Origin of the sequence: Winogradskyella poriferorum, from assembly GCF_036553625.1 — a bacterium.
GTDB lineage: Bacteria > Bacteroidota > Bacteroidia > Flavobacteriales > Flavobacteriaceae > Winogradskyella > Winogradskyella poriferorum.
Map to the genome: position 1 here is coordinate 1 of NZ_JAZHOU010000004.1, position 57,671 is coordinate 57,671.

General features: G+C 34.2%; 57 protein-coding genes and 2 tRNA genes (1 of these 59 running past the window's edge). 22 read left to right on the forward strand and 37 right to left on the reverse strand.

The window, feature by feature from the left end:
- Both V1468_RS12000 and V1468_RS12005 read left to right on the forward strand, forming a co-directional pair.
- Positions 1–128, forward strand: a 128-nt coding sequence (locus V1468_RS12000; RefSeq protein ID WP_331810675.1) for a T9SS type B sorting domain-containing protein, incomplete at its 5' end; no start/stop codon positions are given.
- Positions 129–136: 8 nt separating this feature from the next.
- Positions 137–1,150 (forward strand): PorP/SprF family type IX secretion system membrane protein, encoded by a 1,014-nt coding sequence (locus V1468_RS12005; protein ID WP_331810475.1) that lies wholly within the window; start codon positions 137–139, stop codon positions 1,148–1,150.
- Between the two features lie 45 nt (positions 1,151–1,195).
- On the opposite strand, the gene V1468_RS12010 is transcribed toward V1468_RS12005, so the two are convergent.
- Positions 1,196–2,362: a vWA domain-containing protein gene (locus V1468_RS12010; protein WP_331810476.1), complete on the reverse strand. Its 1,167-nt coding sequence runs from the start codon at positions 2,360–2,362 to the stop codon at positions 1,196–1,198.
- 5 nt (positions 2,363–2,367) lie between these two features.
- A complete protein-coding gene (locus tag V1468_RS12015) occupies positions 2,368–3,399 on the reverse strand; it encodes an SIMPL domain-containing protein (protein ID WP_331810477.1) in 1,032 nt (343 codons plus the stop codon).
- 213 nt (positions 3,400–3,612) lie between these two features.
- On the opposite strand from V1468_RS12015, the gene V1468_RS12020 reads away from it, so the two are divergent.
- From V1468_RS12020 to V1468_RS12030, 3 genes are all read left to right on the forward strand, one after another.
- Complete coding sequence (locus tag V1468_RS12020; protein ID WP_331810478.1) at positions 3,613–5,784, forward strand: histidine kinase; 2,172 nt, start codon at positions 3,613–3,615, stop codon at positions 5,782–5,784.
- Positions 5,785–5,946: 162 nt separating this feature from the next.
- The gene (locus tag V1468_RS12025; RefSeq protein ID WP_331810479.1) at positions 5,947–6,681 is read left to right on the forward strand and encodes a LytR/AlgR family response regulator transcription factor; all 735 of its coding nucleotides are present in this window, start codon (positions 5,947–5,949) and stop codon (positions 6,679–6,681) included.
- Positions 6,681–7,337: a class I SAM-dependent methyltransferase gene (locus V1468_RS12030; RefSeq protein WP_331810480.1), complete on the forward strand. Its 657-nt coding sequence runs from the start codon at positions 6,681–6,683 to the stop codon at positions 7,335–7,337. Before V1468_RS12025 ends, V1468_RS12030 begins: the two co-directional genes overlap by 1 nt.
- Positions 7,338–7,381: 44 nt before the next feature.
- On the opposite strand, the gene folK is transcribed toward V1468_RS12030, so the two are convergent.
- Positions 7,382–8,509 carry a 2-amino-4-hydroxy-6-hydroxymethyldihydropteridine diphosphokinase gene (folK, locus tag V1468_RS12035; protein ID WP_331810481.1) on the reverse strand — a complete coding sequence of 376 codons (1,128 nt, stop codon included), beginning with the start codon at positions 8,507–8,509 and terminating at the stop codon, positions 7,382–7,384.
- A 71-nt stretch (positions 8,510–8,580) separates the two neighbouring features.
- On the opposite strand from folK, the gene V1468_RS12040 reads away from it, so the two are divergent.
- The 4 genes from V1468_RS12040 (at position 8,581) to rpsU (ending at position 13,374) form a co-directional block, all read left to right on the forward strand.
- Entirely contained in the window at positions 8,581–9,285 is a 705-nt protein-coding gene (locus V1468_RS12040) for a queuosine precursor transporter (RefSeq protein WP_331810482.1), read from the forward strand.
- A gap of 96 nt (positions 9,286–9,381) precedes the next feature.
- Complete coding sequence (locus V1468_RS12045; protein WP_331810483.1) at positions 9,382–12,042, forward strand: AsmA-like C-terminal region-containing protein; 2,661 nt, start codon at positions 9,382–9,384, stop codon at positions 12,040–12,042.
- A 114-nt stretch (positions 12,043–12,156) separates the two neighbouring features.
- On the forward strand, positions 12,157–13,020 hold the full coding sequence (locus tag V1468_RS12050; protein ID WP_278006274.1) for a sigma-70 family RNA polymerase sigma factor: 864 nt from the start codon (positions 12,157–12,159) through the stop codon (positions 13,018–13,020).
- A gap of 159 nt (positions 13,021–13,179) precedes the next feature.
- Positions 13,180–13,374, forward strand: a complete 195-nt coding sequence (rpsU, locus tag V1468_RS12055) for a 30S ribosomal protein S21 (protein WP_076619898.1) — start codon at positions 13,180–13,182, stop codon at positions 13,372–13,374.
- Between the two features lie 60 nt (positions 13,375–13,434).
- On the opposite strand, the gene V1468_RS12060 is transcribed toward rpsU, so the two are convergent.
- The 3 genes from V1468_RS12060 to V1468_RS12070 form a co-directional block, all read right to left on the reverse strand.
- A complete protein-coding gene (locus V1468_RS12060; RefSeq protein ID WP_331810484.1) occupies positions 13,435–13,632 on the reverse strand; it encodes a hypothetical protein in 198 nt (65 codons plus the stop codon).
- A 73-nt stretch (positions 13,633–13,705) separates the two neighbouring features.
- A complete protein-coding gene (locus tag V1468_RS12065; protein ID WP_331810485.1) occupies positions 13,706–13,957 on the reverse strand; it encodes a hypothetical protein in 252 nt (83 codons plus the stop codon).
- A 71-nt stretch (positions 13,958–14,028) separates the two neighbouring features.
- Complete coding sequence (locus tag V1468_RS12070) at positions 14,029–14,823, reverse strand: DUF2797 domain-containing protein (RefSeq protein WP_331810486.1); 795 nt, start codon at positions 14,821–14,823, stop codon at positions 14,029–14,031.
- 113 nt (positions 14,824–14,936) lie between these two features.
- Between V1468_RS12070 and V1468_RS12075 the strand changes: the two genes are divergently transcribed.
- The gene (locus tag V1468_RS12075; RefSeq protein ID WP_331810676.1) at positions 14,937–16,457 is read left to right on the forward strand and encodes a GH3 auxin-responsive promoter family protein; all 1,521 of its coding nucleotides are present in this window, start codon (positions 14,937–14,939) and stop codon (positions 16,455–16,457) included.
- 263 nt (positions 16,458–16,720) lie between these two features.
- Here V1468_RS12075 and clpX read toward each other — a convergent pair whose 3' ends face one another.
- The 6 genes from clpX to V1468_RS12105 form a co-directional block, all read right to left on the reverse strand.
- Positions 16,721–17,950, reverse strand: a complete 1,230-nt coding sequence (clpX, locus tag V1468_RS12080) for an ATP-dependent Clp protease ATP-binding subunit ClpX (RefSeq protein WP_331810487.1) — start codon at positions 17,948–17,950, stop codon at positions 16,721–16,723.
- Positions 17,951–17,994: 44 nt separating this feature from the next.
- Entirely contained in the window at positions 17,995–18,669 is a 675-nt protein-coding gene (clpP, locus tag V1468_RS12085) for an ATP-dependent Clp endopeptidase proteolytic subunit ClpP (protein WP_331810488.1), read from the reverse strand.
- A gap of 87 nt (positions 18,670–18,756) precedes the next feature.
- Entirely contained in the window at positions 18,757–20,079 is a 1,323-nt protein-coding gene (tig, locus tag V1468_RS12090; RefSeq protein ID WP_331810489.1) for a trigger factor, read from the reverse strand.
- Between the two features lie 76 nt (positions 20,080–20,155).
- Positions 20,156–20,506 (reverse strand): phage holin family protein, encoded by a 351-nt coding sequence (locus V1468_RS12095; RefSeq protein WP_278006268.1) that lies wholly within the window; start codon positions 20,504–20,506, stop codon positions 20,156–20,158.
- 23 nt (positions 20,507–20,529) lie between these two features.
- A complete protein-coding gene (locus V1468_RS12100) occupies positions 20,530–21,294 on the reverse strand; it encodes an alpha/beta fold hydrolase (RefSeq protein WP_331810490.1) in 765 nt (254 codons plus the stop codon).
- The gene (locus V1468_RS12105; RefSeq protein ID WP_331810491.1) at positions 21,291–22,004 is read right to left on the reverse strand and encodes a pyridoxine 5'-phosphate synthase; all 714 of its coding nucleotides are present in this window, start codon (positions 22,002–22,004) and stop codon (positions 21,291–21,293) included. The genes V1468_RS12100 and V1468_RS12105 overlap by 4 nt, the downstream gene beginning before the upstream one ends.
- A gap of 91 nt (positions 22,005–22,095) precedes the next feature.
- Between V1468_RS12105 and V1468_RS12110 the strand changes: the two genes are divergently transcribed.
- The 8 genes from V1468_RS12110 (at position 22,096) to murI (ending at position 30,346) form a co-directional block, all read left to right on the forward strand.
- Positions 22,096–22,752 carry a CBS domain-containing protein gene (locus V1468_RS12110; RefSeq protein ID WP_331810492.1) on the forward strand — a complete coding sequence of 219 codons (657 nt, stop codon included), beginning with the start codon at positions 22,096–22,098 and terminating at the stop codon, positions 22,750–22,752.
- A gap of 2 nt (positions 22,753–22,754) precedes the next feature.
- Entirely contained in the window at positions 22,755–23,633 is an 879-nt protein-coding gene (locus V1468_RS12115; RefSeq protein WP_331810677.1) for an NAD kinase, read from the forward strand.
- 111 nt (positions 23,634–23,744) lie between these two features.
- Complete coding sequence (gene porG, locus V1468_RS12120; protein ID WP_331810493.1) at positions 23,745–24,434, forward strand: type IX secretion system protein PorG; 690 nt, start codon at positions 23,745–23,747, stop codon at positions 24,432–24,434.
- A 1-nt stretch (position 24,435) separates the two neighbouring features.
- Entirely contained in the window at positions 24,436–25,179 is a 744-nt protein-coding gene (locus tag V1468_RS12125) for an isoprenyl transferase (protein ID WP_331810678.1), read from the forward strand.
- On the forward strand, positions 25,148–27,727 hold the full coding sequence (gene bamA, locus V1468_RS12130; RefSeq protein WP_331810494.1) for an outer membrane protein assembly factor BamA: 2,580 nt from the start codon (positions 25,148–25,150) through the stop codon (positions 27,725–27,727). Before V1468_RS12125 ends, bamA begins: the two co-directional genes overlap by 32 nt.
- A 152-nt stretch (positions 27,728–27,879) precedes the next feature.
- Complete coding sequence (locus V1468_RS12135; RefSeq protein ID WP_331810495.1) at positions 27,880–28,968, forward strand: OmpH family outer membrane protein; 1,089 nt, start codon at positions 27,880–27,882, stop codon at positions 28,966–28,968.
- A 31-nt stretch (positions 28,969–28,999) separates the two neighbouring features.
- Positions 29,000–29,500, forward strand: a complete 501-nt coding sequence (locus V1468_RS12140) for an OmpH family outer membrane protein (RefSeq protein WP_331810496.1) — start codon at positions 29,000–29,002, stop codon at positions 29,498–29,500.
- A gap of 66 nt (positions 29,501–29,566) precedes the next feature.
- Positions 29,567–30,346: a glutamate racemase gene (gene murI, locus V1468_RS12145; RefSeq protein WP_331810497.1), complete on the forward strand. Its 780-nt coding sequence runs from the start codon at positions 29,567–29,569 to the stop codon at positions 30,344–30,346.
- A gap of 3 nt (positions 30,347–30,349) precedes the next feature.
- On the opposite strand, the gene V1468_RS12150 is transcribed toward murI, so the two are convergent.
- Complete coding sequence (locus V1468_RS12150; RefSeq protein ID WP_331810498.1) at positions 30,350–30,865, reverse strand: gamma carbonic anhydrase family protein; 516 nt, start codon at positions 30,863–30,865, stop codon at positions 30,350–30,352.
- A gap of 304 nt (positions 30,866–31,169) precedes the next feature.
- Positions 31,170–31,706: an RNA methyltransferase gene (locus tag V1468_RS12155; protein WP_331810499.1), complete on the reverse strand. Its 537-nt coding sequence runs from the start codon at positions 31,704–31,706 to the stop codon at positions 31,170–31,172.
- A 110-nt stretch (positions 31,707–31,816) separates the two neighbouring features.
- Between V1468_RS12155 and mutS the strand changes: the two genes are divergently transcribed.
- The 3 genes from mutS to V1468_RS12170 all read left to right on the forward strand — a co-directional run bounded on the left by mutS (position 31,817) and on the right by V1468_RS12170 (position 34,749).
- Positions 31,817–34,453, forward strand: a complete 2,637-nt coding sequence (gene mutS / locus V1468_RS12160) for a DNA mismatch repair protein MutS (protein WP_331810500.1) — start codon at positions 31,817–31,819, stop codon at positions 34,451–34,453.
- Between the two features lie 95 nt (positions 34,454–34,548).
- A tRNA-Gly gene (locus tag V1468_RS12165) sits at positions 34,549–34,620 on the forward strand.
- Between the two features lie 44 nt (positions 34,621–34,664).
- Positions 34,665–34,749: transfer RNA gene (locus V1468_RS12170), tRNA-Leu, on the forward strand.
- Here V1468_RS12170 and V1468_RS12175 read toward each other — a convergent pair.
- The gene (locus V1468_RS12175) at positions 34,715–36,256 is read right to left on the reverse strand and encodes a recombinase family protein (RefSeq protein ID WP_331810501.1); all 1,542 of its coding nucleotides are present in this window, start codon (positions 36,254–36,256) and stop codon (positions 34,715–34,717) included. The two genes, V1468_RS12170 and V1468_RS12175, sit on opposite strands and share 35 nt — an antisense overlap.
- 231 nt (positions 36,257–36,487) lie before the next feature.
- Positions 36,488–37,423, reverse strand: coding sequence for a hypothetical protein (locus V1468_RS12180; protein WP_331810502.1), 936 nt, complete (start codon positions 37,421–37,423; stop codon positions 36,488–36,490).
- Positions 37,424–37,644: 221 nt separating this feature from the next.
- Here V1468_RS12180 and V1468_RS12185 point away from each other — a divergent pair, with 221 nt between their 5' ends.
- Positions 37,645–38,145, forward strand: coding sequence for a hypothetical protein (locus tag V1468_RS12185; RefSeq protein ID WP_331810503.1), 501 nt, complete (start codon positions 37,645–37,647; stop codon positions 38,143–38,145).
- Between the two features lie 248 nt (positions 38,146–38,393).
- On the opposite strand, the gene V1468_RS16430 is transcribed toward V1468_RS12185, so the two are convergent.
- From V1468_RS16430 to V1468_RS12285, 21 genes are all read right to left on the reverse strand, one after another.
- Positions 38,394–39,086, reverse strand: a complete 693-nt coding sequence (locus V1468_RS16430) for a phospholipase D-like domain-containing protein (protein ID WP_408647371.1) — start codon at positions 39,084–39,086, stop codon at positions 38,394–38,396.
- The gene (locus tag V1468_RS12190; RefSeq protein WP_331810504.1) at positions 38,968–39,465 is read right to left on the reverse strand and encodes a phospholipase D-like domain-containing protein; all 498 of its coding nucleotides are present in this window, start codon (positions 39,463–39,465) and stop codon (positions 38,968–38,970) included. The genes V1468_RS16430 and V1468_RS12190 overlap by 119 nt, the downstream gene beginning before the upstream one ends.
- A gap of 83 nt (positions 39,466–39,548) precedes the next feature.
- Positions 39,549–40,430 (reverse strand): sodium:proton antiporter NhaD, encoded by an 882-nt coding sequence (nhaD, locus tag V1468_RS12195; RefSeq protein ID WP_331810505.1) that lies wholly within the window; start codon positions 40,428–40,430, stop codon positions 39,549–39,551.
- A complete protein-coding gene (locus V1468_RS12200; protein ID WP_331810506.1) occupies positions 40,342–40,854 on the reverse strand; it encodes an SLC13 family permease in 513 nt (170 codons plus the stop codon). Before V1468_RS12200 ends, nhaD begins: the two co-directional genes overlap by 89 nt.
- A 223-nt stretch (positions 40,855–41,077) precedes the next feature.
- On the reverse strand, positions 41,078–41,413 hold the full coding sequence (locus tag V1468_RS12205) for an HD domain-containing protein (protein WP_331810507.1): 336 nt from the start codon (positions 41,411–41,413) through the stop codon (positions 41,078–41,080).
- 336 nt (positions 41,414–41,749) lie between these two features.
- Positions 41,750–42,964, reverse strand: coding sequence for an MFS transporter (locus tag V1468_RS12210; protein ID WP_331810508.1), 1,215 nt, complete (start codon positions 42,962–42,964; stop codon positions 41,750–41,752).
- Entirely contained in the window at positions 42,964–45,066 is a 2,103-nt protein-coding gene (locus V1468_RS12215) for a copper-translocating P-type ATPase (protein WP_331810509.1), read from the reverse strand. Before V1468_RS12215 ends, V1468_RS12210 begins: the two co-directional genes overlap by 1 nt.
- Before the next feature lie 18 nt (positions 45,067–45,084).
- Entirely contained in the window at positions 45,085–45,378 is a 294-nt protein-coding gene (locus V1468_RS12220; RefSeq protein WP_331810510.1) for a phosphoribosylpyrophosphate synthetase, read from the reverse strand.
- Positions 45,379–45,384: 6 nt separating this feature from the next.
- Positions 45,385–45,834: a hypothetical protein gene (locus V1468_RS12225; RefSeq protein ID WP_331810511.1), complete on the reverse strand. Its 450-nt coding sequence runs from the start codon at positions 45,832–45,834 to the stop codon at positions 45,385–45,387.
- A gap of 187 nt (positions 45,835–46,021) precedes the next feature.
- Positions 46,022–46,915, reverse strand: coding sequence for a ribose-phosphate pyrophosphokinase (locus tag V1468_RS12230; protein WP_331810512.1), 894 nt, complete (start codon positions 46,913–46,915; stop codon positions 46,022–46,024).
- Between the two features lie 8 nt (positions 46,916–46,923).
- Positions 46,924–48,426, reverse strand: coding sequence for a thymidine phosphorylase family protein (locus V1468_RS12235; RefSeq protein WP_331810513.1), 1,503 nt, complete (start codon positions 48,424–48,426; stop codon positions 46,924–46,926).
- A 3-nt stretch (positions 48,427–48,429) separates the two neighbouring features.
- Positions 48,430–49,806: an MBL fold metallo-hydrolase gene (locus V1468_RS12240; protein ID WP_331810514.1), complete on the reverse strand. Its 1,377-nt coding sequence runs from the start codon at positions 49,804–49,806 to the stop codon at positions 48,430–48,432.
- 15 nt (positions 49,807–49,821) lie between these two features.
- Positions 49,822–50,076, reverse strand: a complete 255-nt coding sequence (locus V1468_RS12245) for a hypothetical protein (RefSeq protein ID WP_331810515.1) — start codon at positions 50,074–50,076, stop codon at positions 49,822–49,824.
- Between the two features lie 12 nt (positions 50,077–50,088).
- Positions 50,089–50,931, reverse strand: a complete 843-nt coding sequence (locus V1468_RS12250) for an ATP cone domain-containing protein (RefSeq protein WP_331810516.1) — start codon at positions 50,929–50,931, stop codon at positions 50,089–50,091.
- Positions 50,928–51,758, reverse strand: coding sequence for a universal stress protein (locus tag V1468_RS12255; RefSeq protein ID WP_331810517.1), 831 nt, complete (start codon positions 51,756–51,758; stop codon positions 50,928–50,930). The genes V1468_RS12250 and V1468_RS12255 overlap by 4 nt, the downstream gene beginning before the upstream one ends.
- Before the next feature lie 24 nt (positions 51,759–51,782).
- On the reverse strand, positions 51,783–52,778 hold the full coding sequence (locus tag V1468_RS12260; protein WP_331810518.1) for a 2-hydroxyacid dehydrogenase: 996 nt from the start codon (positions 52,776–52,778) through the stop codon (positions 51,783–51,785).
- Positions 52,779–52,785: 7 nt separating this feature from the next.
- Positions 52,786–54,054, reverse strand: coding sequence for an MgtC/SapB family protein (locus V1468_RS12265; RefSeq protein WP_331810519.1), 1,269 nt, complete (start codon positions 54,052–54,054; stop codon positions 52,786–52,788).
- Positions 54,055–54,060: 6 nt separating this feature from the next.
- Positions 54,061–55,035, reverse strand: coding sequence for a 6-phosphofructokinase (locus tag V1468_RS12270; RefSeq protein ID WP_331810520.1), 975 nt, complete (start codon positions 55,033–55,035; stop codon positions 54,061–54,063).
- Complete coding sequence (locus V1468_RS12275) at positions 55,025–55,942, reverse strand: alpha/beta fold hydrolase (protein WP_331810521.1); 918 nt, start codon at positions 55,940–55,942, stop codon at positions 55,025–55,027. Before V1468_RS12275 ends, V1468_RS12270 begins: the two co-directional genes overlap by 11 nt.
- Before the next feature lie 22 nt (positions 55,943–55,964).
- Entirely contained in the window at positions 55,965–57,026 is a 1,062-nt protein-coding gene (locus tag V1468_RS12280) for a class I fructose-bisphosphate aldolase (protein WP_331810522.1), read from the reverse strand.
- Positions 57,027–57,038: 12 nt separating this feature from the next.
- Positions 57,039–57,671 carry the 3' portion of a type II glyceraldehyde-3-phosphate dehydrogenase gene (locus V1468_RS12285; protein WP_331810523.1) on the reverse strand. 381 nt of this gene lie beyond the right edge of the window, so the window shows 633 of its 1,014 coding nt (coding positions 382–1,014); its start codon lies off the right edge, out of view; it ends in the stop codon at positions 57,039–57,041.

The window sequence follows — 57,671 nt, forward strand, 5'->3', positions numbered from 1 at the left end:
AGGGATGGGACGGAACGTTCAACGGTAACAATATGCCATCGAGCGACTACTGGTTTACAGTAGAATACGAAGAACCCCTTACCAACCAAATTAAAGAGTTCAAAGCCCATTTTACCTTGAAACGATAAAAGAAATTATGAAATTAAAAAAGTTTTGTTTAGTAGCATTTACAGTTTTAGCGGCAAATTTTAGTGTTGCTCAAGAAGGTGTTCCGATTTATTCAGATTATTTAACAGATAATTATTATCTAATACATCCTTCAATGGCTGGTGTTGCAAATTGTGCTAAAGTTAGATTAACTGCCAGGCAGCAATGGTTTGGAGTAGATGACGCTCCTAGTTTACAAACATTGAGTATTAATGGTAGAGTTGGGGATACACCTGTAGGAATTGGTGGGATTGTATTCAATGATTCTAATGGTTATCATTCTACGTTAGGCGGATATGCTAGTTTTGCTTATCATTTAATGTTTTCTAGAAATGAGATAGATCTTAATATGTTATCATTTGGTATAAATGCAGGCTTTTTACAGTATAAAGTAGATGCTAGTACATGGTTAGGGCCTGGTGACCAATTTGATCCATTAGCAACAAGCTCTACAGCTACAAATTTTAATATTGATGCTGGTTTTTCTTACCATTTCTTGGATTTTTATGCGCATTTTACAGCAAAGAATATATTAGAAAATGATGGTATTAACTGGAATCGCAATGGCGATCAATGGGAATTTAGAAACTTAAGAACATACTTGTTTTCTACTGGTTATACATTTAGTAAGTATGGAAGTGACTGGAGCTATGAGCCTTCTATAATGTACATGTACAGAGATGCTACAGAAGAATCTTCAATAGACATTAACGCTAAAGTTTACCGAGAAATGGATTTTGGTAAAGTTTGGGGTGGATTATCTTACAGACGTAGCTTAGATGGAGCTGAGTTTGTAGATGGCTCAGGAGTAAGTAGCCAAAAACTACAATATTTCACACCTTTTGTTGGTGTAGATTATAACAATTTTGTGTTTGCTTATACATATTCATACCAAGCAAATACAGTAAACTTTAATACAGGTGGTTTTCATCAAATAACTTTAGGTTACAACTTTAATTGTAAGCGAGAGAAGTTTGAGTGTAATTGTCCTGCAATTAACTAAAACAAAAAAGGCTCGATTTTTTAATCGAGCCTTTTTTGTTATATGCTATTCCCAAATATAGTTTTTCTTTTTTGCTTGGGTTTTTATGGCATTTACCATTGCATTTTCTAATCCATTATTTTTGTCGTCAGAGTTTTTAGCTATATATGTTTTACGCTTTATATTGAGTTCGGCAATTTCTTTTTGAAGCTTTTCGCGTTCAACTCTTTTCTTTTCAACATAAGATTTTATTTCATCTTTAGATTTTCCTTTTAAGTCTTCAGGTAATTGTTTTTCATCTAAATCTTCATAAGAAAAATCAGCTTCTTTTTCTGCATCAACTAAATCCCAAGAACTATTCATATAGAGTCTAGAACTTTTACTCACAGTTCTACTTACGGCATTAGCTTTGTTGTAACTCATAGCATTAAGATCTTGTTCTGTCTGCATTTCCATTTTTTGTCTTCCTAAGTACCCGTAAGCAACATACGTTTTGTTTAGTTTCTCATTGAGTTCTAAAATCTTATCGTCATAAGGAGATGCTATGTGAACAGTGGCTTTGTTTTGATTAATAGCCATATAATCTCCATGAGTAAGATCTGCTCCATCCTTCCAAAAACCTGAAATCCCTTGGTTATAGTCACCACAAAAAATAGTATTTACCGTAACGTTTTTTTGATGTGCGAGTTTAGAAGCTTCCTTGTAACTAACTGTACCTTGTGTATAAGGCTCATTTCCTGCGATAAAAATTAATTTTAAGTCATCTTGCTTGTCTCCCCAATTAAGTTGATCTAAAGCTGTTTTTACAACTTTACCACAGTATTCATTGCCTCCTTTTGTTGTTAAAGAGAAAAGCGATTTTGATATTTCGTCTAAATCATCACTAAAAGCAAGTACTTGTCTTAAATACCCTTCATCTGCATTAAGATTATCATTGCCATATTCATAAAGCGCAATTTTAAGATTAGGGTTTTGCTCCTCACATTTGGCATAAGAGAGTTCATTTACAATTTCCCATAATTGTGCTTTAGCTTGGTCAATTAAACCATCCATACTATTACTGGTGTCTAGTAATAATGCGACTTTAATTTCTGGTTTGTCAGTTTTTAAATTCGTTTCAATCACTGTTTGATTGATAGCGAGGTCTTGCTGATTTTGTTTTGTGTTTGCATTGCACGCTGTAAGGGATAGTATTCCCATTATTACAGCGAATGGTTTTGTTATTGCTTTCATGTTTATTAATTTTTTGTGTTTAATTCTTTTACATCTATAGTACCATTAGGCGAAATCACATAGTATTTATGATCAATTTCGGTTTTTGTAACAGTTTGTGGTTTTTGCTCTTTAGGCTTTGGTGTGTATAATAGTTTTATGTTCATTCCTATTTGAACAACAGGTTCTAATATTGATGGATTTATCACAATGTCATACTGCTCATAAGTCAGTGGTTGGTAATAATAAGACGTTTGTTTTTTGGCACTGCTAACACCTTTGTTGGTTTTTAAAGCTTCAAAAGAAACACTATTATAGGCTTGGTAACTTTGGTAGAAGTCTTTTGGAAAATAACAGTATTTATCATCTGCAATTTTGACGTCATAGCTAGCCATGTCAAAACCTAGTGTTGTATAGTATGCTTTTTTATCTGCAATGAGTTTCAATAATTGATCTTGAAGATTTTTATAAACTTCCTGAATGTTTTCAATAAAATAATCAACCTTAACTAAGTTATAAACTTCACTTTTGGCACAAGCTTCTAGGATGCCTTCAAATTGACTGGTTTTAGTAAATTGAATATGAATGTTCTGTTGCAATTCAAAACCTTTTGGTACTTCAGTGTATGTTTTACTGAATAGCTTTTTTGTAACTTCTACCTCGTACACAGGTACGAAGGAAATAACATCAATAGCAAAGTCTTTTTCGGTAATTCCGAGGGCGTTTAGTCTGGTTTTAATATTGTCTATTCGTCCTTTCATAAGCGCATTAGTAGATTCTGCAGTTTCACCAATTTGAGACAAATTGAAAATAGCTGTGTACGTTGAAGCGCTCACATTTTGTAATGCTTTTACATCTATGGTAAGCACATCACTCGGATGGAGCGTTTTGTTCATCTGATGTTGAACTGTTGGGTTGTAAATGTTGGCATTTCCTGAAGTTAAAATGTTCTGTCTAGAAATGTCTTGTGTAATTTGGTTGTAATTGCCTTTGTGCTGTGCAGTTATAGTATTAGCACATAAAAAAAGAAGCAAAAATGCCAGATTGATTTTTTTCATTTTGAATTTATATTATTGATTAATGAACAGTAAAACTCTGCTGAAAAAAGAGAAATAAAAATCCAGAATGAGTGAAGAAGGCTGGTTAATGAGTGAAGTAAAATCTTAAATGAGTTAACTCTAATATTTTTCTACTTAAAAGACTATAAAATTGAAGTGCCCATTTTTCGATACCAAATAAAGTATGTAAGTTAGTCCTGTTAATACCTTATTTTGATAAAAATTAAACACACATACAGCCTTATATTTTTCTTCCTATTTACACTTTTAAGTTTTGGGCAAAGCAATAACACCAAAACTAAAAAGGAAGAAGCCTTTTTTACAGTACGAGGTTCGGTTTATCTAAAAGACACGCGAGAGCCAATAGACAATGTAAGCATACAAGTAAATGATGGTAGATATACACGTACAGACGTTTTTGGAAAGTTTGTTGTAAAGGCAAGAGTAGGAGATGAACTTACCATAATGCACAACGATTTTGAAACCGTGCGTTACACTGTTTTAAGTGATGAGCGAATTACCATATTGGTAGAAGAACAAAGTAAAGGACGTTATAGAAGTGTTGGGTCAGATGATGTTATAAGGCAATTTAACCAAATGATAGATTCGGCTGACGCGTACTTAAAAAAAGATGCTGCAAAGAGTATAAAATTTGTTGGAGATGCGCTTAATTACGATGTGTCGTCTAGGCAAAGCGCAGAAGCACACGAGCTTTTGGGAGATGTTTATGTTTACTGGAAGCAGTATGACCTTGCTATATCTGCCTACAAAGTTAGTCTTCAGAATTTTGAAATGGCCTCGTCTAAACTGAAATTGGCAGATGCTTATACCAAGAATGAAGAGTATCAAAAAAGTGTAGATACATATAAAAGCCTCAATGAAAAGGATCTGTCTAATTACGAAAAAACGGTGTTGTACGAAGGTCTGGGTGATGCTTACTTAAAATTAAAAAACACGCAACAAGCTATAAGTTCTTATGAAAAGGGATTAGAGATTGCCAAGAAACATTTAATAGCACCAAAGGTTACCGATTTAAACTCTAAAATTGCCGAAGCCTATAATCTAAAAGGTGAAGTGGCAAAGGCAAAAGGCTACTACAATAATTCACTAAAATTAGCGCAACAAGAGAACAAGAAACGCGCTGTAGAAGAGCAGGTAAAAGTTGCAGAATTCAATAGTTTAAATCGTGATTATGACAGTGAAATTCAAATAAGAAAAGATGTGATTGAAACATTAGAAGACATAGAAAAAGACTCTGTGTTGCCTAATGAGAGTCCATTAACTATTCAGAAGCAGAATTATAAATTAGGGAATGCATACTTGCTAAATAATGATTTAGATAGTGCTATTTCTTATTTTGAAAAAAGTATTGAAGAGGCTGATAAAAAAGGGGATTTAGAAGTTAAAAAAGATGCAACAAGACGTGCATCTGAAGTGTATTATAGTCTGGGTGAGGATGAAAAAGGAAGAGAAGCTATAGATGAATTTAAAAGTGTGGTTGATGAGTTGTATGCAAAAAAAATACAAGAACTGTCTCAAGTTGCGCGCTTTAGCAGAAATCTAGCAGAGCAGCAAAACAGAATTACAACTTTAGAAAGCGACAGAGCACTATCTAAAAGCAAGTACGAGCTTACACAAGAGCGTAACAAACGTCAGCAGTTAATCATTTATTCCTTGCTAGGCGGATTGGTGTTGTTTCTAATCACAGGATTTTTAATGTACAAATACATAAAGCAACAACGATTAGCTAATAATCTTTTGGCATTAAAATCTTTGAGAAGCCAGATGAATCCACACTTTATTTTTAACGCCTTAAACTCGGTAAATAGTTTTATTGCAACTAACGATGAGCGTACAGCAAACAAATATTTATCTGATTTTTCACAGTTAATGCGTGCTGTTTTAGAGAATAGTGAAGAAGATTTTATTCCATTAAAAAAGGAAATTGAATTGCTTCAATTGTACACCAAACTCGAACATTTTAGATTTCAAGATAAGTTTGAGTATTCTATAGATGTAGACGAGAGTATAAATGTTGATGAATTTCAAATTCCACCAATGTTACTGCAGCCTTATATCGAAAATGCAGTATGGCATGGTCTGCGTTACAAAAAAGAAAAAGGACATTTAAATATTGCCATAAAACCAAAATCAAAAGACGAAATTACCATTACCATTTCAGACGACGGAATTGGTAGAGCACGCTCTAAACAAATGAAGACCGAGAATCAGAAAAAGCAGAATTCTAAAGGGATGAACAACATCAAGAAGCGTGTGGCAATTTTAAACGAAATGTACAAAGACAAGGTTGATGTAACGATTGAAGATTTTCAACAATCTGAAGATGCAGGCACCAAAGTTGTGGTGACTTTAAAGAAGGATTAATAAAGTTTGAAGCTAGACGTAAGAAGTTAGAAGTAACTTCGTGCTTCTTTCTTCTTACTTCCAACTCAGAAAAACATGAAACATCCATGATTAATCTTCAATCAATAAGTGAAATGATAATAGGATGTTCCATCTGACCATTAAAAAAATAAATATTAACAGATGAAACTAAACGCAATACTAGTAGAAGATGAAGAAACAAGCAGAGCTATTCTTCGAAATTACCTTTCCAAATACTGCCCAAATATTTCAATTGTAGGTGAAGCTTCTAATGTTGAAGAAGCATTGGTACTGATTAGAAATAACGATTTGGATGTGGTTTTTCTGGATGTAGAAATGCCTTATGGTAATGCGTTTGATTTGTTAGATAAAGTTGGTCATGTAGATTTTGAAACCATTTTTGTTACAGCTTATAATCATTATGCTATTGAAGCCTTAAATGCACATGCATCGTACTACTTAATGAAGCCAATTTCTATAGACGAACTTATTAAAGCGGTTGATTATGTCACTGAAATAAAATCGAAAGAAGAAGCGCTACAAGACCAAGTCTTGGTACCAAAAACCAATGCTGTAAATGGAAAAATAACTTTGCCACAACAGGATGGTTTTGAAGTTATAGAAACAGCAGATATTATGTATTGCAAAGCTGATGATAACTATACCGAAATCTATTTAAACAACAACAAGAAAAAGCTGGTAAGTAAGACTTTAAAATACATTGAAGAAAGTCTGAAAGATGGCAATTTCGCCAGAGTGCATAAGAGTTATTTGGTTAATGTAAATGAGGTGGTGAAGTATGTAAAAGGAAAAGGAGGTAGCGTCATTTTAAGTAACGGAAAAGAAGTTATGGTATCTGCATCTAAAAAGGCTGAATTGTTGGCTTATTTTAAATAATGACCTCTAAAAAACATAAAATACCATGGCCAACCAAAGCGGTTATGGAGCAAATCTACGAGAAGCATTTTTGGGGTGGAAACGATTCAGATTTCTACTCAGGTAAAGGCTCTCACGATCCAAAAATTATTCAGCCCTACATTGATACTGTAATCCGTTTTTTAAAATCACATAACGGTCAACTAACGGTTTGCGATTTAGGTTGTGGAGATTTTAATGTTGGCAGAGCCTTCGTTCCGTTTACAAAAACATATGTTGCCATAGATATCGTAGAAGGTTTAATTGAAAGAAACCAGCGATTATTTAAAGCAAATCATTTAACCTTTAAATGTCTGGATATAGCTAAAGATGATTTGCCAAAAGCAGACTGTGTAATCATTAGGCAAGTATTTCAGCATTTGTCTAATCTAGAGATTCAACAAATTTTAGACAAGCTAAGTGCTTATAAATATCTCATACTAACAGAGCATATTCCTGTTGGTGAATTTACACCGAATATTGATATTATCGCTAATAGCCAAAACCGACTAAGACATAACAGTGGAGTAGATGTGTTGGCCGAGCCTTTTAATTTTAAGGTTAAAAGATGCGATGTTTTGAGTGAGGTTATTTTAGATAATGAAAGTCGAATAACCACAACTTTATTTATCTTATAAATTATATAGGCTAAATCTTGAAACGAGTTTGGGAAGACAGAATATTAAGCACTAATTTCTCTTAATAGCCACATGTAGTCTTCTCTGTTTTTTACAAAATCCTTATCAGAAATATCAATAATTTTTACGTTCAACTCGGTTTGGTTTCTTAAAAAGTTGAGATAGCCAGAATTTATTTTTTCAAGATAATCGTCTTGTATTTCCTTTTCGTATTTACGACCACGCTTTTTTATGTTGGCTTGTAAACGTTCTGTATTTTGGTATAGATAAATGTATAAATCTGGTCTTGCAATATCTTTATAGACTTGGTAAAACAATTTTCTGTACAATCTAAATTCATCATCAGCTAAGGTGACTTTAGAAAATATTAGTGATTTATGAACGTCGTAATCGCTTACCATAAAATCTTTAAAGAGATCTAGCTGCGATAAATCGTCACTAATTTGCTGGTAGCGATCTGCCAAAAAAGACATTTCTAGCGTGAAAGCATAGCGCTCAGGTTCTTTGTAAAACTTTGGTAAAAACGGATTATCAGCAAAACGCTCTAAAATCAATTTAGCATTAAAATCTTGCGCTATTTTATGGGATAAGCTGGTTTTACCTGCACCAATATTACCTTCAATAGCTATAAAATTATAGTTGACAAAATCAAAACGCTTCATTGGGTTTTTAAGCCAGATTTTTATAGGTTCAATTTCAGACTCATCTTTACAATCATCTAGCAATTCATAAACTGTTTTCTGAAAAACAGGATGCCTTACGTCTTTGGCAATATTAGATAATGGTACTAAAACAAACTTACGCAGGTGTATGGCAGGATGTGGTATTAAAAGTGACTTCTCATTGATGACTTCACCTTCGTAAAACAAGATATCTAAATCAATCTCACGAGACTCATAAGTGTCAGACTTTTTGGTGGTTCTGCCTAAATCAGCTTCAATTTGCTTAAGAACTCTTAGTAGTTTTTTAGGTTTTAATTCGGTTTCAATCTTAATGCAAGCATTGTAAAAATCATCACCTTCAAAACCCAAAGCAGGTGTTTCGTAGACTTTAGAAATTTTACGGATTGTACCAACCCTTTCAAAAATAGCATCAATGGCCAGTTGTAAGTGTTCTAACTTGTTACCTTTGTTACTTCCTAATGCTATGTAAACGGATTTGCCTGCTGTCATGGAATTAGCAAAATAACTAAAACAAAAATTAATAGCTTATCTTTACTACAACAATTTATTAACCATTTTAAATGTCATTAAAAGACAAACTTTTAGCCCAACGCATCTATCTTTTACTTGGAAGTCTTTTTATAACCTCTTTGGTGGTTTCAAACCTTATTTTTCAGAAGTTTTTTTATTGGTATCCTGTAGATGTTGAAGTTTTTGGTAGCAAATTATTCGAAATTTCGGTTGGTATTTTGCCATATCCAATTACATTTTTAATTACCGATTTAATCAGTGAGATTTACGGTAAAAAACGTGCTAATGATGTTGTCGTTGCAGGTATTTTTGCATCCTTATTTTCGGTTGGTATTATTTTGGTGGCAGATAGTGTGCCTGCATTAGATAATTCGCCATTAAATAACGAGACTTTTAAGCTTGTTTTTAGTAAGACCATAATAGCTGTTGGTTCTAGTATGTTTGCCTATTTATTTGCTCAGTTTATAGATATTCGGATTTACCACTTCTGGAAAAATCTCACAAAGGGAAAGCATTTGTGGTTGCGTAATAATTGCTCTACATGGATTTCTCAGTTTGTAGATACCTTGTCTATTATAAGCTTACTGTGCTATTTTGAAGTTTTACCATGGTCTAGCTTTAAAGGGTTATTAATTAGCGGATTTTTATTTAAAGTCTTAGTGGCATTTTTAGATACACCATTTTTGTATTTGGGTGTTTACCTTTTTAGAAAACGATTTAAACTCAAGGTTAATGAAGAAATTGATCTCACCTAACTGTTATTAAATCATTAAAGTCTTCCTAAAGTTTCTTAAAAGCACAACTTTTCTTACCAACTTTGCGTATAATAAGTAAAGCTATACACTACAACCATGAAGAAATTTTTAAAGATTGTCGGAATCATTTTACTCATATTTATTGCCATTCTTATTGCAGTACCATTTGTTTTAGAGTCTAAAATAGATGCTATTGTTCAAAATTATGCCGACGAAAATTTAGATGCAGATCTAAGTTTTGATGATGTTAGTTTAAGTCTAATTTCTAGTTTTCCTCATGCAGAAGTTAGTGTAGAAAATCTTAAAATTATTAATAGAGCACCTTTTAAGGATGAAACGTTGGCAACAGCAAAAGCCTTGTCTTTTGAAATGCCACTTGGTGAATTATTTAAAGGCTCTGACGAACCCTTGGTGGTTAACGAAATTATAGCAGATGAGCTGTTGTTAACACTAAAAACCAATAAAAACGGAACCACAAATTACGATATCGTAAAGCAAGATGAAGAGGCTTCAACAGCATCTGATTCTGAAGAACAATCTTCTGGTTTTAGTTTCGATATTCAAAACTATGAACTAAATAATAGTGCTTTTACTTATATAGACGAAGAATCTAATACCAGCTTATATGCTACAGAAGTTAACCATAACGGTAAGGGTATTTTTTCTGGAGAAACCTCAGAATTAGACACCAAAACCGAAGCTAAGATTAGCATGTCTGTAGACAGTACGCAATATTTAAGTAATAACAGTGTAAAATTAGATGCTTTAATCGGAATGGATTTGGAGCAAAATAAATACACCTTTAAAGAAAATAAAGGATTCATTAATGCCTTGCCATTAGAGTTTGAAGGATTTGTGCAAATGGTTGAAGAAGGGCAACAAATTGATATTACGTTTAAGAATCCAGAATCATCATTTAAAGACTTTTTAGCAGTAATACCAGAAGCTTATGCTAAGAATATTGAAAATGTAAATACCACAGGAAACTTTACAGTTAATGGTGTTATAAAAGGGTTGGTGTCTGAAGAAACTATACCAACATTAGACATTAATATGAAGTCTGATAACGCATCATTTAAATATCCAGATTTACCAAAAAGCGTTAGGAATATTATGATTGATGCATCGGTAAAGAACACAACAGGAAATGCTGATGACACCTATGTAGATTTAGATCAGTTAGATTTTAAGATAGATGAAGATGTGTTTAAATCTGAAGCTCACATAAAAAACCTTACAGGTAATATGTTGGTGAGTGCTAACTTAGATGGAGTTTTAAATTTGGCTAATATAACCAAAGCATATCCTGTAGAATTAGAAAATCAGTTAAGCGGAATACTAAAAGGAAAACTCAATACATCTTTTGATATGGATGCTATTGAAACCAACGCATATCAGAGAATAAAGAATAATGGTAGCGTGTCTGTTACAGGTTTTGTGTTTTCTTCAGAGGATATTGTAAATCCTATTCAAATAAATAAGGCTGACCTTTCTTTTAAACCTGGTACAGTAAGTCTTAATAGTTTTGATGCACAGACAGGTAAAAGTGATTTTTCAGCAACAGGTACTATTAATAACCTTCTTGGATTTTTATTGAGTGACAAGAAGCTTCAAGGAAGGTTTAATGTAAATTCTAATACGTTTGCAATCTCAGACTTTATGGTAGAAGATGAGTCTGCATCAGAAACATCAAACAAAACAACTTCAGATTCAGAATCGCTTAAAATTCCAGACTTTTTGGATTGTACCATAACAGCAAATGCTAAAACTGTCATTTACGATAACCTGAATTTAAAGAATGTAAAAGGGCAGTTATCCATTAAAGACCAAAATGCCAATTTAAGTAATATGACTACAGATTTATTTAATGGTCAGTTAGGTATTTCTGGTAATGTAAATACAAAAGAAGCTAAGCCAAAATTTGATATGAAATTGGCAATGCAGCAATTTGATATTTCACAATCTTTTAAAGATTTAGAGATGCTTCAGGTCTTGGCACCAATAGCAAAAGTGGTGCAAGGGAAATTAAATTCTACAATTGATGTAAGTGGTCTTTTAGATGAAAACTTCTCACCAGACTTAACTACTATTTCTGGTAATGCCTTAGCAGAAATATTAACGTCTAATGTAGATGTTAGTAAAAGTCCTTTATTGTCTGGTTTAGATAGTAAGTTAGATTTTATAGACTTTAATCAGCTTCAAAAAGATATTAAAACCAAATTGAGTTTTGAAAACGGTCAGGTTAGCGTAAAACCATTCACGTTAAAATATAAAGATATACCAATTGAAGTTTCGGGTTCGCATAGTTTTTCTAATGCAATGAGCTATAGTGCTGTATTGCAAGTACCAGCTAAATATTTGGGTAGTGATGTTAACCGATTAATAGGGCAAATTAATGATGCAGAGGTTAATAAGGTGTCTATTCCTATAACAGCAAATATTGGTGGTACATTTTCTAGTCCGTCTATTTCAACAGACTTAACAAGTGGTGTGTCTAGTTTAACGAAGCAGTTAGTAGAAATTCAAAAACAGAAACTAGTCGGTAAGGGTAAAGATAAAATCAACGATCTTTTGGGTAATGTTTTAGGTGGAAATAATAGTACAAAAACCGATTCAACCACAGTGAAAACAGATAGTACTAAGAAAGATTCTAAAGATGCTATAAAAGAAGGTGTAGGTAATGTTTTGGGTGGAATTCTAAACGGGAAGAAGAAAAAAAACGACACAAAAGCACAGGATTCTGTTAAAAATGACTGATTTTTGGTGAAAAATTACCGTTTTTTGACTCGTTTCTGTTAATTATTCCTCAAAATGCTTGTTTATCTAGATTATTTGGTTATACTGTAGGTTCACAAAATTTTAGAAAACTACATGAGGCAACTTAAGATTACCAAGCAGGTAACTAACAGAGAAGACAAATCCCTAGACAAGTATTTACAAGACATAAGTAAAATTCCTTTAATTACAGCAGATGAAGAGGTAGAGTTGGCGCAGCGTATAAAAAAAGGAGATCAGGAAGCCTTAGATAAGTTAACTACGGCTAATCTAAGATTTGTGGTTTCGGTAGCAAAACAATATCAAAATCAAGGATTAAAACTTCCAGATTTAATAAATGAAGGTAATGCAGGTTTGGTGAAAGCTGCAAAACGTTTTGATGAAACCAGAGGTTTTAAATTTATTTCTTATGCAGTTTGGTGGATAAGACAAGCTATTCTTCAGGCTTTAGCAGAACAATCTCGTATTGTCCGTTTACCACTAAACAAAATCGGTACAATTAATAAAATTAACAAAACCTATTCTCATTTAGAGCAGGTTCATCAACGACCTCCAAATGCTGAAGAAATAGCCAGAGAGCTAGATATTAGTACCAGAGAGGTAAAACAATCTATGAAAAACTCTGGTCGTCATCTATCTATGGATGCGCCACTTAAGGATGGTGAAACCTTTAGTCTATATGATGTGGTAAGTGAGAGCGAATCTCCAAGACCAGATAAAGATTTAATGCAAGCATCTTTAAATACCGAAATAGAGCGTGCGTTAGATACACTTACTCAAAAAGAAAGTGATGTTATTCGTCTTAATTTTGGTATTGGTAATCAGCCACCGATGACTTTGGAGGAAATAGGAAGTATTTACGACCTTACCAGAGAGCGTGTAAGACAAATTAGAGAAAAGGGTATTAGAAGATTAAGACACGCAAGTAAGAGTAAAATCTTAAAGACTTATTTAGGGTAAGAACAAGTTTTTTAAGACTTAAAGTAGTCTTTTAAGACTTTTTAAAACACACTAAAATAAAAATCTCAATTATTGAGAAAAATAATTTTTTATTTTCAAATAGTTAGCCTATATTTGCCGACCATTTGCAAGATATAGATAATAAAAAACTAGCGATAGATGATTAAAATCGAAATTAAAGAAGGAGAGAATATAGAAAGAGCTCTTAAGCGTTATAAGCGTAAGCACAGAAATGTACAGATTATGCAAAACTTAAGAGAGTCTCGTTATTTCACTAAGCCATCTGTTAAGAGAAGAAGAGAGATTCAAAAAGCAGAATATATTCAGAGTTTAAGAGACGCAGAAAACATCTAGGTCTCTAGCTTTTTATTTTACAATATTAAAAAGAGCAACAATTTGTTGCTCTTTTTGTGTTTATTTGTTTTGCTTAGGTTTTATTACAGATTTGATAGCAAGTATTAAGTAAATACTTAAAGCTAATAATACAAAAAAGGCTTTCAATCTGTCGTAAGTAGTCATGTGTTTATAATAAAAGTTAGGGTCAATAACATTTGATACTATTACAATCATCAAAAACACTGCTAATAGAATATACGGTAGTTTTATTTTCATAGCTTTAATATCGAATTAGTCCTAAACTAAGTACTTCTATTTTTTGTGTTAAGCTACATATTTAGTCAATAGATTATCTAAAATTTTCATTTTCAGCTCTAACCTCTATAGGTTCAATTGGGTGGTCTTCATAAAAATGCTCAAAAGTTTTGTCTGTAGAGTAATTGTCTGTCAATACTTTGTATACCATAAGAACAACTAAGATTTGACCAATAACTGTAAGATAAAACACCCAATTAAACGGAAAGTTCATCGAACACATTATAGTGATAGTTATTAATAGTAGTGTAGTAATTGCAATGTAAAGGAATGGTGACTTTTTCATCTTCTTTTTATTGAAATTTAATAATAAGAATTCGAAAAAAATAATTTTTAACGCAATCCTAACAATCTGTATTATAGAATGTTTAGGTCTACAACAAGTCCTTCGTTAGCTCTAATATTAAATACAGTTTCATCTTCAAAAATGAGATATTGGCCTTTAATACCAACTAATTTTCCGGAATACGTAACCTGTTTTTTTATATTTAAGCTTTTAGGTTTTTCAGGATAGTGTTCTACTGGGAAATTAAGATGTGTCTCAGCGTTATTCTCTATAAAGTACTCTTTAACGTCATCAGGAATGTAAGTTTTTAATCGTTGTCGCCATTCTGTTAAATCCTCATCTACATTATCATTTCTTAGCATTTTTCGCCAATTAGTTTTGTCTGCTACATGGTCTTTTAAAGCGACCTCAGTAATACCAGCCAAATAACGATTTGGTACTTCAACAATTTCAATAGCTTCATGTGCACCTTGATCTATCCAACGTGTTGGGACTTGACTTTTTCTGGTAACACCAACCTTAACATTGCTAGAGTTAGCAAGGTATACGATATGTGGCTGTAGTTGTACCTTTTTTTCGTATTCTAAGTCTCTATCTTCCTTGCCTAAATGAGCGGTGCTTAGTTCTGGTCGCATTATCCAATCACCAGCAATAGGTTTATCAAAAAAACAACTCTTACAAAATCCCTGTCTGTAAATAGGTTTGTCTAGTCCACAACTTAAGCATTGATGTCCAACATGTTTAATTTCAAGAGTTTTGTTAATGAGTTGATTCATGTGAATAAAATCATTTTCAAACACCAAATAATATTGAATTGGTTCTAAAAATTCAGTCTGCATTTTAGTGAGGACACCTGTATAAATCATAAAAGAAATTTATTATTTTTAGCCATTAAGCCTTTTTGAGAATATTCTTCAAAAAGCTTTAAATTTATTTAAATGAAAAAAAATCTCGCTTGGCGAGTAAAGATAACCAATCCATGCCAATTCCTATTGTAAATTCTATTGCTTCGTGGTTTTTAAAAAAACGATTTCATCAAATAGATCTGTTTTTAAAGTATCCAAACGAAGTGCAAAACGAATTACTTTTTAGTCTTTTAAAGTTTGCCAAGGATACGGAGATAGGTAAGCAATATGATTTCTCTTCAATAAAAACTTACAAAGAGTTTAATGAGCGTTTACCTATAGTTAGTTACGAAGATGTGCAACCTTTAATAGAGCGCTCTAGACAAGGCGAGCAAAATATCTTTTGGCCCAGACCAATAAAATGGTTTGCAAAATCTAGTGGAACAACCAATTCTAAGAGTAAATTTATTCCGGTAAGTTCAGAGTCGCTAGAAGACTGCCATTATGCCGCAAGTAAAGATTTACTGTGTATGTATCTTAATAATAATGAAAATGCACTACTCTTTACTGGTAAAAGTCTTCGCTTAGGTGGAAGCAAGGAGCTTTATAAAGAAAACGGAACTGTTTTTGGAGATCTCAGTGCTATTTTGATTGATAATATGCCGTTTTGGGCTGAGTTTAGTAGTACACCAAGTAGTAAAGTGTCCTTAATGAGCGAATGGGAATCTAAGATGCAAGCTATTGTTGAGGAAACCATACAAGAAAACGTGACGAGTTTAGCAGGTGTGCCATCGTGGATGTTAGTTTTACTTAATAACGTACTAGAAAAAACAGGAAAAGATAATCTTTTTGATATTTGGCCAAACCTCGAAGTGTACTTTCATGGTGGAGTAAGCTTCAATCCATACATAGAACAGTATAGAGCAATTTTACCAAAAAAGGATTTTAAATATTACGAAATTTACAATGCTTCTGAAGGGTTCTTTGCCATACAAGATCAGAATTACTCTGGAGATCTATTACTGATGCTAGACTACGGAATATTTTATGAGTTTATACCTATGGATACCTATGGTACAAAAGATCAAAAAGTAATTCCGTTGAGTGACGTAGAATTAGGAAAAAACTATGCAGTTATTATTACCACAAATGCAGGTCTTTGGCGCTATAAAATTGGTGACACTATTAGGTTTGTTAGCTTAAAACCGCACAGAATCAAAGTATCTGGTAGAACGAAGCATCATATCAACGCTTTTGGCGAAGAACTTATAATTGAAAATGCAGAAGACGCTCTTAAAAAAGTTTGTAAAAGAACCGCTGCTGAGATTGTAGATTATACAGCAGCTCCAATTTTCATGAATGGTAAAGAAAAAGGTGCGCATGAGTGGATCATTGAATTTAAAACACCTCCCGAAAACATGTCCTATTTTGAGGAGTTGTTTGATAATGCTCTCAAGGCTCTAAACTCCGATTATGAAGCCAAGCGCTATAATAATATGACTTTAAACAAGCCAACAATTCATTGTGCCAGAACCAACTTGTTCTACGATTGGCTAAAGGTAAACGATAAGCTCGGAGGTCAGCACAAAGTACCTCGTTTATCAAATTCTAGAGATTATATTGAAGAGTTATTGCAATTAAATAGACAGGTTTGATTATAGGGTTGTCGTTCATCGTGAAATTTTTCATGTAGATTACATACAACGAGTTTTAAAATGACTTTAACCAAAATCTAGACAAAAAGATTTTCACTTTGAAGGATGATACTATATTAGCTGTAAATAAATGTGCTATTAATTATTAATTAATTACCCTCTATTTATATAACATATTGTCAGCAATATTTATTAATCGATCCTAACAATAAAAAAACCACAATTTTAAAATTGTGGTTTCTTTTATTATAAGCCTTTATATTTTAGGACACAGCCTTAAGCTTCTTTAAAGTAGATTTATTTAAGCGGTCTTCAGCGTAACTTTTAGTTACATTTAGTTTTGTTTCACCAGAGCCTGGTAAATCAAACATAGCCTCTGTTAGTATTTCTTCGCATAGCGAACGTAAACCACGTGCACCAAGTTTGTATTCTATAGCTTTTTCTACGATATAGTCTAATGCTCCGTCTGTAATAGAAAATTCAACCTCATCCATAGCAAACAACTTTTTGTATTGTTTAATGATGGCATTTTTAGGTTCTGTTAATATAGCTCTTAATGTGTTGGCATCTAACGGATCCATGTGTGTCAATACAGGTAAACGACCAATAATTTCAGGTATTAATCCAAAGTCTTTTAGGTCTTTTGGAATAATATATTGAAGGATGTTATCGTCATCTACATTATCATCTTTTATGGAGCTATAACCAATGGCTTGCATGTTAAGACGCTTAGTAATTACGCGCTCAATACCATCAAAAGCACCGCCTGCAATAAATAAAATATGCTCTGTGTTAACTTCAATAAACTTTTGGTCTGGATGTTTACGACCACCTTTTGGTGGAACATTAACAACTGTGCCTTCTAATAATTTTAGAAGTGCTTGTTGTACGCCTTCACCAGATACATCTCTAGTTATTGATGGGTTATCGCTTTTACGAGCAATCTTATCAATTTCATCTATAAAAACGATACCACGTTGTGCTTTCTCTAAATTGTAGTCTGCAGCTTGTAGTAAACGTGTTAATATACTTTCTACATCTTCACCAACATAACCTGCTTCCGTTAAAACGGTTGCGTCTACAATAGCTAAAGGAACATTAAGCATGCGTGCAACGGTTTTGGCCATCAAAGTCTTACCAGTACCAGTTTGACCAACCATAATAATGTTGCTCTTTTGTATTTCGATATCGTCGTCAGATGGTGGTTGTAATAAACGCTTGTAGTGGTTGTAAACCGCTACAGACATAACACGCTTAGTAAATTCTTGTCCAATAATATATTCGTCTAAGAATGCTTTGATTTCTTTAGGCTTTCTTAGCATTAATTCAGAGCTAAGTTCTGAGTTACCAGATTGCTTAGACTCTTCTATAACAATACCATGTGCTTGTTCTATACAACGGTCACAAATATGTGCATCTAATCCTGCAATTAATAAATTGGTTTCTGGCTTTTTCCTACCACAAAATGAACATTCTAATTCTTCTTTTGCCATAATTTAAATTCTAATTTAGGAATAATTGGTCCTAAATAATTTGTTTACTTGCGTTCTAAAACTTCATCAATCATTCCGTACTCTAAAGCTTCACTAGATTTCATCCAGTAATCTCTATCAGAGTCTTTTTCCACTTGTTCGTAAGATTTACCTGAGTGACTAGATATAATATTATAAAGTTCTTCTTTTACTTTTATTGTTTCGCGTACAGCTATTTCCATATCAGATACTTGTCCTTGTGTACCACTCATTGGTTGGTGTATCATAACACGAGAGTGTTTTAAGGCAGAGCGTTTTCCTTTTTCTCCGGCACATAATAATACTGCTGCCATTGATGCTGCAATACCAGTACATATTGTTGCTACATCTGGTTTTACAAATTGCATAGTGTCGTAAATGCCTAAACCAGCATATACAGATCCGCCTGGAGAGTTAATGTATATTTGAATATCTTTTGAAGCATCTGTACTTTGTAAAAATAATAACTGTGCCTGAATAATGTTAGCTACCTGATCGTTAACTCCTGTACCTAAAAATATAATACGATCCATCATTAAACGAGAGAAAACGTCCATGGCAATGGCATTTAGTTGACGCTCTTCGATAATGTTTGGGGTTAAATTAGTTGGGTACATACTAGAAATTATCTTTTCGTAGTAGTTACTATTAATACCTTGGTCTTTTATCGCGAACTTTTCAAATTCTTTTCCGTAATTCATTATAGTTTCAATTTATTTTTTGTTTAAAAAAAAAGCGTAAAACTTTTATAGTTCTACGCCTTAAAGATACTAATTTATTCAATAACCTTAGCTGTAGAATTCTTTAACAAAATCATCGTAAGTGATTTCTTTTGTTTTGATATTTGCTTCAGTCTTATATAGGTTTAATAGTTTTTGACTCATCAATTGCTCAGACAAACGTTTTACCTCATCTTGGTTAGACATTATACGAGCTGCGATATCTTCTAATTCTTTTTCTGAAGGATTTAATTGACCAAATTGTGCCATCTGACCTTTAATCATTTCCATGGCATAAGCTTTCAATTCTTCAAATTGAACTTGTAAGTTATGATCTGCAATTAATTTACCTTCAATAAGTTGGTAGCGCATGCTTTTTTCAGACTTCTCATACTCTTCTTTAGCCTGCTCTTCTGTCATTGGTTCTTCACCTGCAGTTTGCATCCATTTTTGAAGGAACTCTACAGGAAGATCAAACTTGGTACTTTCTAATAAGTATTCAGTGACATCGTTTAATAATTTCTGATCACCTTGTTGTGCAAATTGCTTTTCAGAATCTTCCTTAATCTTGTCTTTTAACTCAGTTACAGAAGTTACTGCTTTAGGGCCAAAAAGTTTATCGAATAATTCTTGATCTAAATCTGCAAGTTCTCTCTCGTTAATTTCAGAAACTTCGAAGTTTACTTTAATGTCTAGTCCGTGAGCATCATCGTGAGATACTTTTAAGAACGTCATTAAGTCGTGGTCATCGTTAAAAAGACCTTTGGTTTTTAATTCAATAACATCACCAACTTTAGCTCCGATAAATTTCTTAGGGTTTGTTTTTCCTTTTAATTTATCTAAAGTAATAGTTGCAACATTCTCAATACCTTCTTCTTCGTTAGTGAATTTTCCAGTAATTTCAGAATCTTTAGTTACTTCGTTTTGAGATACTAGTTTACCATATTGCTTTTGGATGTGCTCAACTTGGTTGTCAATCATCTTGTCGTCTGCAACAATGTTGTAGTGTGTTATTGCTTTCTTACCTTTTAACTTTACGTCAAATTCTGGAGCTAAACCTAATTCAAACTCAAAAGAAAAAGCATCAGCATCCCAATCTAAATCGTCTTGTGGTTTTGGTAATGGGTTACCCAGAACGTCTAACTTTTCTTCAACTAAGTACTTACCGATAGCATCTTGAAGTAATTTGTTTACTTCATCAACTAATACAGCTTTACCGTATTGTTTTTTAACCAAACTCATAGGAACATGGCCTTTTCTAAATCCAGGAATGTTAGCAGACTTACGGTAATCTGTTAAGATTTTTTCAACTTTATCGCTATAATCTTCTTTTGCGATATCTACTTTTACAACTGCATTTAATGCGTCGATGTTTTCTCTTGTAATATTCATTATGCTTAGTAACTAAAATTGGGCTGCAAAAATACAACATTTTTCACAACCCTACAATAGTTTAAACAATTGGTTTTTAGTCGTTTTTTGGCTCTTTAAAAATGGTGTGTAAGATAGATTGCAGAATGGATAATAGAATACTGAAAATTAAGGCAGTCCAAAATCCATTAACACCAAATCCATCAATTAATTTGTCTGCTAAAAGAATAATCAGAGCATTAATAACTAAAAGGAATAATCCTAAGGTTAAAATGGTAACAGGCAATGTAAAAATTATTAAAATTGGCTTTACAAAGAGGTTGAGAATAGCCAAAACCAAGGCTACAATAATGGCACCTACGTAGCCATTTACTTCAACACCTCCTAAAAGATGAGCTATGATGAAAACGGCTAGAGCATTGATTAAAAGTCTTATTAAAAGATTCATGTCATTAAGTTTTTTTAGTTTACTTAAGATAAGAAATTAATTACAGCCTCATAAAAGTCTTCTGGATTTTCTGCATGCAACCAATGACCTGCATTTTTAATTGTAACAATTTCTGAATTTGGAAAATGACGATGAATGATGGCTTCGTCTTGTTCTCCGATATATTCAGATTTATCTCCTCGCAGAAATAATGTATCTTTATCAAAAGTGGCATGTATAGGTAATGCTTCTCCCACTTCTGAAACGTTGTCTTTTAAAACTGGTAAATTAATTCTTAAGCCTAATTGTCCTTTTTCTACCCAGTGTAAGTTTTTGAGTAAAAACAATCTGGTGCCTGTATCTCTTACATAATTGCTTAATGCTTTGTCTGCAGCGCCGCGACTCTTTATTTCTGAAAAGTCTAAGCTACTTAGTCCTTCTAAAATAGCATCGTGATGTATAGGGTAATAGCGTGGAGAAATATCTGCAACTATCAGTTTACTTACGAGCTCAGGAAATAAGGCAGCAAAAAGCATGGCTGTTTTTCCTCCCATAGAGTGGCCAAGTAAAACAATATCATTGAGGCTATGCTGTTTGCAATATGCTTTTAAATCTTCAGCCATTAACTCATAGTCAAAGTCTTCTGAATGAAAACTACGACCATGATTACGTTGGTCTACCAAGTGTACTTGGTAGTTAGCTTCTGAAAACTGTTTGGCTAGAGTTTTCCAGTTATCTCCCATGCCTAAAAAACCATGAAGAATTACAAACGGTTTTCCTTGGCCTATAATGTTAGAGTGTAAAATCATTTTAGTTTGTCTAAATACATTTTTATTACATTTTTAGCGCCTAAGTACAAACTTTCAGATATAAGTGCATGACCAATAGAAACTTCTAAAAGGCCAGTGATATTTTCTTTAAAATATTTGATGTTATCAAGTGAAAGGTCATGACCAGCATTAATACCAAGTCCTAATGTATTGGCTAAGCCAGCACATTCCATGTAAGGTTTTATGCCATCTTTGTTACCTAAACTAAACTGATGAGCATAAGCTTCGGTGTAGAGTTCAATTCTGTCTGTTCCTGTTACTTTCGCACCTTCAATTTGGTGTAAGTCTGGGTCTACAAAAATTGAAGTTCTTATGTCATTATTTTTAAACTCTTTAATAACATCTATTAAAAAATCTTTGTGTTTTACGGTGTCCCAGCCTGCATTAGATGTTATAGCGTCTTCAGCATCTGGTACCAAAGTTACTTGTGTTGGTTTTACTTCTAAAACCATGTCGATAAACTTAGGTATTGGGTTACCTTCAATATTGAATTCTGTGGTGACTTCAGATTTTAAATCGTAGACATCTTGATAACGAATATGTCTTTCGTCTGGTCTTGGGTGAATTGTTATACCTTCAGCACCAAATCGTTGAACATCTTTAGCAAATTGTACTACGCTTGGTACATCTCCACCACGACTATTTCTTAGTGTCGCAATCTTGTTAATGTTAACACTTAATTTTGTCATTTTTTTAAGTTTTAAACAACAAAAATACAGAACTCATCTTGGGTTTTTGTAGTTATTTTTGATTAATTTGCAAGATATTGAAACACTAAATATGCAGTTACAAGATTTTGTTATAAACGACATAAAGCCATTGAATATCACAGATAAAATAGGTGATTTACAAATGCTGTTTAATCAGCTCACGTATTCTCATGTGCCAATTCATAATCAAGGTGTGTATATGGGTTGTATTTCAGAAACTGATGTGCATTGTTTCGATAGCGCTATAGCAATAAGTGACTGTAATCATACTATTGAAGGATTCTTTGTGAGATCTACAACTAACTGGCTCGATGTACTTGAGGCATTCGCTCAGAACGATTCTAATATCATGCCTGTTTTAGATGAAAAGAACACCTATTTAGGATACTATGAGTTGAATGATATTATTCATTTGTTTAACGAAACACCTTTTTTCGCAGAGCCTGGAGGTATTTTAATCGTAGAAAAAGGAATCCATGATTATTCGTTTAGTGAAATTAGTCAGATTGTAGAGTCTAATGATGCAAAACTACTTGGTGCATTTATATCTAAAATGGGGTCAGACCTTGTTCAGATTACATTAAAAATTGGTAATTCCAGTCTTAACGAAATTATACAAACTTTTAGGCGCTACAGTTATAATATTGTTTCAGGTCATGAAGAAGATTCTTATATAGAAAGCTTAAAAGAGCGTTCAGAGTATCTAGACAAATACCTAAATATGTAATGATGAAAATTGCAATTTACGGTCAGAATTACGCAAAAGATTCTACTCAGAATGCACTAGAGATTTTAGTAGATGAGCTCTCAAAATATAATGTTGAGGTTTTAATTGAATCAGATTTTTTGAGTCAACAGAACGAAGTAGTTCTTAATAATAGCGCATTAAAAACATTTACAGAGCTCAATAAAACATTCGATTTGCTTATTAGTATTGGTGGCGACGGTACTATATTAAGAGCAATAACCTATGTGAAAGACCTTGGTATCCCTATAGTCGGTATTAATACTGGTCGATTAGGTTTTTTAGCAACTATACAAACAGAAGAGATTGACTCCGCACTATCTGAGATTTTTAATGGAGATTATAAAATTTCAGAGCGTACTTTGTTGAGTGTTACTACAGAACCCGAAAGCCAAGTTGTAGGGCATACTAACTTTGCACTTAATGAGATAGCTCTTAGCAGAAAGAATACTACCTCTATGATTACTGTAGAAACACATCTTGATGATGAATATTTAACCTCTTATTGGGCTGATGGTCTTATATTATCTACACCAACAGGTTCTACAGGATATTCTTTAAGTTGTGGAGGTCCAGTCATAACACCAGAAGCTAATAATTTTGCGCTAACACCTATAGCTCCACATAATTTAAGTGCAAGACCTTTAATTATACCAGACAAAACAAAAGTTACTTTTAAGGTTGACGGGAGGGAGGATCAGTTTTTAATGTCTTTAGATTCTAGAATTGTTACTTTGCCTAATACAACTACGGTAACAGTAAAAAAGGCTGGTTTTGCAATTAAGATGGTTGAGCGTTTAGAAGAAACATTCTTAGATACTTTAAGAAAAAAGCTTCTTTGGGGCGAGGATAGACGTAATTAAGTCCTGTTTTTTACAATAAAAGCTTGTAAATACTGTTTATCTCTAAGACAATTTGTATCAAATTGTAATAGGCTAATCATAATTATTATATTTGCAAACTTTGAAAAATTTATGAGGTATTTATTCCTAATTTTCATATGTGTATTTTTTATGCAAAACACTAAAGCTCAAATTTATGAGGTTGGTGTGTTTGCAGGTGGGAGTAATTTTATTGGAGATGTTGGTGCTACCAATTATATATCACCAAATCAGCTTGCTATTGGTGGTATTTTTAAATGGAATAGAAGTCCGAGGCATTCTTATAGATTATCTGTTATTTTTTCAGATTTAGAAGGTATTGATGGAAAATCAGATGATCCAAGAAGAATACAAAGAGGTTATAAGTTTAATACAAGTATTTTAGAAATATCTGCCGGAATGGAATTTACGTTTTGGGATTTTGATTTACATACAAGTGGAGTAAAAGGAACACCATATTTATATACAGGGATTTCTGTGGCTAATCACGATAATTATTATTTTACTCAAAACGGTCAGTATACTTCAGAAGATACAAGTAGTTGGGCGTATGGTATACCAATGGTTTTAGGGTATAAAACCAATATAAGCAATCATTTGGTGTTAGCAGGAGAAATAGGTGCTAGATATACATTTTCTGATGAGCTAGATGGGAGTGTGCCAGATAATGAGTTTAGAGAACAGCTAAGTTTTGGAAACACAAATAGTAATGATTGGTATGTGTTTTCAGGAATTACCTTAACTTACACCTTTGGTAGAAGACCTTGTTATTGTAATTTTTAAGATGAGTCTAAAAGAAAAAGTAAATAAAGAAAAACTTCCCAACCATGTTGCAATAATTATGGACGGTAATGGTCGTTGGGCAAAGCAACAGGGCTTAATGCGCGTTATTGGACATGAAAACGGTACTAAAGCTGTTAGGCAAACCGTTGAGGCAAGTGCAGAATTAGGTATTAAGAATTTAACACTTTATGCTTTTTCTACAGAAAACTGGAACAGACCAAAACTAGAAGTGCAAACGCTTATGAAACTTTTGGTAAAATCATTAAAAAAGGAGATAAAAACCTTACAAGACAATAATATTAAGCTATCTGCAATTGGTTGTCTTCACGATTTACCAAAAAAAGCACATAAAGAGTTGTTGGATGTTATAGAAAAGACAAAAAATAATACGAATATGACATTAACTTTAGCCTTGAGCTATGGTTCTCGTGAAGAAATTGTTAATGTTATTAAAGAATTATCAGTTAAAGTTAAAAATAATATAATTTCTTCTGAAAGTATTGATGAATCAATTATAAATAAGCATCTTTACACGCAAAATTTACCAGATGTAGACTTGTTAATTCGTACTAGCGGTGAGCAACGAATTAGTAATTTTTTACTTTGGCAAATTGCCTATGCTGAATTATATTTTACGGATATTTTATGGCCAGATTTTGACAAAGAACATTTGTACAAAGCACTCATAAATTATCAAAATAGAGAACGAAGATTTGGAAAAACAAGCGAACAACTTACCTCATAAGAAATTATCAAAGTCCCTTGCTAAATTAATTGGTGTTGTATTAATTTTTACAATACCTTTTTTGGGTAATGCACAAGCTCAAGATGGTGCTAAGTATTTAATTAAAGAAATTACCGTTACAGGAAATACTAATTTTAGTCCACAAACTATTATTGCTTATTCAAAGCTAAGAAAGGACGAAGAAATTCAGGTAGGCGGAGAAAAAATTGCTAACGCAGTTAAGACCTTATGGAAGTCTAACCTATTTAGTAGTATAGATATTTTTATTACTGATATAGATGGTAGTACCGCCAATTTAGAAATCCATCTTATGGATTTGCCCGAGCTTAAAGATTTAACGATTGAGGGTGTAAAGAAAGGTAAGAAGGATGAAATTATAACCGAAAATAAGCTTCAATCTGGTGTAAAGGTTACAGAAAACCTTATTGCAACCACAAGAAATTACCTTACTAACAAATACAAAAAGAAAGGATTTTTAAACGCTAAAGTTAACATTCAAACCACAGAAGTTATAGACTCTGTTGAAAAGGAACGTGTTAACATGAAAATTAAGATAGACAAAGGTCAGAAAGTAAAGATAAAAGAAATCAACTTTATTGGTAACGAAAAACTTGCAGATAAAAAGCTTCGTAAAGCAATGAAAAATACTAAGAAAAAGAGTCTTAGTCCATTGCGAATATTTAAGCGTTCAAAATATATAGAAGAAGACTTTAGAGAAGATTTAGTAAGCATTGTTGATCGTTACAAAGAAAAAGGATATAGAGATGCCAGAATTGTTTCAGATTCTATAATTTATAACAATAACAAAACTATAAGTTTAAACATAGAAGTAGAAGAAGGCGAAAAATATACTTTTGGAAAAATAGATTTTGTTGGTAATACAGTATATGATGACAGACAATTGGCAGCATTGTTAGGCATTAAAGAGGGTGACACATATAATGGTGTAGAGTTGAGAGAGCGTATAGATGATCCTAATGATCCAGATGCAATAAGTTTAGTAAATGCTTATCAAAATAGTGGTTACATGTTCTCTACGATTAACCCAGTTGAGGTAAGTGCAGAGGGTAATGTCATCGATATGGAGATTCGTATTTCTGAAGGTAAGCCAGCTTATTTCAATAATGTTACAGTTAAAGGAAATGATGTAACCAACGACCATGTAATATACAGAGAGATAAGAACACGTCCAGGTGAGTTGTATAGTAAATCTCAAATCATAAGAACCCTAAGAGAGCTAGGGCAATTAGGATTCTTTGATGCGCAACAGTTGGTTCCTAATATTAAAAACCCTAATCCTGTAGATGGTACTTTAGATATTGAATATGAAGTTGCCGAGCAAGGCTCTAGTCAAATACAACTACAAGGTGGTTATGGTGGCGGAGGTTTTATAGGTACACTTGGGTTATCATTCAATAACTTTGCTATCAAAGATATATTTAAAAAGGAAGCATACAAACCAGTACCAAGAGGAGATGGACAGAGTTTGGCTCTAAGATTGCAAGCTAGTCAGTTTTTTCAAACATATAGTTTCTCGTTTAGTGAGCCTTGGTTAGGTGGTAAGAAGCCATTCCAGCTATCAAGTTCTTTATCTTATTCTAGACAATTTTTGTATAACTCTACAACACGTAGAGCAGATAAGAGTAGAAGATTTAATATTCTTGGTCTTACTTTAGGTATTTCAACCAGGCTTTCAGAACCAGATGACTACTTTTTATTATCACAGGCAATAAGCTACCAAAAGTATGACTTAAATAACTATAACACAGGACTATTTACTTTCGGTGATGGTACATCAAATAACTTGTCTTATACTATTGGTTTAAGTAGAAATAATTTATACACAGATCCAATTTTCCCAACAGGAGGATCTAGTTTTACGGCTTCTGCTAAGTTTTCTTTCCCATATTCTTTAGTAAATGGAGTGGATTATAAGGCGCTTAAAGATGAGAGAGATGCTTTAGATCCATCAGATGAAGATGACTATGCACGTATAGGTGAAATTGACCAAGAGCGTTTTAAGTGGTTAGAGTTCTATAAAATAAAGTTTAGAGCTGATTGGTATACAGCCTTAACAAAAAAGTTGGTTCTTAGACCTAGTGTAGAATTTGGTTTCTTAGGTGCGTATAATAACGATAGAGGAGTTATTCCTTTTGAGCGTTTCTTTGTTGGAGGAGATGGTTTAGGAAATTTTGCATTAGACGGAAGAGAGATTATTCAGTTACGTGGTTATCCTAATCAATCCCTATCTACAACAGATGGTGGTTCTATCTACAACAAATTCTCTTTAGAACTTCGTCATGCTATAACACTTGGTGCTCAGGCTAAGATATACGCGTTAGGGTTCTTAGAAGGCGGTCAGTCTATCAACAGTTTTAGAGATTTCAATCCTTTCAATGTTAGAAGATCTGCAGGTTTCGGTCTAAGAATCTTTATGCCAGCCTTCGGTTTATTAGGTATAGATTTTGGTCATGCATTCGACGATTTACCAGATGGAACATCACCAAGAAAATGGGAAACACACTTCATTATTGGGCAACAATTTTAATTTTGGCACGATATTTTCTAGTTGCTAATTAAGTATTTCATTATGGTGTTAAAATTTTTAAGGATATATTTCGTTAAATTTGAAGATTAGTAACACTAAAATTGACGAAAAGATTGGAAAACAATTCAAGATGTCTCAAAACAAAAACAATCATGATGAAATTTAAAGTTCTTTTTTTACTGACAGTTATAGGTCTTATGAGCTTTAATGCTAATGCCCAAAGAGGTGTTAGAATAGGTTATATAGATACCGAGTATATTTTGCAAAATGTACCTGAGTATCAGGAAGCTTCTACACAGCTAGACAAAAAAGTGCTACAGTGGAAAACTGAGATAGAAAAAAAGCTTAGTGTAATCGACCAAAAGAAGAAAGAGCTTGAAAATGAGAGTGTATTGCTTACAAAGGAATTATATGAAGAGCGTATGGAAGATATTTCTTTTGAAGAGGCAGAAATATTAGACTATCAACAAAAGCGTTTTGGTCCTAATGGAGATTTAATGATTCAAAAACGTCAGTTAATAGAGCCTATACAAGATCAAATATTCGCAGCTGTACAGCAAATAGCGGAAACTAAAAAGTTTGATTTTGTTTTTGATAAATCAGCAGATGTAGTAATGCTTTATTCTGCTGAGCGCTATGATATTAGTGAGCAAGTTTTAAGAACAATTACACGGACTTCAAAACGTAATCAAGCAAAGAGTAAAAAGGAGCGTCAAGAGTTAGAAGATGAAGATGTTGTACCTGTAGTAAATGAAGAAAAGGATGAAAGACAGAAAGCTTTAGAAGAACGTAAAGCAGCAAGAGAAGCAGAATTAGCTGCAAAACGTGCTGAGCGCGAAAAGGCTTTGGAGGCGAGGAGAGCAAGACAAGACTCTATTAGAGAAGCAAAGAAGCGTGAAGCAGACGCTCGTAGGCAAAGTATATTAGATGCTAGAAATAAAACTGAGGACGAAGCTAAAAAAACAGTAAAAGATAGTACAACTCAAGGAAAAAAAGTGGTTAAGACTTCTGATAGTAAAAAAGCAGAGTCTACCGTTAAAAAAGATTCGGTGAGTTCTAAGAAGCAGCCAACTGCTGCCGAAATTAAGGCAAACGATAGAGAAAGAAGAAGAAAAGCGTTAGAAGAACGAAAGAAGAAAATTTTAGAACAAAGAAAAAAAGCGCGTGAAGAGCGTGAAGAACAACTTAGAAAAAGAGATTCTATAGCGAAAGCTAAGAAAGAAGAAGGAGAAGATAACTAATAATTATAACACACAAATACAATTTAGAAAAATGAAACATTTTAAATCATTATTATTTGCAGCAGCACTATTTATTGGTGCAACTACTTATATGTCGGCACAAAGTAAAATTGCACATATAGATACTCAAAAGCTGATTGAAGCTATGCCAGACTATATTAAAGCTAAAGCAGAAATCGATAAGCTTAAAGCAACTTATCAAGCTGAGCTACAAGACCAAATGAAAGAGCTTAATAATAAAATTAAGCAATATGAGGCAGAAGCTGCATCACAGACAGATGAAGAAAACTTAAGACGTAAGCAAGAGGTTGCTACTTTTGATCAATCAATAGCGGTGTATCAACAAAATCAGATACAAGATATCCAAAAGAAAAATGAAGCTTTTATGAAGCCAATAATTGAGGATGCTAAAAAGGCAATTCAAGAAGTGGCTAAAGCTCAAGGATATGAGTATGTTCTAGATTCTGCAGTATTACTAGTTTCAGATGGTAAAGACCTTATGGCAGATGTAAAAGCTCACTTAAAAATATAAGTAAGTTTTAAATAAAATCTATTTGAAAGTCGCTTTTTAATAAAGCGACTTTTTATTTTTGTACGTATGAGTAATTATCCAATTGGTATTTTTGATTCTGGTGTTGGTGGCACTTCCATTTTTAAAGAAATACATGCCTTGCTCCCAAATGAGAATATAATCTACTTAGCAGATAGCAGAAATGCGCCATACGGTAATAGGACTAAGGAAGAGATAAAGAACCTTTCCATAAAGAACACAGAATATTTGCTAAGCAAAGGTTGCAAAATTATTGTGGTTGCATGTAATACAGCGACAACAAATGCAATCACCTATTTAAGGGAATCGTATGAGGTGCCTTTTATTGGGATAGAACCAGCAATTAAACCAGCAGCTTTAAATACAAAGACTAAAGCGGTTGGGATTTTAGCCACTAAAGGAACGCTTAGTAGTCAGCTTTTTCACAAAACCTCAGATTTGTATGCTAATGGTATAAAAGTGATAGAGCAAATAGGGGAAGGTATAGTGCCTTTAATAGAATCAGGTAAGTTGAATTCAGATGAAATGAAAGATTTGCTACAGCTCTATTTAGAGCCTATGCTTAAGGCTAATATAGACTACCTGGTTTTAGGTTGTACGCATTATCCTTACTTAATACCAATGTTAGAAACGATGCTTCCTGAGGGCGTAAAAATCATAGATTCAGGATTGGCAGTCGCCAAGCAGACAAAAGCCGTTTTGCAATCTCAAGATTTATTGAATTTAGATGAAGCAACACCTTCGGTAAAACTACATTCTAACAGTAACGTTGAGGTATTAAATACATTAGTAGGTGGTAATTTTGAAACCACGTTTTTAGATTTTTAAGACTTATTCTTTAAACCAGCCAGAATATTTCACGTAGTTATTTGCAATACGGTCAATTTCTCCAGAGATTAATTCCTCGCTAATATCCTTTACTTTTTTAGCTGGTACACCAGCGTATATACTGCCAGATTCTACAATTGTGTTTTTGGTTACTACAGCACCAGCAGCAATAATGCTATTGCTTTCAATAACGCAGTCATCCATTACAATGCTGCCCATGCCAATTAGGACATTATCGTGTATTGTGCATCCATGAACAATAGCGTTATGACCAATAGAAACGTTGTTACCAATAGTAGTTGGCGATTTTTGATACGTTGCATGGATTACAGCACCATCTTGTATATTTACCTTATTTCCCATCTTTATATAATGCACATCACCTCTAACAACAGCATTAAACCAAATACTACATTGGCTTCCCATAGTAACTTCGCCTACAATAGTGGCATTGTCGGCAACAAAACAATCTTCAGAGATTTGAGGGTGTATATTTCTAATGGGTTTAATAATAGGCATGATTATATGTTTTTTAATTTGATTTTATTCGTTACGTTTATTTGTTATCGTAACTTTTTTGTAAGTTTTAGCACAAGTAGAATATAGTACCGCTTTATATGATTCTTTATAATATAATTTATTTTATTCAAAAAGGTACACCTTTTAGTGGACCAGTAAATGCGCCAAGACCTAATAACAACATTTCGTCAGGAGCAACACCGCAACAAGCATTTGTTATTTTTATTATAATATTGTTGGTCTTTCTTATAATCTTTCAAACTAAGAAAGATAAAAAATAATAAAAGCCTTCCTTTGGGAAGGTTTATATGAGCTTCTTCAATTTGCTAAAAACATCCCATATTACCACGCCAGTACTTACTGAAATATTTAAAGAGTGTTTGGTTCCAAATTGTGGTATTTCTATAACTTCATCACTAGCAGTTACAACATCTTGTGCCACACCTTTAACTTCATTGCCAAATACAAAGGCATATTTAGTATTAGGTTGAGGTTGAAATGTATCTAACATCGTTGCATGTTCAGCCTGTTCAATAGCACAAATTTTTACACCTTCGTTTTTTAAATCGGTAACAACATCTATTGTGTTTTCGGCATATTCCCAATCAACAGTTTCGGTGCTTCCTAGAGCTGTTTTGCGAATATCGTTATGAGGAGGTTGAGCTGTAATGCCACAGAGGTAAATTTTTTCAATTAAAAAAGCATCACTCGTTCTAAAAACAGATCCGATATTATTCAGACTACGAATATTATCCAAAATGATAATTATAGGAGACTTTTTAGCTTCTTTAAATTCAGAAACATCGAGACGGTCTAATTCACTATTTTTTAATTTACGCATGTTGAAATGTTATGTGTTTTGTAAATAACTTATGCTCAAAAGGCTTTATATAATAAGGCTATTTGGCTACATTAGCAATGTTACAATTACAAGTCCTGATGACAATCGGGATGAAGCAAAAATACACATTTCTCTTGGCTAAAAAGGCAAAAAAAGAAACACCATTAATGAAGCAGTACAATGCTATAAAAGCAAAGTATCCTGATGCATTATTGCTGTTTAGAGTTGGGGATTTTTATGAAACCTTTGGTAGTGATGCTGTAAAAGCATCCAAAATACTAGACATTATCTTAACCAAGCGTGGTGCTGGTAGCGATAGCGAAACTGAATTGGCAGGTTTTCCACATCATTCATTAAACACCTATTTACCAAAGTTGGTAAAAGCAGGTGAACGTGTGGCAATTTGCGATCAGCTTGAAGATCCTAAACAAACCAAAAAAATTGTTAAGCGAGGAGTTACAGAATTGGTAACGCCTGGTGTCGCATTAAATGATGATATTTTACATTCCAAGTCTAACAATTTTCTGTGTGCTGTTCATTTTGATAAAACCTACATCGGAATTTCGTTTTTAGACATCTCAACAGGTGAGTTTTTAACCTCTCAAGGAGATGCAGAATATATAGATAAGTTACTTCAGAATTTTAATCCTAGTGAAGTGCTTATTTCAAAAAAGTGCAGAAAGACCTTCAGTGAAACGTTTGGAAATGATTTTCATACTTTTTATCTCGAAGACTGGGTGTTTCAGGCAGATTACGCCAACGAAACACTAACCAAGCATTTTAATACTAAAAGCTTAAAAGGGTTTGGTGTAGAAGATTTGTATGAAGGTATTATTGCTTCAGGTGTTGTGTTGCACTATTTAAGTGAAACAAGGCATAACAAGTTAGAGCATATTGCAACAATTTCTAGAATTGCTACAGATGATTACGTTTGGATGGATAAATTCACCATTAGAAATTTAGAATTATACCATTCTACCAATGCCAATGCGGTAACTTTAATTAACGTTATTGACAAAACAATTTCGGCAATGGGAGGTCGTACCTTAAAGCGTTGGTTAGCCTTGCCTCTAAAACATGCTGAAAAAATAAAACAACGACATGAAGTTGTTAAGTATTTATTGGAGCATGATGTTGCGCTTCAAAAAATGCAAGGACAAATAAAGCATATTGGAGATATAGAACGTCTTATTTCTAAAATTGCAACCACTAAGGTAAGTCCACGCGAAGTGATTCAGCTTAAAAACTCTTTAGAAGCAATTGTTCCTATAAAATCTATTGCAGAAAGTTGTGATAATGAAGCCTTAAAAATTATTGGAAGTAGTCTTCATAATTGCGATTTGCTTCGCGAAAAAATAAAGCAAACGCTAAACGAAGAGGCTCCGGTTAATGTCTTAAAAGGGAATACTATTGCTGAAGGATTTTCTGAAGAACTCGATGAGCTTAGAGGATTGTCAAAGTCAGGTAAGGATTACCTAGATAAAATGCTAGAGCGTGAATGTGAGCGTACAGGTATTCCGTCATTAAAGATAGCATCAAATAACGTTTTTGGTTATTACATTGAAGTTAGAAATACTCACAAAGATAAAGTGCCACAAGAATGGGTGCGTAAGCAAACATTGGTAAGCGCGGAGCGTTATATTACCGAAGAGTTAAAAGAATACGAAGCAAAAATACTAGGTGCCGAAGAACGCATTTTAGCCATAGAGCAGCAGTTGTTTGTTGAGTTGGTAAGCTGGATGCATCAATTTATCATTCAGGTGCAGCAAAATGCTCAATTAGTTGGTCAGTTAGATTGCCTTTGTGGTTTTGCAAGCTTGGCAAAGAGTAATAACTATTCATATCCTCAAATTGATGATAGTTTTGAACTAGATATAAAAGAAGGACGTCATCCTGTTATAGAAAAACAATTACCATTAGGTGAAGCTTATATTGCGAATGATGTCTATCTCGATAGAGAATCGCAGCAGATTATAATGATTACTGGACCAAACATGTCTGGTAAATCGGCAATCTTACGACAAACAGCATTAATTGTATTACTAGCCCAAATAGGAAGTTTTGTACCAGCAGAACAGGCCAGAATTGGACTTGTCGATAAGATTTTTACACGAGTAGGAGCTAGCGATAATATCTCTATGGGCGAATCTACGTTTATGGTAGAAATGAATGAAACTGCTTCTATTCTGAATAATATATCAGACCGCAGTTTAGTCTTGTTAGATGAAATAGGACGAGGTACAAGTACCTATGATGGTATTTCTATAGCTTGGGCCATAAGTGAATATTTGCACGAGCATCCTGCAAAACCAAAAACACTTTTTGCAACGCACTATCACGAGCTTAATGAAATGACAGAAACCTTTAATAGGATTAAAAACTTTAATGTAGCTGTTAAAGAATTAAAAGATAATGTGCTTTTTGTTAGAAAGCTTGTTGAAGGAGGAAGCGAGCACAGTTTTGGTATTCATGTTGCGAAAATGGCTGGTATGCCACAACAAGTGATAAGGCGAGCAAATAAAATTTTAACTAAACTTGAAAAATCACATTCAAGTGAAGAGCTGACTGATAAGGTAAAATCTTTAAAAGATGATATGCAGTTAAGCTTCTTTAATTTGGATGATCCTCTTTTAGAGGATATTAAAGATGAAATTCTACATACAGATATTGATACTTTAACGCCAGTTGAAGCGTTAATGAAACTCAATGAAATAAAGCGAATGTTGGTGAATAAAAAACAAGCTTAAAATAAATTGTATTTATTTTTAAAAAAGGCTTTGCATTTATAAGATTTATTTTAAATTTGCATCCGCTTTTACAGCGAAATAGTTCTTTAAAAACTGCGAAAGTAGCTCAGGGGTAGAGCATCACCTTGCCAAGGTGAGGGTCGCGGGTTCAAATCCCGTCTTTCGCTCTACAATAATATATACCAATAAAGTTACAGTCTGTAACTTGGATGCTGAAGTGGTGGAATTGGTAGACACGTTGGACTTAAAATCCAATGGCCATTATGGCCGTGCGGGTTCAAGTCCCGCCTTCAGTACTAATTGGGACAAATCAATTTTTTTCGATTTGTCCCATTTTTTATTTCCTTTAAAATCCTTGTTAATACTAGAAATTTTTAAAAGTAGTGGATTGATGTCAGCGGTTCGAACACTTTGATTTTCAAATTGGAAGTTTTTAGGGAAAATCGAACCGATTAATCTTCTCTTAAGATCTATATCGCTGTTATTGAATTGTTTATCAAAAGATTCAAGTTTCTTTAGACCATTTTTATAGATTGAAAGTATATCCTTTTGATTTTTCCAGTTTTGCTCAACGGCATTCAATTCAGACAATCTATTTTGATAACGCACTTTTGTACTTTTGTACTCTTCTCTATCAAAATCTCCATCTAAATAAAGATCTTGAAGTCTTTCTAACTTATGCTTTATGGAACTTACTTCTTCATAATGTTTAGGACTCAATCTACTTGATTTAGTGAGACTTTTAAAACGGTTTTCAATAATCTTTTGCAATAACTCACTGGAGTTAGGATTTAGAGAAATCCCACCTAAGAAATCATTGAACCAAGATTCTACTTCTTCAACTTTGTAGCGAGTACTACAAGGCTTTTCACAGTGATAATATGCGTAATACCGACTTCTTCCCTTTGAAGAACTTGCTTTAAGAGGTTTTAGGCAATTAGGACAAAGCACAAAACCTTTAAAGGGATATTTTTTATTGATTTTTTTGTGTCTAACTTGATATTGTCTTTTGCCACCATCAATATGAACTTGAACCTTTTCAAAAAGATCTTTTGTGATAAGTGGCTCGTGGATTCCCTTTATTACCCGCTCAAGCTCATCATTGAAAGCACTTAATATTATGTCTCCATGATAGATGGGGTTTCTGATTATTCTAGCAAATGCAGATTTACTTGTTTTGAAACCCTTACCTTTCAGTTTAATCAATACTGTTTTTTGGGAATATAAACCTAGGCTAAGTAACTTGAACCCTTCTTTTATATACTTAGCATCTTTATTTGGAATTAAAATAGGTTTGTTTTGTTTGTCCCTTCCCATATCGTACCCTTTAGGAGGAGAAACTACATACCTTCCTTCCTTGAAAGCACGCCTAATTCCAGCTTTAACATTCAATGAGCGTCTTTGGTTTTCAACCTCAGGCATGGAAAGGTAAACTGCTAACATCAATCCCTGTTCAGGAATAGATAGGTCTAGAGGTTGTTCGATGGCGTTAACAAGAACTCCTAGTTCCGTGAACTCATTAATCTTGTTATAGGATTCAGAAGTATTACGAGAGAAACGATCCCATTTTGTAAAAAGAACTTGGTCTACTGATTTGTAGTTTTTTTTGATGTAAGACATCATTTTCTTGAACTCAGGACGATTGAAAGTCTTTGCTGAATGGTCTTCCTTGAATATAGAAATAACATTAAAATTGTTATTAGAACAATAGCTGAGTAATTTCTCTTCTTGGTCTCGTAGTGAAAATCCCTTGTCAGCCTGCTCATCTGTGGAGACTCTTACATAGAGAAAAACATTTTTCATAGTATTAAACTTTTTGGTTGCATATGATATCAGCGAAACATTCTAATATCAAAATTATCTCAGTTACTTCGCTATTATCAAAGGCGTTGTTATTATCTTTATTTAATATTTGTTTGGCAACATTGTGAAAACTGGTTTTCTGGTCCATCTCTGTTTGGATTGAAACCAGGCTTTGTTTTCAGGAACTGATTATGTTCTACGATGTGTATCATTTTTGGAAATATTTAAGTATCACTCTTTTTTAATAAGTGTTATTTTGTAATTATCATTGGAGCGTATATCAATTAAAAGCTTTGAGCCTTTCATGATCTTATTTGTTAAAATATATTTAGCTAATTGCTCTCGGCTCTTATGCTGTTCAGTTATAACTAAAGGTTTAATATCTCTTTTCTCAAAAGCTATCTCAACAATTTTAGGTCTTTTAAAAACAACAATATCCCTTATTTGCCTTTCGACATTGAAAAGGTATTTGAGGTCCTTTATTTTTCGGTTATCAAATTCATGTAACAATATCTTTGAAAGAATGGGCACTAATGGAATACTAAGCATAGGTTTTTGTAGATAAATACTCTTTAAATCTAAAATTAAGTCCAAATTGCCATCATGAAACATATAATCGTTTGTTTCAGGTACGAAAAGAAAGTTATGTGGTATTCCGTTTCTATAGAAAGCTGATTTAACAGCATCGGTAAAAGGATTAATAATGGTCCTGAAATAATGCTCCATAAGCAATTCATTACGCAAGTGAGATTTAAGCTTATCAATTTCTTGTTTTGGTAAATTATGGGGGTTATTCTTTATATTATATTCAAAGACTCTATCAGCATACTTTTGCTCTCTAGGTTCTTGCCACACCTTATAGGCTAGCTTCTCTAGATTTTCAATTGAGACTTTAAAACCAATCAATTCACTCACTATCGATACCCAAACTGCTTGAGCGAGGTTAAGTCGTATCCATTTTGCTTTTTTATTTTTTTTATTATCATTATCCGAAATAACATCAACTAGCTTATTTATATCAGGTGATTGTTCTACAGGAACAAATGGGACAATTCGTTCTCTAATCCAATGATTTATATTTTTTGAACTTATGTCTAATTGGTTAGGGCCAAGTTCTCTAGACTCAAAGATGGCATTTCCAATTTCCTCAATTGTTTTTGTTGTCATTGTAAAAATAATTACTCAAATATAGTAAAAAGTAAAAAAAGAATTATATTTGGATATAAAATATTTCAAAATGAAATGGAATATGTTTAAAAAATTGAAAAACAGAATATTAAAATTAAAAAAAGTTAAGTATACCAATACAATACCATTGATATACTAATAGTTTACTACTGGTAAATCATAGGTATACCAACTAAAACACATAAACAAATTACACTATTATGGACACAACAAGAAACGTAACAATAAGCTTCAAGACTACTGCTGAGGAGAAAACAGCTCTACAACAGATAGCTAACGATAAGAACATTTCAAGATCAGAGCTTATAGCTAGTATCGTAAATGGATTTAAAAATCAGTATGATTACATTGGAAAAACATCTCCAAAGGAGAAAGAGCTAAATGAAAAATTAAATAACCTTTTAAAAGAAAACAGAAAACTGATTTTGTCTTTAGAAAATGCCGAGCATAGAATAGAGATAGAACAAAAAGCGAATCAAAAGTATGTCAAAGAACAACTTGAAATGAACAAGACCATTTTCGACATGAAGGGACAACTAAAAACAGCTAAAAAGGACATCGCTAGTTTAAACGAACAGTTAATATCGATTGAAGCGCCTAATAGAGATGATACAAGCCCCGAACTTTTATGGGGCTCTCTGGGCTCATTATTGATATCTGGCCTTGCATTGTTTTTCGCACCAAGGTTATTCAATCACTAACTTAATAAAGCATTTGGAAAAAGGCTGAGTAAGTGCGCAATCCTTAACCCAATTAAAATTTGTAGGTTATTACATATCAACCAATATCTCGTTGGATTAACTGACCACGGTAATCAATTCTGAAAGATATATACGCAATATTAAATAGTTAAAAAACCTATCACAATACGCCAAGTCTATGTATTTAAGTAATTATCACTTTTATCTTGACTATAGGAAGTCTCCAAACTAAAAGTCAGAGTCTAAACTTATTTTGCAAATCTGATATGAGGCAAAAAGGTTAGGAACAATATAGCTGCTCTTACCATTCGGTAGGCCATATAATTGACAAATCTTGAAATAAAACTGGTATTTTTATAGATAGTATCAATCGTAACCTCATTGCATTGATTGATAATATTTTGAAAATCAGAACGTAATAATTCGGAAAAGTAAGGTGAATGTATTTCAACATTCATTTCGATACTTCCATAGCAGCTAAGGTCATTGAGGTTAAATGAACCTATTGTGGACCATTTGTTATCCACCACAGCCGCTTTGCCGTGCACGACAGAATTATTCCATTCATATATTAGCACATTTTGTTTTAAAAATAATGAATATAAATAAGAGGTTGCATTACGTATTAAAGGCACATCACTAATCCCTGCTAATATTAGCGTTACTTTTACTTTCCTTTTACAAGCACCTATTATAGCATTGTTTAGTCTTCTTCCTGGTAAAAAATAAGAACTGACAATGACTATTTCATTCTTGGCTTGGTTGATGGAATTTGTGTAAGAGTCGCATACTTCAGTTTTGTTTTTAAGCCAATCGTTTTGTCTAATACCAACAAGTGTTTTTCCTGCAGAATGTAATACAGGTTTTATTTTTTTTTGAGCTTCTGTCTTTAAAAAAATAATCGCGACACAGTTTTTGCAAATCTTGGGCAGCTGGGCAATCTAATTTTATAGCATAATCTAGCCAAGGCTCATCACTTTCTTTACCGCGATATTTATTTGCAATATTTATTCCTCCTATGATTGCAAATTTAGCATCAGCTACAATTACTTTGTGATGCATCCTTCTTCCTAAATAAAAGTTGTTGACAGAAAATAACGGCGAAAAAAATCGAAAAAATATTCCACTCTGCTGCAAATCTTTTATGAAATTATCAGAAAGAGATGAGCTGCCATAAGCATCTAATAGGATATAAACCTTCACATTTCGATGTGCTGCTTCTTTTAAACAATTTGCTATATCATTTCCTGTTTCATCATTTTCAAAAATGTAGGTTTGTAAATGAATCTCTTCTTGTGCATTTTCAATGATTTCTTTCATCTTAACGAAATATTCATCACCGGAATGTATCAATTTTATATGTTCATCGTCCTTAAAAAGCATATTTAAAAATTGAATAAATTTTAGTTCAGAATAATATAGGTAAGGACTCCAGCTAAATATCCAGCTAAAGCCAACAGGGATATTTTTCGCAAATACCAAATAAAGTTGATTTTTAATGTACCCATAATGGCAACTCCAGCAGCTGACCCAATTATTAAAATACTTCCGCCTGTTCCTGCGCAATACGCCAATAATTCCCAAAATGTGTGGTCAACAGGATAGGTCTCTACGGAATACATTCCCATAGCTCCAGCAACTAAAGGGACATTGTCAACTATGGCAGATAAAACTCCAATGATTGTATTAATGACATAAATATTATGAAATTTATTATCCAAAAAGAGAGCCATATCGCTTAAATGGCCACCTGTTTGAAGACTGGCAACAGCTAATAGAATACCAAGAAAAAATAAAATACTTGGGGTGTCAATCTTTTGTAACACTCCAACAATGGACAATGAGTTTTTATGGGCAATTTCTTTTTTTCGATGTATTATCTCAGTAACTACCCACATGACTCCTAGTCCAAATAGTATTCCCATAAACGGAGGAAGATGAGTAACGGTCTTGAAGATTGGAACAAATAATAGCGCTCCGAGACCTAAGAAAAACACTAACCTCTTCTCAAAGGTATTCACATTTGGTTTTTCTTTTTTTTCTAGGTGTATGTTTGGTTTTTTTATATTTCCCTTTAACTTAAAACTTATAATACCTAGTGGTACCAGAAGGCAAACCAAACTAGGTAAAATAAGCTTTACAACGATATTTCCGGCTGTGACTTGCCCGCCTATCCATAACATAATTGTAGTTACATCACCTATTGGAGACCACGCTCCACCTGCATTGGCTGCAATAATCAACATACCGGCAAACAGCCATAAATCTTTTTTGTCTGCAATCATTTTCTTTAATAGAGCAGACATCACGATAGCGGTTGTTAGGGTTATCCAAGGCTGCTGATAAAAAGAAAGTAACAATACTTAAAATCCATATAAGCTTAACTCTCTTAGTAGTTGAAATCTTTTCCGTAATTATGGTAAATCCCTCATGAGCATCAATAATCTCAACAATGGTCATAGCTCCCATGAGAAAAAACAGGATTTCAGATATATCACCAATATGATGACGAATGCTTTCTGGAATAAATTGAATCACGGATTCTTCTGAAAAACCGATACTGCCATTTTCTAAAGCAAAAACCAACAACACCCAACAAATAGTCCCTGTTAATAGTGCGACAACAGCCTTATCAACTTTAATAGAGTGTTCAAAGGCGATGAAAAAATATCCAATGAGGAAGGCAATTAGAATAGTGGTATATAGCATAATATTATTTGTATTACTTGTTTTATTAATTCACGCCTAGTGACATTATTTTAATAAAAGCTCAAAATCTCTTTGACCTTTTTTAAGTTTACCTCTTTTTGAGGTTTTAGTACGTTTCGGCCATATGAAGAATGGAAAGAATGATTCTTTAAAAATTCTAAATTCAGTTGATGCCATTCCAAATCACTACTTGAAATATCACAATAAACTTCCCATTCCCGTCTCAATAGCAATTTTTTGTAGAAGAATTCAGGAGTGGCGATATGATATAAATCCGCATCGCACATAATTTTTCCAATTTGTTTTGAGGATTTTGAGGCATTTTAGTAGCCTCTATACAACCTAAAACATCTTGCAAAATTTGTTTATCAACATCTTGGGTAGTGAGATACTCCCATGCCAATTCCTTACTAACATCTTCGTGACCTTTGTAGGTTTTGGAAAACCCTGTATCGTGAAACCAAGCTGCAATTTCCAATATTAATTGCTCCCGATTGGTAAGCTTGAGTTGTGTACTTATGTGTCTAACATTAGCAACAACTTCGTGGGTATGTATCAAATTATGAAAGGGGTACTTAATACAGGGCTCACTCTTTAAAAGAGAATTGCAATATTTTTGTGTATTCAATATCATAGAGGTTAATGTTTTTGTTTTCATTTATTAGTTGCAATTAATAAGTTTGTGATTCTCTAAATGTATTTTACATGTGTGATTTCTTCAAATATCTTCTATAAATGGAAATTCCTTTTTCAGCATTATTGAAATCATTAAGATTGGATTCCTAAACTATTTTTGTTTCTTTATAGTTATCCAGTATTATATGAATTAAATTATACATAAGATTATTGGGGTTTTAGATTTGGGTTAATCATCAAAAGGTAACATCTATGTGTTTTATGGTGGATTTTTAAGTAAAAACAGAGAGCTAATAGCAACTAAAACAATAACTCCAGCAATTGTAAATGGATAGTAAAAATCTCCTGCAATTAACCAAGTCCCTAAAACAGGACCTAAAATTTGACCAATACTATTTGTTGAGCTTTGTATAGATATATTTCTACCTGTATTCTCTTTTGATGTTAAGGAAACTGCTGATAATAAGTTAGGGGTTACCATTGCACCTCCAGCTGCAAAAAGAATAATTAAGCCATAGACAAAGCATTCATTTTTAAAAAAAGGAAAGGCGATTAAAGATATTCCAGCTATTAACAACCCTAAAGCAATTTGTTTTTTCGTAGATAAGAGCTTCTCTCCATAACTTGCAAAAACAGGCTGCAAAACAGCCATTACAGAGCCACATAGCATAAAACCAATTCCAACTTGGTTGCTGTTAAACCCCAATTCATCTTTACCGTATATTGAAAATACCGTTTCAAATAAAGTCACAACAAATTGTAGTATAAATGACAACGATAGTAACACGATAAAATATTTACTAAACGTAAATCGCAAACTCATTTTTTTTGAAGTTTGTTTTTGAAAGTGAACAGTATTTTTTAACCATTTCGTTACTATAAATAAGACAATCAATCCTAATATAGCAGCAAACAAGAATGGTACTGAAAATCGGTCTAAATGTAGCAGGCCTATAGAATATTTAATATGAATGTTAGTTTGAGATAGAAATCCACCAACGACAGGGCCAAAAATAACCCCAGAACTGATGGCGACGCCAGACCAGGCCATTATTTTAGTTCTACGTTTCTCGGAAGTGATGTCGCTTAAATAAGCATTACTAACTGGAATAACTGATGATGTAAAAATGCCACCAAAGATTCGAGCGATATATAGCATTGTCAAAGATGTAGCAAGTCCTGTTAACAACTGCATTATCACAAACCCGATGAGACCGACAATGATAATGGGCTTGCGACCGTATTTGTCTGATAGCTTTCCCCAAACCACCACGAACAGTAATTGGAAAAGCGGATAAATACTCGTAAGTAATCCAATATGAAAGTTGATTAAGTCTCTGTCAAGATTATCTTTAAGTGCTAATCTTTCTGTATAGTAGGGAAGAGTTGGTAATAAAATACCGTAGCCCAACATTACTACAAATAAACTCAATAGGATTAAATATATCCTATTGAGTTTTTCTTTCCTATCCATTATTTGCTACCTATTTTTCGCTTTAACAATTGTGCATTAATAGCCACAATAATGGTACTCAAACTCATAAATACAGCTCCAACAGCAGGCCCTAAAACAAACCCTGAAGAATACAGTACTCCAGCAGCTAACGGAATAGCCACTACATTATAGCCTGTCGCCCAAACAAGATTCTGAATCATTTTATTATAGGTTGCTTTTCCAAAAAGAATGAGGTTTGCAATATCTTTAGGATTACTGTTTACCAGAATAATATCGGCTGTTTCAGCTGCTACATCTGTGCCCGAGCCAACTGCAATACCAACATTGGCTTTGGCAAGAGCAGGGGCATCGTTGACACCATCTCCTGTCATGGCTACAAATTCATCTTTTGCTTGAAGCTCTTCAACAATTTCCACTTTTTGATGTGGTAATACTTCAGCGTAATAGCCGTCTAAACCAAGTTTTTCGCTCACAGCTTTGGCTGTTTTTTCATTATCGCCCGTTGCCATATAAACTTTAATATCATTCTTTTTGAAGACTTTTATAGCTTCGGCAGATTCTGGTCTAATTTCGTCTGCCAGTGCTATATATCCAGCCAGTTTTCCATCAATCAAAATAAAAACAACTGTTTCGGCTGCATCACTATAGGCATCTTTAGGGATTTCTATTTTTTCATCTCTTAAATACCCTGGGCTTACTACCTTAATGTCTTTGCCTTCAACATTGGCTTCTACACCTTTACCTGTAATGGCTTTGAAATTTTCTGGGTTGGGAATGATGATATTATTTTCTTTAACTTTTTTTATTATTCCGACAGCGATAGGATGTTCAGAGCTTTGTTCTAAGGCACTTGATAATCTTAGTAGTTCATTTTTACTATACGATTTGTTTACCGACTCGATTCTGGTAACACCAAAATCTCCTTTGGTCAATGTTCCGGTTTTATCGAATAATAAAGCTGATATCTTTCTAGATTCTTCAAAAGCTGTTCTGTTTCTAATTAATAATCCATTTTGTGCGGATACTGCAGTCGATATCGCTACTACTAACGGAATGGCAAGACCCAAAGCATGCGGACAAGCAATAACCATAACAGTTACCATTCTTTCCAATGCGTATACAAACGGAAATCCTAGAATCAACCAAACGGCCAACGTACCAAAACCAATGGCCAAAGCAATGTAGGTCAACCATTTTGCAGCCCTATCCGATAGGTTTTGCATTTTAGATTTGGTTTTTTGCGCTTCTTCGACCATTGTGATGACCTTGTTGAGATAGCTGTCTTTTCCTGTGTGCTCAACCTTAACTTTTAAAGTGCTATTACCATTTACAGAACCACCAATAACTTTATCATTTTCATCTTTTTTTACAGGTTTGGATTCACCAGTTAGCATGGATTCATTTAAATAACTAGAACCATCTACTATAATCCCATCAGCAGGGACTTTTTCTCCAGGTTTTACTAAAATCACATCATCTTTCAAAAGGTTTTCGAGTGAAATATCTTCAATGGTATCTCCATTTACTCTATGTGCTTCTGCTGGCATCATACTTACTAAAAGTTGCAATGCCTTTGATGCACCTAAAACGCTTTTCATTTCTATCCAGTGCCCAACAAGCATAATGGCAATTAAAGTAGCCAGTTCCCAAAAGAAGTCTACTCCTTTTAAACCAAAGACAGTAGCTGAACTATAAAAGTAAGCGACACTTATTGCCATTGAAATAAGGGTCATCATTCCTGGTGAACCTTTCTTTACTTCTGAAACGAAACCTTTAAGAAAAGGCCAGCCACCATAGAAATAGACCACGGTTGAAAGCGCAAAAAGTATATAAGGATTACCGGGAAGCAGAAATTCATAACCAACAAATTCTTGAATCATTGGTGATAGAAATAATATAGGAATCGTTAGGACTAATGTTACCCAAAAACGTTTTCTAAAGTCGGCTATCATCATTTTATGATGGTCGTGACCCATTTGGCCGTGTGCCGGGTTGTGGCCAGCGTGACCACCACTTCCATGGTTCATTTTTGAGTGGTCTTCTTTTTTGTGTTTCATCTTTGAGTGGTCCATTTTTGAATGGTCCATTTCTTCGTGATTGTGATGTTGATGGTTTTCCATTATCATATTGTTTAAGTGTTATCGTAATTTTTTTCTCATTTTTTCAGAAATATTTTCAGCATATACGCCATAGGCATCTACTAAAAGACCTCTTATCCCATCTTTTGCCGAAATTGCATATAAAACGCTATTATCATCCGTACTGCTCATGCCTTCAAAGCGATAGGTCTTATCCACTTTAAAGTCTTCGGGATGTATCTCAATTTTTAATGAAGCACATTCCAAGCATTCCGGTTTCAAGTTGAAATCATAGGTATAACCATTTGCTTGCAAGTCGTTTATGGCTTCAGAAAGGGTATCGTAATTTTTCATTTTTTCTTATTTGTAATTCATTATAAAATAGCTACCATCCGCTTCTGTAAATTTTTGAAAGGTCAACAAACCATTATCGCTTAACTTTTCTACTACATCATAATCAAGTTGCTTAATACGAATACCCAATGCATAGGCCTTAATGTTGATTTTTGATTTAATCTTGTTTTGACCACCCTCCAATTTTCTGTCGTAAATCTTTATGATGGTTTTTGAACCGAAGAAATTCAGCAAGCCCGAATCAAAACTCATTTTTAGTTCAATATCCTCAAGGTTATCCAAATCGTATATTTCTTTAAAATTTATAGAGTTGGTATTGATTTCGGTTTCCTTTGAGTTTGGTTTAGCAAAGGGAAATGCCATTACCATAATACTGGCTTCATCTGGTTTGCAACGATACGTTGTTGTGTACTTTTCTTCTGATTTCTCTTTATCATTAAACAGTTCAGTTATCACCTCAATCTGATAATACCTATCTTCTTTTATTATTTTTCCTGCTTTAAACGTTTGTTAAGCAGCATACCATCTTTATCAAAATTTTCCCTTACTATAGTTCTGCCTGAAATCTGCCCAATGAGCATTTCAGTCTGTCCATTCATTGTTATTATGGATAGAATAAAAAACAGTATGAAGCTTTGTTTTTTCATATATGTTGCATCAATTTCTTTACTTCTTTTGCCAGTATATCACTTAAATCTATAGCATTTGAAGGATGTGGAATGGTATTGCAAGTCACTATTTTTTCTATACCTGAATCCAATAAATCCTGATAAGCATTTCCTGAAAAAACTGCGTGGATACCAACACAAATAGGTGGTTTCATTCCTGCTTTTTTTAGATGACCGACAGTTTCAATCATGGTGCGTGCTGTAGAAATAATATCATCAACCAAAATAGGTGTGGCATCTTTGTATTTGTCCACGTCAGGAACAGAAACTTCAACATTACGGTCACCGTGACGTACTTTTTGCAACACAGTAAATGGTGCTCCTGCGTTTTTTGCAACCTGTGAAACCCATTGCTCACTTTCTGAATCGGGACCAATCAATACCGGGTTTTTGATATTTTTCTTTATCCATTCTGAAATTGCATCTGCTGCGTGAATTACCTTGTTGGGAATATGATATACTTCTCCCAAAGAGCTTATTCTATGCAAATGAGGGTCTACGGTGGTAATGCTATCGGCAAATCCTGAAATCAACTTCCCAAAGAAACCAGAAGTTACACCTTCACCTTCATTAAAGATTTTGTCTTGCCGCATATAAGCAAGATACGGTGCTACCAAACAAGTACACATCGCACCAAGCGATTTTGCAGTATGGCTTAAAAAATAGAGTGGCAATAGTTTTTCGTCTGGTTCGTGCAACGTGCAGACGAGTACGACACATTTGTCCTTAACGTCAGACAGAATACGTGTGTATGATTCTCCATCAGGAAATTTTCGCAAGGTAGCTTTGCCTACTTCAGCATCCATTTTTGTTGCTAAAAGTTCTACCAGTTCCTCATTTCCCGGAAGACTGAATAAAATTGTTTTCATAATAGTATCTAAATTATGGTTATAATATCATTGTGGTTATTTTTATATTCCAAAGCATAATGAAGTTCGCCCTGCGATTCTGCATAAAGGGTGTACAATAGTTGGTCTTTCTCAACACTATCGTTTAAATGAACATTCAATAAAATACCTGCAGATTTTGACTGTGGTGCACCAGAAAGTTTGGCAAGCTTTGCTATCTTTCGATTGTCAATACGTTTCAAAATCCCGGAAGTCTCCGCTCTGATTTCTGTTTTATAAGGCGCTAAAACAGGCCGTGTAAAACGCCCTTGTGCCTTACAAATAGCAAGGAATTTTTCGTAAGCTTTACCAGATTCTAATAATTGTAAAGCGGTTTGGCGACCTGCACCTGATGCTACTTTACCAGAAAGTTCAAGAAGTTCACCAGCCAACAGCACAACACGTTCTTTTAGGTCTATGGGTGCTCTTTCTTCATTTTTCAGTACTTTTAATATGTCCATAGCTTCTAACGTTGGACCAATTCCATTACCCACGGGCTGCGAGCCGTCAGTTATTACCACTTTTACGTTCAGACCTACAGAATTGCCTACGGTTTCCATATGGTTTTGTAATTTTTGAGCCATTTCCATACTTCGTACTTTGGCAGTTTCACCTACTGGGATATCAATGACAACATGGGTAGAACCAGCTGCAGCTTTTTTTGATAATACCGAGGCGATGAGTTGTCCTTCACTATCGATATCTAAAGCTTTTTCAATTTTAATGAGTACATCATCTGCAGGACTCAATTGAGCGGTACCACCCCAAACAAAACAACCACCTTCCTGTTTTACCACGTGTTCTATCTCATCAGCAGAAAGAGTTACATTTGTAAGCACTTCCATGGTGTCTGCAGTACCTGCCGGGGATGTAATAGCACGGGATGATGTTTTGGGCATAGTAAGCCCATAGGCGGCAACAATTGCTACTACTAAAGGGGTGGTTCTATTTCCTGGTAATCCGCCAATACAATGCTTATCTACTACTATTTCTTTGTTCCAGTTTAGTTGTTGGCCAGAGGCAATCATAGCTTTTGTGAGGTCGGATATTTCATTAATGTCCATTCGGTCACCTGCACAAGCCGTAATGAATGCCGAAAGGTGAATGTTGGAATAATCACCTTCTACAATATCTGATACAATTTGGTTGTAGGCATTATAATTGAGCTTTTGATTGTAAATTTTAGCCCTGACGTAACTTAGGGACTCTATAGGTTCCAGATGCGAGACGTACAAAGTTTCATTTTCTTTAACCTTTAATTTTTTTGCTGCAGCATCTGACAGACCTATTTCATTAGGTAATAAAATTTCTGAATTTATGACGTTGAGGCTCGCTATGATGGAACGGTTTGCCATAGAAACCCTAATCCTTGTGAGTGCCTCGAATCCTTCTGAAATACAGACATGGCAATCCTCACGCATGTACACCACATTCTCGTTTTGAGTGTAAATACCAAGGTGTTTGTATTTTAATATGTTTGAATATTGTTCCATGGATTATTCTATTTCTGTTATAGTATATAATTCCGGGATTTCGGCATCCCAATCATAGGTTTCTTTTATACCTTTTTGTAATGCTTCCGCACTTTCTTTTTCACCGTGTACGATAAAAATTCGCTTTGGTTTGTTTCGTATCTCACTCATCCAATTCATAAGTTCTTTATGGTCTGCGTGTGCAGATAGTCCCTCAATTTCAGCTACCTGCATTTTAAAAGGCACCCATTTCCCGTACACTTTTAATTCCTTGTCGCCTTCCAACAATTTCCTGCCACGTGTTCCTTCAGCTTGATAACCTACAAATAGCAAGGTGTTATTGGGGTTTTGGGCTTGGGTTTCAAGATAGTTGAGCATTCGACCTCCTGTAAGCATTCCGCTTCCTGCAATCACAATTTTTGGTTTGTTGTCGGTTCTTAATTCCATAGTTTCCCGATAACTACTTACAACCTTGAAATGCGAGCACATTTCATCACATTCATTGTCCTCTAATCTGTGCCAATCTCTTGTGCGATGGAAGAGTTCCAATACGTTAGCGCCCATTGGGCTATCCATTATCATTTGAACTTTTGGGATTTTATCTTCCTTTAGTAATCTCCAGAAAATAAGCATCATCAGTTGGGCACGTTCCACTGAAAAGCTTGGAACAAACAGGCTACCACCTTTATTTATGGTGTCATTTACTAATTTTTCAATCTGCGGAATGGCCTCTTCTTCTTCAGGATGAAATCTTCCACCATAGGTGGATTCAATAAATAATACATCAGCCTTTGTTGGTTTTAAAGGTGGGTATAAGAGCAAATCATTAGTCCTACCGATGTCACCTGAAAAAACAAAGTGTTTTCCGTGTATATCCAACTCAATATAAGTAGCACCAAGAATGTGTCCGTTGTACTGAAATCGTGCCTTTACATCCTTGAGAATAGGTAGCCATTGCGAAGGTGGTATCCCTTTAAAACGAGGTACGGTTTTTTCAACATCGTTTAAGGTGTACAAAGGTTCTGCAGGACTGTGTTTGGAATACCCCTCTTTATTGGCACGTTCAGCCTCCTGTTCTTGTATTTTTGCACTATCGTTCAGTATGATTTTAGCAATATCCAGCGTAGGATTGGTACCAAAGATGGCACCCTTGAAACCTTGTTTGACCAATCTTGGCAAATATCCCGTATGGTCCATATGACCGTGGGTAAGCAAGACTGCATCAATTTCCGAAACATCGACGGGCGGATATTCCCAGTTTTTGAGACGCAATTCCTTTAACCCTTGAAAAAGTCCGCAGTCTATGAGTATTTTTCTCTCTCCTGTATCTACTAAATATTTTGAGCCAGTTACCGTTCCCGCTGCACCCAAAAAGTGAATGTTTATTTTAGCGTTGTTCATTGATATAGTCTTTATTTAGTGTCCACCACAGCAGGAAGGTGTATTCCCTTTGTCTTGGGTTGATTTGTATAATTCTACTATTTCATTATATAGATTTTGCGAATCTTCTTTGATGTAAAGGGCGACTTTTTTAATGGATGTAGGTTCAAAATCAACCATATCCAATAGTATTTCCAAGGCTTCTGCAAGCAGTTTTGGGTCGTCTTCCAGAGCTTCGTAAAACGGTTCAAAATCCAAGTTGTTCTGTTGTTCTAATTCTTCAGTTTTCATAAGTTTTATTTTTTAATGGGTTTTACATAAGGCTTCGGAATCCTCCAAAATTTTTTTGTGCCTTGTTTTATCTACTCCAATTTCATTTAATAAAGTAGGTGTTTCGTGTAGCTCTTTGCAGAGCACAATACCTTTATCCAATAATTTTGTTTTTTCGGCTTTGGTCATAGTTGTTAATGCTGTCAATGGATGAAGTCCCGCCATATCAATTCTATATTTGAGACTATTATTTTTGGGGTAATCCCAACTAGTCAGACCCAATCCGATGCATTCGGCATATTGAATGGCATCGGTAGTAAATCGGGTATTGGTATATACCCATCCCTGGTGAAATTTTCTATCATGACTAGGTTTCATTTTCCATTGTCTTTCTACATCGATAAATCTAGATTGTATGTATAGTGGGATCTTCACATCACAGAATCGACCTTTATCACTATGAAACTTGCATTCGATCATATAATGCTTGTCGTCCTTGAGTGCTGCTACGTCTATCTCATGCGTTACACAATGACCTTGTACAATAACTCCTGCCTGGGTTTGAAATCCCTCTTGTTCAAGAATCTTGGCTACAAATTTTTCAAAAGGAAACCCTGTTGGTCCTAACTCCATAATGGCCTTTTTAAGCTTATATCTTGAGGCACTAACAGAAGATTTGCCCTTAAGCATTTTAAAAGCCATTTTGTAAATCTGTTTAGTGGTCATTCCATCATAAAGTGATGCATTTACCTCTTCGACAATTTGTTGAATAAGTTCTTCGTTTGCTTTGGCTCGACGTAATGAATTGATAAGTTTTTTAGCATCAAATGGAACAACGTCTCCAGAGTGTTTTACTATGTTTATTGTATTTTTCATATCCTAATTGTCATAATTGGTAGCGTAGCATGATTGGTAACACCTTCTGCAATACTTTTAGAAAAGAGACTTAAAAAACCGGTAGTACCATGTGTGCACATGGTAATGAGGTCAGCAGGGTTATTTTTTAAATAGGTATTTATTCCTGTCTCTACATAGAGTTCATTGTATACATTCATCGTATAGTTTTGAACTTCTGGGAAGTTCTCTAGAAAACGCTTCATAGGTTGTAACCCCGAAGCAATACTATTTGTGTCGGTTTTAGTATTAATACGCAACAGGTGTATTTTTGCATCACATTTTGAGGCAATAGAAACAACTTGTTTAAAGGCGTTGCTAACGTCCTCTTCAAAATCGGATACAAAAACAATATTTTTAAAAGGGAAGTTAACAGCCTCGTCTTTTACCACTATAACAGGTGCATTAGCTTTTCGGACGATTTTTTCAACATTACTACCTGTAATTTCTCTAATGACACCTTTAGTTCCACTACTTCCCGTTATTATAAAATCGTGGTGAAAATGGCCTGAATGCTCTAAAATATCGCCTTGACCGGAATCATATTGAAGAAATGTTCGGCATTTTAGGCCTTTGTGTTCTGCCATTTTTTCTAACTTTCTTAGGGCAAATTTAGCTACCCCTATTTGTTTCAGAGTTTCAGGATATCTTTTTTCTTTTTCCTTATCTAGTTTTACCCAATCTACAGGGGTTTTCATAAGGTGTAAAAAGTGAATTTCAGAGTTATATAATTTGGCCATTTCAATACCAAGTTGTGCTGCTTTTTCACAGTTTTCTGAAAAATTGGTGGGTACTAATATGTTTTTCATTTTGTTTGGTTTTATAAATCACTTTTATTCTATAGTTACTTCATTTTCAGAGATTGTTTGTTTTTCAAAACAATCCAGATTATAAATTGTAGTATCTGCAATATTGGTCAATGCTGTTTCGGTTAAAAATGCCTGATGGCTTGTAATTAATACATTGTTAAAAGTCATCAAGCGGGCAATCACGTCGTCTTGTAGGATATCGTCTGAATGGTCCTCAAAGAACAGCCCCTCTTCCTCCTCATACACATCCATACCGAAATATCCAATCTTTCTTGATTTTAGCCCTTCTATAACGGCTTTGGTGTCTACCAATCCACCTCTGCTGGTATTGATGAGCATTACCCCAGGTTTCATAAAGGAAATATGCTTTTTATCAATTAGGTGTTTCGTAGAAGCCTTTAGCGGTATGTGCAAGGTTATAATATCTGACTGCTTACAAATAGTTTTACAATCAGTGTAGCTTACATCATAGTTATTAATTAAGCCTTTGTTTTCAACTACATCGTGCACAAGGATATTGCAACCAAATCCGTGAAGTATTTTTACCAGTACCGAACCTATTTTACCAGTACCAATAACACCCACAGTTTTTCCGTTTAGGTCAAATCCTGTAAGCCCATTCAAAGAAAAGTTTTGTTCACGAACTCTATTATGCGCTCTAATCAATTTTCTGTTAAGAGCTAATATTAATGCCATCGTATGTTCAGCTATGGCATAAGGTGAATAAGCAGGAACCCTAGCTACTTTTATATCCAATTCGGTAGCTGCTGCTAAATCAACATGATTAAAACCAGCGGAACGCAATGCAATATTTTCTACGCCAATGGTTTTTAGTTTTTTTAGTACATTCTCTGAGGCATCATCACCTGTAAATAAGCTTACTGTTTTAGAACCTTTAGCAAGAACAGTCGTTTCTTCTGTCAATCTAACTTCAAGAAGTTTTAAATGATGTTTGCCATCATTTGCCTTCATTAAATAAGGTGCTTCAAACTTGTGTGTGCTATATACTGTTGTCTTCATTTTTATTTTATTTTCCGAACTGTATTAAGATATATGAGATACCGATGATGATTACGCTTCCAAAAATTAGCATCACTAACTTTCCCGTTTTTTTTGATCCTTTGAAATAGGCAATCCCCAATTTTACAATCATATTACTTATGGTCGCTGTTATTATAACATTGGTAGCAAGCGCAAGTTTATCTTCTAAAGACCCGAATTTTGCCATACTTATAGTTATTGCATCCGTATCTGCCAGTCCTGCAATTAAGGCTGAATAGTATAAGCCACTTTCACCAAAAAATTGGTTGCCATAAAAAACAGCAAAAAGTATTACAACATAAATACCCGCAAACCCTAGGGCATTCCAAATATTAAGTGGATTACCAAGATTAATAGCTGTCTTTGTGACATTTGCCTCCTTTTTAATAAATATGAGTGCACCAATCAAACAGATAATCGTTAAAATCGTAAATGGAATAACCAAATAGGAAAGTATGGCACTATTAAAAATATACGCCAAAATCGCAAGTCTGGGAAACATGATGGCGGAAGCTATAATGATACCCGCAGCATATTCTTTTGAAAGTTCTGGTGATTCCTTACTTCGGGAAGCATAAATCCAAGCTACGGCTGTACTTGAGATTAATCCGCCAAGAATGGCAGTAAGCAAGATTCCTCGTTGGGAACCTACATATTTCACCAAAAAGTAACCAATAAAATTTAAAAAAGAGACAATCACTACGATAGAGCCGATTTCGAAAGGATTCAACAAACCTTCTGGTCCATAATCTTTGTTGGGCAAAAATGGAAGTATTAAGAGGGCAATAATTGAAAACTTAATGAATGCAAATAATTCTTCTGAAGTAATATTTTTGATAAATGAACGAAAGGTTGTTTTGAGCGATAATAGTGTAACAATAATGACAGCAGAGGCTACTGCTTCTTTATGCAAGTGATTAGCCACCATAATACCAAGAATTAGCGTGGCAAACAACGCCAAATTAGTAGTAATACCCGTCATTACGTGCTTTTGTACCATTGAAATATGACTCAAAGCCAAAAACAATAAGAATGCGGCTGCAGTAATAATAACTAACCAAGGCGTATAGGTTATCGAAAGATTTCCTAAAATGAATCCAATGATAGCCGTAATTGGAAATGTTCGGATTCCTGCAAATCCGTGCTCATCCTTTAGTTTGTCGTATTCACGTTCTAATCCAAGAATGAGACCGATTCCTACACTAATCAGAATTCCAAGTATGAAAGGGTTAATATTTTCTAAAGTTTTTATCATAATTATCTATTTGCTAAAAAGTTCTAACAATCTATTTAGCTCATCTTTTATTTGATGCTGTTTGACTACCTTATTAAAAGGTGTCAACTTTAATTGATTATTAAGGAATCCTACCATTTTATTTGTATTCCCTTTTAAGATTTCCTCTACGGCGGCGACCCCCATTCTGATGCCCAGCATTCTATCTAGTGCCGAAGGATTTCCACCACGTTGCACATGTCCAAGTTTCGTGATACGTAAATCTACATTAGGGTTCATTTCCTTAATTTTTGAAGCGACAAGTTCTGCACCTATTTCATCACCCTCAGAAACTACCACGAGAAAAGCATCTTCACTCTCGTAGTTTTTTATCTTTTCTAGCAAGTAGATTAAGTCTTTACCACTCTCTGGAATTAGAATGGCATCTGCCCCAACGGTCAAGCCGGAATGAATACCGATATAACCAGAATCCCTTCCCATCACTTCAACAATAAAAACACGGTTATGGGATTCGGCTGTGTCTCTAATTTTATCTATGTTTTCAATTGCTGTATTTACGGCAGAGTCAAAACCTAGGGTGTAATCTGTTCCTGCCAAGTCATTATCAATAGTTCCGGGAATACCTATGAAAGGGATGTCGCAGATTTCCGAAAAGGCTAATAGTCCTTTAAAAGTACCATCACCACCTATGGCAATCAGAGCATCTATCTTATTCGCTTTTAAGGTTTGAAAAGCTTTTTTACGACCTTCCAATTCCATAAAACGTTTGCTTCGTGCTGTTTTTAAGATAGTGCCACCTAGGTGTACTAACTTTTGTAAATCGTGTGATTTTAATGTAAGGAAATCACCATCTATTAACCCTTCATATCCTTTTCTAAAACCACTAATTTTTATACCTTTTACTTTAGCAGATTTGGCTATGGAATAGAGTGCAGCGTTCATTCCAGGACTATCGCCTCCTGATGTGAATATGCCTATATGTTTAATTTTATTAGTGCTCATTTGATAGTGTTTTTTGTAAATATTCTTCCGACTTGCTAAATTCTTGTATGGTTTTCCAAACAAAATCCGCCTCTTTTAGAAAAAATTGATGGTCGCCTTTAGAAGAGGTATGCACTTTTGAGTTTTTAAATACTTTTGATAGTTTCAGAGTGTTTTCAAATGGTGCTGTCGTATCTTTTTCTCCGTGAATAAAAAGCACGTCTTTATTCTTAATTTTCCTTGCCATCGCATATAAATCTGTTTTTAAAATGACCTCATTGAGCGAATAATAATAACTCATCCAATGATGCTTTTTTGCGTCTTCATAAACTTCATCCGTTAGGTTATCGGGCTTGAATGCACGTGACATAAATATGGGATGAACCATACAGATATATTTAGAAAACTTACTGGTTGAAATTCTATCCACGAAAGAATGAGTAGACATAACTTTCTTAAACTCATCGGCGTTTTTGTATACAGGTATGCCTATAAAAATTCCAGATTTAAACCAATTCGGATGTTTTTGCAATAATGCTAATGAAATTATGGCTCCCATTGAATGCCCGCCCATGATGGTTTTACCATCATTGAACCCTTCTTTTTTTAAAATCAATTCTAACGCTTGCAGCTGTACTGATAAGGAATAATCACTTTTTGGTTTTGGTGAGTCACCAAAACCCAGAAGGTCTATTAATAATAAAGAGTGGGTTTTTGAAATGTTTTCTAAACTGCGCTTCCAATAATTCAGTGACCCGGTTAAACCGTGTAACAAAACCAGTTTGTTTTTACCAATACCTATTACTTCATAGTTCAATAGTGTTGTATGAGGATTGTAATCAGGTTGATTAAGGATTTTATAATGCTCATAACCGGCAACTGCAATTACCGGAATAATTAAAAAAGCTATTATAATTGAAAGTACCATTGATTAATCTTATATTTTAATTCTATGCAATTGTTATTTTAGAATTGAGATATACACTTTGTACTGCATTGAGTAATTCAACACCTTCCTTAAAAGGTTTTTGAAATGCTTTTCTTCCTAGTATCAACCCAGAACCGCCGGCGCGCTTATTAATTACCGCGGTTGTTATGGCTTCCTTCAAATCTGAATCTCCTTTTGAGCCACCACCAGAATTAATCAAGCCTATTTTTCCCATGTAGCAATTGGCTACTTGCAAACGGCAGAGGTCAATAGGATGGTCTGTAGTAAGGGTTTCATACATAGTATCATCATATTTACCAAACCCAATTTCCTTAAATCCGAAATTATTAGTCGGTAATTTTTGTTTGATGATGTCTGCTTGAATGGTAACTCCTAAATGATTGGCCTGCCCAGTTATGTCGGCAGCAGCGTGATAATCTTCTTTTTCTGTTTTAAAAGCTTTGTTACGCGTATAGCACCATAAGATGGTTGCCATACCCAAACTATGGGCTTCTTCAAAAGCCTCTGAAATTTCTTTAATCTGCCTATTGCTTTCTTTTGAGCCAAAATAGATGGTTGCACCAATGGCAATCGCTCCCATATTCCAAGCATCTTTTACCTTTCCAAATAGTGTTTGGTCATATTTATTTGGGTAGGTTAGCAGTTCATTGTGGTTAATCTTCACAATAAAAGGTATTTTATGAGTGTACTTTCTGGCATTTAGACCCAAAACCCCAAAGGTTGATGCTACACCATTGCAACCTGCTTCCATAGCAAGTTTTATAATATTCTCTGGGTCGAAGTAATCAGGGTTTTTATAGAAAGAAAAGGCAGCACTATGCTCGATACCTTGGTCTACTGGCAGGATGCTTAAATAACCTGTTCCTGCCAGGTTCCCGTGGTTATATAATTGTGAAAGACTTCGCAGTACCTGTGTATTTCTATTGCTATTAATAAAAACGCTATCAAGGCTATGGTCACTTGGTGTTTGTAGTTCGTCTTTAGTTATTTTTTCACAAACGTGGTCCAAATAGTAGGGTGCTTTTTCACCCAATATTTCTACAATGTTCTTGCTTGTTTCCATTTTTATAAGAATTTAGTGTATGCCTAGACTTTCATTGGTTTTGGCAATCGATTTTGCGCCATCGGTTTCAATTCCCGTAAGTGCCCTTATTGCATCAATGGTTTCAGGGATTACAATGGCTTGGTTATCGACGATGTAAGCATAAAAAAGCTCATCGCCCTGTACTTTTAGCATATCTTCCCAAAGGGCTACTTCATACATATCGCCCCAAGGACGTCCCATATCTAAAAACATTTCTTTAATGGTATTGTTTGACACCAACCCTTGGTCATATTGAATTAGTTTGATGCGACTGGAAGTTTTTAGAGCGTTGAGAACTTCTTCCTTAGTTGCCTGCTTTTTTAACTTCACATTCCAATAATGCATATGACTGAGGGTTTCAGGAACTTTTACCGCAGCAGTAATTACATCCAAATCTGGGTCAACACTTTTAGCATCGGGACCTTGATGGCTTGGGATATCTTTCTCTGGAACCATTGTATTCATTATGCCTCCTAAATGACTTTCCCAAGGGTCAGTAGCTCTTCTTAGAAGTGTTCCTCTTGCATAATCCAGTAAGTCAGCTCTTTTTAAGGCGGTTAATGTTCTAAGTATAGAAGTTGTGTTGCAAGAGACCACTCTAGTCGCATCCCGATTTAAGGCCGA

Bases quoted from the DNA above. Each gene is read 5' to 3' on its own strand.
- V1468_RS12155 (WP_331810499.1), bottom strand. From the start codon at position 31,706: ATGCGTAAATTAAAAAATAGTGAATTAGACCGTCTCGATGTTTCTGAA.
- V1468_RS12220 (WP_331810510.1), bottom strand. From the start codon at position 45,378: ATGAAAAATTACGATACCCTTTCTGAAGCCATAAACGACTTGCAAGCA.
- V1468_RS12260 (WP_331810518.1), bottom strand. From the start codon at position 52,778: ATGAAGACAACAGTATATAGCACACACAAGTTTGAAGCACCTTATTTA.
- V1468_RS12065 (WP_331810485.1), bottom strand. From the start codon at position 13,957: ATGAAAAAGTCACCATTCCTTTACATTGCAATTACTACACTACTATTA.
- V1468_RS12275 (WP_331810521.1), bottom strand. From the start codon at position 55,942: ATGGTACTTTCAATTATAATAGCTTTTTTAATTATTCCGGTAATTGCA.
- V1468_RS12280 (WP_331810522.1), bottom strand. From the start codon at position 57,026: ATGGAAACAAGCAAGAACATTGTAGAAATATTGGGTGAAAAAGCACCC.
- V1468_RS12250 (WP_331810516.1), bottom strand. From the start codon at position 50,931: ATGAAAAATACAATAAACATAGTAAAACACTCTGGAGACGTTGTTCCA.
- V1468_RS12115 (WP_331810677.1), top strand. From the start codon at position 22,755: ATGAAAATTGCAATTTACGGTCAGAATTACGCAAAAGATTCTACTCAG.
- V1468_RS12140 (WP_331810496.1), top strand. From the start codon at position 29,000: ATGAAACATTTTAAATCATTATTATTTGCAGCAGCACTATTTATTGGT.
- V1468_RS12070 (WP_331810486.1), bottom strand. From the start codon at position 14,823: ATGATTTATACAGGTGTCCTCACTAAAATGCAGACTGAATTTTTAGAA.
- porG (WP_331810493.1), top strand. From the start codon at position 23,745: ATGAGGTATTTATTCCTAATTTTCATATGTGTATTTTTTATGCAAAAC.
- clpX (WP_331810487.1), bottom strand. From the start codon at position 17,950: ATGGCAAAAGAAGAATTAGAATGTTCATTTTGTGGTAGGAAAAAGCCA.
- V1468_RS12125 (WP_331810678.1), top strand. From the start codon at position 24,436: ATGAGTCTAAAAGAAAAAGTAAATAAAGAAAAACTTCCCAACCATGTT.
- V1468_RS12045 (WP_331810483.1), top strand. From the start codon at position 9,382: ATGAAGAAATTTTTAAAGATTGTCGGAATCATTTTACTCATATTTATT.
- V1468_RS12185 (WP_331810503.1), top strand. From the start codon at position 37,645: ATGGACACAACAAGAAACGTAACAATAAGCTTCAAGACTACTGCTGAG.
- V1468_RS12240 (WP_331810514.1), bottom strand. From the start codon at position 49,806: ATGAACAACGCTAAAATAAACATTCACTTTTTGGGTGCAGCGGGAACG.
- V1468_RS12180 (WP_331810502.1), bottom strand. From the start codon at position 37,423: ATGACAACAAAAACAATTGAGGAAATTGGAAATGCCATCTTTGAGTCT.
- clpP (WP_331810488.1), bottom strand. From the start codon at position 18,669: ATGAATTACGGAAAAGAATTTGAAAAGTTCGCGATAAAAGACCAAGGT.
- rpsU (WP_076619898.1), top strand. From the start codon at position 13,180: ATGATTAAAATCGAAATTAAAGAAGGAGAGAATATAGAAAGAGCTCTT.
- V1468_RS12270 (WP_331810520.1), bottom strand. From the start codon at position 55,035: ATGAGCACTAATAAAATTAAACATATAGGCATATTCACATCAGGAGGC.
- V1468_RS12245 (WP_331810515.1), bottom strand. From the start codon at position 50,076: ATGAAAACTGAAGAATTAGAACAACAGAACAACTTGGATTTTGAACCG.
- mutS (WP_331810500.1), top strand. From the start codon at position 31,817: ATGAAGCAAAAATACACATTTCTCTTGGCTAAAAAGGCAAAAAAAGAA.
- folK (WP_331810481.1), bottom strand. From the start codon at position 8,509: ATGACAGCAGGCAAATCCGTTTACATAGCATTAGGAAGTAACAAAGGT.
- V1468_RS12190 (WP_331810504.1), bottom strand. From the start codon at position 39,465: ATGAAAGAAATCATTGAAAATGCACAAGAAGAGATTCATTTACAAACC.
- V1468_RS12110 (WP_331810492.1), top strand. From the start codon at position 22,096: ATGCAGTTACAAGATTTTGTTATAAACGACATAAAGCCATTGAATATC.
- V1468_RS12105 (WP_331810491.1), bottom strand. From the start codon at position 22,004: ATGACAAAATTAAGTGTTAACATTAACAAGATTGCGACACTAAGAAAT.
- V1468_RS12100 (WP_331810490.1), bottom strand. From the start codon at position 21,294: ATGATTTTACACTCTAACATTATAGGCCAAGGAAAACCGTTTGTAATT.
- V1468_RS12010 (WP_331810476.1), bottom strand. From the start codon at position 2,362: ATGAAAGCAATAACAAAACCATTCGCTGTAATAATGGGAATACTATCC.
- V1468_RS12265 (WP_331810519.1), bottom strand. From the start codon at position 54,054: ATGATAAAAACTTTAGAAAATATTAACCCTTTCATACTTGGAATTCTG.
- tig (WP_331810489.1), bottom strand. From the start codon at position 20,079: ATGAATATTACAAGAGAAAACATCGACGCATTAAATGCAGTTGTAAAA.
- murI (WP_331810497.1), top strand. From the start codon at position 29,567: ATGAGTAATTATCCAATTGGTATTTTTGATTCTGGTGTTGGTGGCACT.
- V1468_RS12095 (WP_278006268.1), bottom strand. From the start codon at position 20,506: ATGAATCTTTTAATAAGACTTTTAATCAATGCTCTAGCCGTTTTCATC.
- V1468_RS12255 (WP_331810517.1), bottom strand. From the start codon at position 51,758: ATGAAAAACATATTAGTACCCACCAATTTTTCAGAAAACTGTGAAAAA.
- V1468_RS12030 (WP_331810480.1), top strand. From the start codon at position 6,681: ATGACCTCTAAAAAACATAAAATACCATGGCCAACCAAAGCGGTTATG.
- nhaD (WP_331810505.1), bottom strand. From the start codon at position 40,430: ATGATTGCAGACAAAAAAGATTTATGGCTGTTTGCCGGTATGTTGATT.
- V1468_RS12135 (WP_331810495.1), top strand. From the start codon at position 27,880: ATGATGAAATTTAAAGTTCTTTTTTTACTGACAGTTATAGGTCTTATG.
- V1468_RS12210 (WP_331810508.1), bottom strand. From the start codon at position 42,964: ATGGATAGGAAAGAAAAACTCAATAGGATATATTTAATCCTATTGAGT.
- V1468_RS12200 (WP_331810506.1), bottom strand. From the start codon at position 40,854: ATGCTATATACCACTATTCTAATTGCCTTCCTCATTGGATATTTTTTC.
- V1468_RS12005 (WP_331810475.1), top strand. From the start codon at position 137: ATGAAATTAAAAAAGTTTTGTTTAGTAGCATTTACAGTTTTAGCGGCA.
- V1468_RS12215 (WP_331810509.1), bottom strand. From the start codon at position 45,066: ATGGAAAACCATCAACATCACAATCACGAAGAAATGGACCATTCAAAA.
- V1468_RS12175 (WP_331810501.1), bottom strand. From the start codon at position 36,256: ATGAAAAATGTTTTTCTCTATGTAAGAGTCTCCACAGATGAGCAGGCT.
- V1468_RS12015 (WP_331810477.1), bottom strand. From the start codon at position 3,399: ATGAAAAAAATCAATCTGGCATTTTTGCTTCTTTTTTTATGTGCTAAT.
- V1468_RS12040 (WP_331810482.1), top strand. From the start codon at position 8,581: ATGTCATTAAAAGACAAACTTTTAGCCCAACGCATCTATCTTTTACTT.
- V1468_RS12230 (WP_331810512.1), bottom strand. From the start codon at position 46,915: ATGAAAACAATTTTATTCAGTCTTCCGGGAAATGAGGAACTGGTAGAA.
- V1468_RS12025 (WP_331810479.1), top strand. From the start codon at position 5,947: ATGAAACTAAACGCAATACTAGTAGAAGATGAAGAAACAAGCAGAGCT.
- V1468_RS12150 (WP_331810498.1), bottom strand. From the start codon at position 30,865: ATGCCTATTATTAAACCCATTAGAAATATACACCCTCAAATCTCTGAA.
- V1468_RS12050 (WP_278006274.1), top strand. From the start codon at position 12,157: ATGAGGCAACTTAAGATTACCAAGCAGGTAACTAACAGAGAAGACAAA.
- V1468_RS12075 (WP_331810676.1), top strand. From the start codon at position 14,937: ATGCCAATTCCTATTGTAAATTCTATTGCTTCGTGGTTTTTAAAAAAA.
- V1468_RS12235 (WP_331810513.1), bottom strand. From the start codon at position 48,426: ATGGAACAATATTCAAACATATTAAAATACAAACACCTTGGTATTTAC.
- V1468_RS12060 (WP_331810484.1), bottom strand. From the start codon at position 13,632: ATGAAAATAAAACTACCGTATATTCTATTAGCAGTGTTTTTGATGATT.